The 53,319-nt window shown below is 72.8% G+C and carries 61 protein-coding genes, 3 tRNA genes and 2 pseudogenes (2 of these 66 cut by a window edge); 30 read left to right on the top strand and 36 right to left on the bottom strand.

Features of this window, described 5'->3' with window-relative positions; all coding sequences use genetic code 11:
* From ACTWO6_RS06930 to ACTWO6_RS06920, 3 genes are all read right to left on the bottom strand, one after another.
* Window positions 1-8, bottom strand: the 5' end (the start) of a protein-coding gene (locus tag ACTWO6_RS06930; RefSeq protein ID WP_250794102.1) for a DUF3418 domain-containing protein. The gene continues 88 nt to the left of window position 1, outside the view; 8 of the gene's 96 nt are visible here — the first part of the coding sequence; it begins with the start codon at window positions 6-8; its stop codon lies beyond the left edge, outside the window.
* 14 nt (window positions 9-22) lie between these two features.
* Complete coding sequence (locus ACTWO6_RS06925; RefSeq protein WP_326918608.1) at window positions 23-193, bottom strand: hypothetical protein; 171 nt, start codon at window positions 191-193, stop codon at window positions 23-25.
* Between the two features lie 645 nt (window positions 194-838).
* On the bottom strand, window positions 839-1,309 hold the full coding sequence (locus ACTWO6_RS06920; RefSeq protein WP_446218828.1) for a VOC family protein: 471 nt from the start codon (window positions 1,307-1,309) through the stop codon (window positions 839-841).
* A 356-nt stretch (window positions 1,310-1,665) separates the two neighbouring features.
* Between ACTWO6_RS06920 and ACTWO6_RS06915 the strand changes: the two genes are divergently transcribed.
* Together ACTWO6_RS06915 and ACTWO6_RS06910 are read left to right on the top strand one after the other, a co-directional pair.
* Entirely contained in the window at window positions 1,666-2,343 is a 678-nt protein-coding gene (locus tag ACTWO6_RS06915) for a hypothetical protein (RefSeq protein ID WP_446218827.1), read from the top strand.
* Between the two features lie 105 nt (window positions 2,344-2,448).
* Window positions 2,449-2,952 (top strand): annotated as a pseudogene (locus ACTWO6_RS06910) (site-specific integrase); the annotation flags it as partial.
* 178 nt (window positions 2,953-3,130) lie between these two features.
* On the opposite strand, the gene ACTWO6_RS06905 reads toward ACTWO6_RS06910, so the two are convergent.
* The 3 genes from ACTWO6_RS06905 to ACTWO6_RS06895 form a co-directional block, all read right to left on the bottom strand.
* Window positions 3,131-4,348, bottom strand: coding sequence for a low temperature requirement protein A (locus tag ACTWO6_RS06905; protein WP_446218826.1), 1,218 nt, complete (start codon window positions 4,346-4,348; stop codon window positions 3,131-3,133).
* A gap of 436 nt (window positions 4,349-4,784) precedes the next feature.
* Window positions 4,785-5,777, bottom strand: a complete 993-nt coding sequence (locus ACTWO6_RS06900; protein WP_446218825.1) for a hypothetical protein — start codon at window positions 5,775-5,777, stop codon at window positions 4,785-4,787.
* A complete protein-coding gene (locus ACTWO6_RS06895) occupies window positions 5,774-6,289 on the bottom strand; it encodes a SigE family RNA polymerase sigma factor (RefSeq protein WP_446218824.1) in 516 nt (171 codons plus the stop codon). The genes ACTWO6_RS06900 and ACTWO6_RS06895 overlap by 4 nt, the downstream gene beginning before the upstream one ends.
* Before the next feature lie 267 nt (window positions 6,290-6,556).
* On the opposite strand from ACTWO6_RS06895, the gene ACTWO6_RS06890 reads away from it, so the two are divergent.
* The 3 genes from ACTWO6_RS06890 to ACTWO6_RS06880 are packed head-to-tail and all read left to right on the top strand — an operon-like array spanning window position 6,557 to window position 8,117.
* Window positions 6,557-7,375 (top strand): replication initiator, encoded by an 819-nt coding sequence (locus ACTWO6_RS06890; RefSeq protein WP_446220578.1) that lies wholly within the window; start codon window positions 6,557-6,559, stop codon window positions 7,373-7,375.
* Window positions 7,372-7,554 carry a helix-turn-helix domain-containing protein gene (locus ACTWO6_RS06885; RefSeq protein ID WP_446218823.1) on the top strand — a complete coding sequence of 61 codons (183 nt, stop codon included), beginning with the start codon at window positions 7,372-7,374 and terminating at the stop codon, window positions 7,552-7,554. Before ACTWO6_RS06890 ends, ACTWO6_RS06885 begins: the two co-directional genes overlap by 4 nt.
* Window positions 7,551-8,117: a site-specific integrase gene (locus ACTWO6_RS06880; RefSeq protein WP_446218822.1), complete on the top strand. Its 567-nt coding sequence runs from the start codon at window positions 7,551-7,553 to the stop codon at window positions 8,115-8,117. Before ACTWO6_RS06885 ends, ACTWO6_RS06880 begins: the two co-directional genes overlap by 4 nt.
* 274 nt (window positions 8,118-8,391) lie before the next feature.
* Here the strand turns inward: ACTWO6_RS06880 and ACTWO6_RS06875 are convergent, their stop codons facing one another.
* Window positions 8,392-8,592: a hypothetical protein gene (locus tag ACTWO6_RS06875; RefSeq protein ID WP_446218821.1), complete on the bottom strand. Its 201-nt coding sequence runs from the start codon at window positions 8,590-8,592 to the stop codon at window positions 8,392-8,394.
* 159 nt (window positions 8,593-8,751) lie between these two features.
* On the opposite strand from ACTWO6_RS06875, the gene ACTWO6_RS06870 reads away from it, so the two are divergent.
* From ACTWO6_RS06870 to ACTWO6_RS06840, 7 genes are all read left to right on the top strand, one after another.
* Window positions 8,752-9,126, top strand: coding sequence for a DUF6907 domain-containing protein (locus ACTWO6_RS06870; RefSeq protein ID WP_446218820.1), 375 nt, complete (start codon window positions 8,752-8,754; stop codon window positions 9,124-9,126).
* Window positions 9,123-9,308 (top strand): hypothetical protein, encoded by a 186-nt coding sequence (locus ACTWO6_RS06865; protein ID WP_446218819.1) that lies wholly within the window; start codon window positions 9,123-9,125, stop codon window positions 9,306-9,308. The genes ACTWO6_RS06870 and ACTWO6_RS06865 overlap by 4 nt, the downstream gene beginning before the upstream one ends.
* The gene (locus ACTWO6_RS06860) at window positions 9,305-9,526 is read left to right on the top strand and encodes a hypothetical protein (protein WP_446218818.1); all 222 of its coding nucleotides are present in this window, start codon (window positions 9,305-9,307) and stop codon (window positions 9,524-9,526) included. Before ACTWO6_RS06865 ends, ACTWO6_RS06860 begins: the two co-directional genes overlap by 4 nt.
* Window positions 9,523-10,239, top strand: a complete 717-nt coding sequence (locus ACTWO6_RS06855) for a DUF2637 domain-containing protein (RefSeq protein ID WP_446218817.1) — start codon at window positions 9,523-9,525, stop codon at window positions 10,237-10,239. The genes ACTWO6_RS06860 and ACTWO6_RS06855 overlap by 4 nt, the downstream gene beginning before the upstream one ends.
* Window positions 10,232-10,426 (top strand): hypothetical protein, encoded by a 195-nt coding sequence (locus ACTWO6_RS06850; RefSeq protein ID WP_446218816.1) that lies wholly within the window; start codon window positions 10,232-10,234, stop codon window positions 10,424-10,426. Before ACTWO6_RS06855 ends, ACTWO6_RS06850 begins: the two co-directional genes overlap by 8 nt.
* A gap of 1 nt (window position 10,427) precedes the next feature.
* Window positions 10,428-12,452 carry an FtsK/SpoIIIE domain-containing protein gene (locus ACTWO6_RS06845; RefSeq protein WP_446218814.1) on the top strand — a complete coding sequence of 675 codons (2,025 nt, stop codon included), beginning with the start codon at window positions 10,428-10,430 and terminating at the stop codon, window positions 12,450-12,452.
* A 143-nt stretch (window positions 12,453-12,595) separates the two neighbouring features.
* A complete protein-coding gene (locus ACTWO6_RS06840) occupies window positions 12,596-12,841 on the top strand; it encodes a hypothetical protein (RefSeq protein WP_446218813.1) in 246 nt (81 codons plus the stop codon).
* Window positions 12,842-13,325: 484 nt separating this feature from the next.
* Here ACTWO6_RS06840 and ACTWO6_RS06835 read toward each other — a convergent pair whose 3' ends face one another.
* From ACTWO6_RS06835 to ACTWO6_RS06790, 10 genes are all read right to left on the bottom strand, one after another.
* Complete coding sequence (locus ACTWO6_RS06835; RefSeq protein WP_446218812.1) at window positions 13,326-13,796, bottom strand: hypothetical protein; 471 nt, start codon at window positions 13,794-13,796, stop codon at window positions 13,326-13,328.
* Window positions 13,789-14,004, bottom strand: coding sequence for a hypothetical protein (locus tag ACTWO6_RS06830; RefSeq protein WP_446218811.1), 216 nt, complete (start codon window positions 14,002-14,004; stop codon window positions 13,789-13,791). The genes ACTWO6_RS06835 and ACTWO6_RS06830 overlap by 8 nt, the downstream gene beginning before the upstream one ends.
* 1 nt (window position 14,005) lies before the next feature.
* Window positions 14,006-14,398, bottom strand: a complete 393-nt coding sequence (locus ACTWO6_RS06825; RefSeq protein ID WP_446218810.1) for a hypothetical protein — start codon at window positions 14,396-14,398, stop codon at window positions 14,006-14,008.
* Window positions 14,371-14,748 carry a hypothetical protein gene (locus tag ACTWO6_RS06820; protein WP_446218809.1) on the bottom strand — a complete coding sequence of 126 codons (378 nt, stop codon included), beginning with the start codon at window positions 14,746-14,748 and terminating at the stop codon, window positions 14,371-14,373. The genes ACTWO6_RS06825 and ACTWO6_RS06820 overlap by 28 nt, the downstream gene beginning before the upstream one ends.
* The gene (locus tag ACTWO6_RS06815; RefSeq protein ID WP_446218807.1) at window positions 14,745-14,996 is read right to left on the bottom strand and encodes a hypothetical protein; all 252 of its coding nucleotides are present in this window, start codon (window positions 14,994-14,996) and stop codon (window positions 14,745-14,747) included. Before ACTWO6_RS06815 ends, ACTWO6_RS06820 begins: the two co-directional genes overlap by 4 nt.
* Window positions 14,997-15,153: 157 nt before the next feature.
* Window positions 15,154-15,348: a hypothetical protein gene (locus ACTWO6_RS06810; protein WP_446218805.1), complete on the bottom strand. Its 195-nt coding sequence runs from the start codon at window positions 15,346-15,348 to the stop codon at window positions 15,154-15,156.
* Window positions 15,345-15,554, bottom strand: a complete 210-nt coding sequence (locus ACTWO6_RS06805; RefSeq protein ID WP_446218804.1) for a hypothetical protein — start codon at window positions 15,552-15,554, stop codon at window positions 15,345-15,347. Before ACTWO6_RS06805 ends, ACTWO6_RS06810 begins: the two co-directional genes overlap by 4 nt.
* Window positions 15,551-16,753, bottom strand: coding sequence for a hypothetical protein (locus ACTWO6_RS06800; RefSeq protein WP_446218803.1), 1,203 nt, complete (start codon window positions 16,751-16,753; stop codon window positions 15,551-15,553). Before ACTWO6_RS06800 ends, ACTWO6_RS06805 begins: the two co-directional genes overlap by 4 nt.
* A complete protein-coding gene (locus tag ACTWO6_RS06795) occupies window positions 16,750-17,103 on the bottom strand; it encodes a hypothetical protein (protein ID WP_446218802.1) in 354 nt (117 codons plus the stop codon). Before ACTWO6_RS06795 ends, ACTWO6_RS06800 begins: the two co-directional genes overlap by 4 nt.
* Window position 17,104: 1 nt before the next feature.
* A complete protein-coding gene (locus ACTWO6_RS06790) occupies window positions 17,105-17,332 on the bottom strand; it encodes a DNA-binding protein (RefSeq protein ID WP_446218801.1) in 228 nt (75 codons plus the stop codon).
* A gap of 50 nt (window positions 17,333-17,382) precedes the next feature.
* Between ACTWO6_RS06790 and ACTWO6_RS06785 the strand changes: the two genes are divergently transcribed.
* Complete coding sequence (locus ACTWO6_RS06785) at window positions 17,383-18,024, top strand: helix-turn-helix domain-containing protein (protein WP_446218800.1); 642 nt, start codon at window positions 17,383-17,385, stop codon at window positions 18,022-18,024.
* A pseudogene (locus ACTWO6_RS06780) lies at window positions 18,021-19,133 on the top strand (site-specific integrase); the annotation flags it as partial. The gene ACTWO6_RS06785 and the pseudogene ACTWO6_RS06780, both read left to right, overlap by 4 nt.
* A 197-nt stretch (window positions 19,134-19,330) precedes the next feature.
* Here the strand turns inward: ACTWO6_RS06780 and ACTWO6_RS06775 are convergent.
* Window positions 19,331-19,403, bottom strand: a tRNA-Lys gene (locus tag ACTWO6_RS06775).
* A gap of 186 nt (window positions 19,404-19,589) precedes the next feature.
* On the opposite strand from ACTWO6_RS06775, the gene ACTWO6_RS06770 reads away from it, so the two are divergent.
* Together ACTWO6_RS06770 and ACTWO6_RS06765 are read left to right on the top strand one after the other, a co-directional pair.
* Window positions 19,590-20,855 carry an Ig-like domain-containing protein gene (locus tag ACTWO6_RS06770; protein ID WP_446218799.1) on the top strand — a complete coding sequence of 422 codons (1,266 nt, stop codon included), beginning with the start codon at window positions 19,590-19,592 and terminating at the stop codon, window positions 20,853-20,855.
* A gap of 219 nt (window positions 20,856-21,074) precedes the next feature.
* Entirely contained in the window at window positions 21,075-22,388 is a 1,314-nt protein-coding gene (locus ACTWO6_RS06765; protein WP_446218798.1) for an Ig-like domain-containing protein, read from the top strand.
* A 168-nt stretch (window positions 22,389-22,556) separates the two neighbouring features.
* Here ACTWO6_RS06765 and ACTWO6_RS06760 read toward each other — a convergent pair.
* Window positions 22,557-22,629 (bottom strand) — tRNA-His (locus ACTWO6_RS06760).
* Between the two features lie 145 nt (window positions 22,630-22,774).
* The gene (gene orn / locus ACTWO6_RS06755) at window positions 22,775-23,332 is read right to left on the bottom strand and encodes an oligoribonuclease (protein ID WP_446220577.1); all 558 of its coding nucleotides are present in this window, start codon (window positions 23,330-23,332) and stop codon (window positions 22,775-22,777) included.
* Window positions 23,333-23,438: 106 nt separating this feature from the next.
* Here orn and ACTWO6_RS06750 point away from each other — a divergent pair, with 106 nt between their 5' ends.
* Window positions 23,439-24,701 (top strand): glycosyltransferase family 87 protein, encoded by a 1,263-nt coding sequence (locus ACTWO6_RS06750; RefSeq protein ID WP_446218797.1) that lies wholly within the window; start codon window positions 23,439-23,441, stop codon window positions 24,699-24,701.
* Between the two features lie 154 nt (window positions 24,702-24,855).
* Here the strand turns inward: ACTWO6_RS06750 and ACTWO6_RS06745 are convergent, their stop codons facing one another.
* The 4 genes from ACTWO6_RS06745 to ACTWO6_RS06730 all read right to left on the bottom strand — a co-directional run bounded on the left by ACTWO6_RS06745 (window position 24,856) and on the right by ACTWO6_RS06730 (window position 29,131).
* Window positions 24,856-25,857, bottom strand: coding sequence for a hypothetical protein (locus ACTWO6_RS06745; RefSeq protein ID WP_446218796.1), 1,002 nt, complete (start codon window positions 25,855-25,857; stop codon window positions 24,856-24,858).
* Window positions 25,858-26,006: 149 nt separating this feature from the next.
* Window positions 26,007-26,741 (bottom strand): YcnI family copper-binding membrane protein, encoded by a 735-nt coding sequence (locus ACTWO6_RS06740; RefSeq protein WP_446218795.1) that lies wholly within the window; start codon window positions 26,739-26,741, stop codon window positions 26,007-26,009.
* An 18-nt stretch (window positions 26,742-26,759) separates the two neighbouring features.
* Complete coding sequence (locus tag ACTWO6_RS06735) at window positions 26,760-28,442, bottom strand: copper resistance CopC/CopD family protein (protein ID WP_446218794.1); 1,683 nt, start codon at window positions 28,440-28,442, stop codon at window positions 26,760-26,762.
* 44 nt (window positions 28,443-28,486) lie between these two features.
* The gene (locus ACTWO6_RS06730; protein WP_446218793.1) at window positions 28,487-29,131 is read right to left on the bottom strand and encodes a zf-HC2 domain-containing protein; all 645 of its coding nucleotides are present in this window, start codon (window positions 29,129-29,131) and stop codon (window positions 28,487-28,489) included.
* Between the two features lie 108 nt (window positions 29,132-29,239).
* On the opposite strand from ACTWO6_RS06730, the gene ACTWO6_RS06725 reads away from it, so the two are divergent.
* The 4 genes from ACTWO6_RS06725 to ACTWO6_RS06710 are packed head-to-tail and all read left to right on the top strand — an operon-like array spanning window position 29,240 to window position 32,180.
* Window positions 29,240-29,827, top strand: a complete 588-nt coding sequence (locus ACTWO6_RS06725) for a sigma-70 family RNA polymerase sigma factor (protein WP_446218792.1) — start codon at window positions 29,240-29,242, stop codon at window positions 29,825-29,827.
* Window positions 29,828-29,858: 31 nt separating this feature from the next.
* On the top strand, window positions 29,859-30,383 hold the full coding sequence (locus ACTWO6_RS06720; RefSeq protein ID WP_446218791.1) for a DoxX family protein: 525 nt from the start codon (window positions 29,859-29,861) through the stop codon (window positions 30,381-30,383).
* Window positions 30,376-31,092, top strand: coding sequence for a DsbA family protein (locus ACTWO6_RS06715; RefSeq protein WP_446218790.1), 717 nt, complete (start codon window positions 30,376-30,378; stop codon window positions 31,090-31,092). The genes ACTWO6_RS06720 and ACTWO6_RS06715 overlap by 8 nt, the downstream gene beginning before the upstream one ends.
* Entirely contained in the window at window positions 31,089-32,180 is a 1,092-nt protein-coding gene (locus ACTWO6_RS06710; protein WP_446218789.1) for a hypothetical protein, read from the top strand. Before ACTWO6_RS06715 ends, ACTWO6_RS06710 begins: the two co-directional genes overlap by 4 nt.
* 13 nt (window positions 32,181-32,193) lie before the next feature.
* Here ACTWO6_RS06710 and ACTWO6_RS06705 read toward each other — a convergent pair whose 3' ends face one another.
* The 4 genes from ACTWO6_RS06705 to ACTWO6_RS06690 are packed head-to-tail and all read right to left on the bottom strand — an operon-like array spanning window position 32,194 to window position 34,897.
* On the bottom strand, window positions 32,194-32,955 hold the full coding sequence (locus tag ACTWO6_RS06705; protein WP_446218788.1) for an energy-coupling factor ABC transporter ATP-binding protein: 762 nt from the start codon (window positions 32,953-32,955) through the stop codon (window positions 32,194-32,196).
* Window positions 32,952-33,722, bottom strand: a complete 771-nt coding sequence (gene cbiQ, locus ACTWO6_RS06700) for a cobalt ECF transporter T component CbiQ (protein ID WP_446218787.1) — start codon at window positions 33,720-33,722, stop codon at window positions 32,952-32,954. Before cbiQ ends, ACTWO6_RS06705 begins: the two co-directional genes overlap by 4 nt.
* A gap of 15 nt (window positions 33,723-33,737) precedes the next feature.
* Window positions 33,738-34,181 (bottom strand): PDGLE domain-containing protein, encoded by a 444-nt coding sequence (locus tag ACTWO6_RS06695; protein ID WP_446218786.1) that lies wholly within the window; start codon window positions 34,179-34,181, stop codon window positions 33,738-33,740.
* Entirely contained in the window at window positions 34,178-34,897 is a 720-nt protein-coding gene (locus ACTWO6_RS06690; RefSeq protein WP_446218785.1) for an energy-coupling factor ABC transporter permease, read from the bottom strand. Before ACTWO6_RS06690 ends, ACTWO6_RS06695 begins: the two co-directional genes overlap by 4 nt.
* A gap of 160 nt (window positions 34,898-35,057) precedes the next feature.
* On the opposite strand from ACTWO6_RS06690, the gene bcp reads away from it, so the two are divergent.
* The 4 genes from bcp (at window position 35,058) to ACTWO6_RS06670 (ending at window position 37,154) form a co-directional block, all read left to right on the top strand.
* Window positions 35,058-35,528, top strand: coding sequence for a thioredoxin-dependent thiol peroxidase (gene bcp / locus ACTWO6_RS06685; RefSeq protein ID WP_446218784.1), 471 nt, complete (start codon window positions 35,058-35,060; stop codon window positions 35,526-35,528).
* A gap of 31 nt (window positions 35,529-35,559) precedes the next feature.
* Window positions 35,560-36,486 carry an HNH endonuclease gene (locus ACTWO6_RS06680; RefSeq protein ID WP_446218783.1) on the top strand — a complete coding sequence of 309 codons (927 nt, stop codon included), beginning with the start codon at window positions 35,560-35,562 and terminating at the stop codon, window positions 36,484-36,486.
* Window positions 36,472-36,558: transfer RNA gene (locus ACTWO6_RS06675), tRNA-Leu, on the top strand. Before ACTWO6_RS06680 ends, ACTWO6_RS06675 begins: the two co-directional genes overlap by 15 nt.
* Before the next feature lie 56 nt (window positions 36,559-36,614).
* Entirely contained in the window at window positions 36,615-37,154 is a 540-nt protein-coding gene (locus tag ACTWO6_RS06670; RefSeq protein WP_446218782.1) for an N-acetyltransferase family protein, read from the top strand.
* A 222-nt stretch (window positions 37,155-37,376) separates the two neighbouring features.
* Here the strand turns inward: ACTWO6_RS06670 and ACTWO6_RS06665 are convergent, their stop codons facing one another.
* Together ACTWO6_RS06665 and ACTWO6_RS06660 are read right to left on the bottom strand one after the other, a co-directional pair.
* Window positions 37,377-38,192, bottom strand: coding sequence for an MOSC domain-containing protein (locus ACTWO6_RS06665; protein ID WP_446218781.1), 816 nt, complete (start codon window positions 38,190-38,192; stop codon window positions 37,377-37,379).
* On the bottom strand, window positions 38,189-39,022 hold the full coding sequence (locus tag ACTWO6_RS06660) for an O-methyltransferase (RefSeq protein WP_446218780.1): 834 nt from the start codon (window positions 39,020-39,022) through the stop codon (window positions 38,189-38,191). Before ACTWO6_RS06660 ends, ACTWO6_RS06665 begins: the two co-directional genes overlap by 4 nt.
* A gap of 126 nt (window positions 39,023-39,148) precedes the next feature.
* Between ACTWO6_RS06660 and ACTWO6_RS06655 the strand changes: the two genes are divergently transcribed.
* From ACTWO6_RS06655 to ACTWO6_RS06645, 3 genes are all read left to right on the top strand, one after another.
* A complete protein-coding gene (locus ACTWO6_RS06655) occupies window positions 39,149-40,225 on the top strand; it encodes an LCP family protein (RefSeq protein WP_446218779.1) in 1,077 nt (358 codons plus the stop codon).
* A gap of 344 nt (window positions 40,226-40,569) precedes the next feature.
* Complete coding sequence (locus ACTWO6_RS06650; RefSeq protein WP_446220576.1) at window positions 40,570-41,874, top strand: sugar transferase; 1,305 nt, start codon at window positions 40,570-40,572, stop codon at window positions 41,872-41,874.
* Window positions 41,875-41,987: 113 nt separating this feature from the next.
* Window positions 41,988-43,364 carry a glycosyl hydrolase family 28-related protein gene (locus tag ACTWO6_RS06645; protein WP_446218778.1) on the top strand — a complete coding sequence of 459 codons (1,377 nt, stop codon included), beginning with the start codon at window positions 41,988-41,990 and terminating at the stop codon, window positions 43,362-43,364.
* 36 nt (window positions 43,365-43,400) lie between these two features.
* On the opposite strand, the gene ACTWO6_RS06640 is transcribed toward ACTWO6_RS06645, so the two are convergent.
* Genes ACTWO6_RS06640 through ACTWO6_RS06615 form a run of 6 tightly spaced genes read right to left on the bottom strand, consistent with a single transcriptional unit; the run spans window position 43,401 to window position 50,886 of the window.
* On the bottom strand, window positions 43,401-44,645 hold the full coding sequence (locus ACTWO6_RS06640; protein WP_446218777.1) for a hypothetical protein: 1,245 nt from the start codon (window positions 44,643-44,645) through the stop codon (window positions 43,401-43,403).
* A 1-nt stretch (window position 44,646) separates the two neighbouring features.
* Window positions 44,647-46,215: a hypothetical protein gene (locus ACTWO6_RS06635; protein ID WP_446218776.1), complete on the bottom strand. Its 1,569-nt coding sequence runs from the start codon at window positions 46,213-46,215 to the stop codon at window positions 44,647-44,649.
* The gene (locus tag ACTWO6_RS06630; protein WP_446218775.1) at window positions 46,212-47,390 is read right to left on the bottom strand and encodes a glycosyltransferase family 4 protein; all 1,179 of its coding nucleotides are present in this window, start codon (window positions 47,388-47,390) and stop codon (window positions 46,212-46,214) included. The genes ACTWO6_RS06635 and ACTWO6_RS06630 overlap by 4 nt, the downstream gene beginning before the upstream one ends.
* A gap of 9 nt (window positions 47,391-47,399) precedes the next feature.
* The gene (locus tag ACTWO6_RS06625; protein ID WP_446218774.1) at window positions 47,400-48,506 is read right to left on the bottom strand and encodes a glycosyltransferase; all 1,107 of its coding nucleotides are present in this window, start codon (window positions 48,504-48,506) and stop codon (window positions 47,400-47,402) included.
* Window positions 48,493-49,626: a glycosyltransferase gene (locus ACTWO6_RS06620; RefSeq protein WP_446218773.1), complete on the bottom strand. Its 1,134-nt coding sequence runs from the start codon at window positions 49,624-49,626 to the stop codon at window positions 48,493-48,495. Before ACTWO6_RS06620 ends, ACTWO6_RS06625 begins: the two co-directional genes overlap by 14 nt.
* Before the next feature lie 45 nt (window positions 49,627-49,671).
* Window positions 49,672-50,886: a hypothetical protein gene (locus ACTWO6_RS06615; RefSeq protein WP_446218772.1), complete on the bottom strand. Its 1,215-nt coding sequence runs from the start codon at window positions 50,884-50,886 to the stop codon at window positions 49,672-49,674.
* Window positions 50,887-51,276: 390 nt separating this feature from the next.
* Here ACTWO6_RS06615 and ACTWO6_RS06610 point away from each other — a divergent pair, with 390 nt between their 5' ends.
* A complete protein-coding gene (locus ACTWO6_RS06610) occupies window positions 51,277-52,131 on the top strand; it encodes a MurR/RpiR family transcriptional regulator (protein WP_446218771.1) in 855 nt (284 codons plus the stop codon).
* A gap of 12 nt (window positions 52,132-52,143) precedes the next feature.
* Window positions 52,144-53,319, top strand: partial view of a urocanate hydratase gene (gene hutU, locus ACTWO6_RS06605; protein ID WP_446218769.1) — the 5' portion only. The gene runs 480 nt beyond the window's last position; the window shows 1,176 of its 1,656 coding nt (coding positions 1-1,176); its start codon is at window positions 52,144-52,146; its stop codon lies beyond the right edge, outside the window.

Here is a 53,319-nt window from a genome sequence, read left to right as displayed (position 1 = left end):
TCGAGCATCCGGCGGGCCTGACCTAGGTGCTGGCCGGGCGGGCGGCCGTCGGGAGCGCGGCGAGCTGGTGGAGGTGCGCCGCCTGGAGGTCGGCGATGCGGTCCATCAGTGCGCGATCGGCGGCGATGGTCGTGTCCAGCTCGCGGCGCCGCTCGACGACGCCCTGAGGTAGACCGGGTAGCGCTCCTGTCAAGCCTCCAGGTGGGGCCAATCAAACCGACACAACATTCGGCACCCCGACCGATGGGGCCGAATCAAACCGTCAGGTGGGGCCAAATCAAGCCGCTAAAACCCAGCCATCCCCACAGACACAGGCAGAACCGCTTACATCAAGTCGATCTTGCTGAGATCACCTCAATGAGCGCTGACGACAGAGCATGCCTTAAGCAGATGGCAGAACTTGGCGGCTGATTCAGGATCTCCTCGTCGGGCAGTCGTAGACCGTCCAGCCTCCCGGACGGGGACAAGGGGGAGCGCCTCACCAGCCGAACGACCTTGGCCCCGTCCGGGGAGGCTGGTAGCCCTTGTGGTGCCCGGCGAGGGGATCCGCGGCTGATCTCTGAGGAGGGCCGGGGTTCGGGGCGGAGCCCCGAGGTCTTCGAGGGTCTGTGTCCCGTCAGCGTGGCCGGCCGGCCCGGCCGATGCCGGCCGGAGGTCGCCAGCAGGCCGGGGCCGGGCCGGCGCGGCCCGCTTGCGGGCCGCCTTGATTTAGAAGAGGGCAATTCGGCAGTGGGTTCGCCGTGCCCGTGTCCTCCGTCGACTGATGCGCGACACTCGTCCGCCAACTGATCTGCGACACCTCCGCGCGCTGATCGCGGCAGATGCGGGCGTTGCGAGTTCAGCCGATGCGCTCGGCCAGCGAGACGATGATCCCTTCGGGCCCCCGGACGTAGGCCATCCGCCAAGCACCCTCGTACTCGCCGATGCCACCGACCAGTCCGTAGCCCTCGCTCGCTGCCCAATCGACAGCGGCCTGCAAGTCGTTGACCTCGAAGGACACGTTTCGCAACCCCAGCTCGTTGGCCATGGCGGCCGGCGAGCCCGGCACGGAGTCGGGCCGCACGAAGCTCGCGAGCTCCAGGCGGGCACCATCGTCGGGCGACTTCAGCATGACGATCTCGGTGCGGGAGTCGGGAATGCCGCAGACCGTCTCCAAAAACTCGCCCTCGACGAACGCCCTGCCCTCGACCTCCAGGCCGAGCGCCACGAAGAAGGCGGTCACGACATCGAGATCTGCGACCGTGATGCCGACGTGGTCGAAGCGTCGTACATATGACATGGACCGTGCTCCCGTCGTCGTATCGAACATGTTTCTGCCACGGCAGGCGGCGTTCACAGTACCTAGACCAACCGAGGAGGCCGGTCGTCACCGTGTGAACGTCCACAACTCGGCAGATCCGCAAGTCCCGAGGCGCACTGATGTGCCCCTAGGTTCATCGCGCTGTCGCGCATCACGTGACGGAGATGTGTCGCGCATCAGTTGTCGGATCACATGGGCATCGATCCGCGGACGCAGGACGAAGTACATGGTTCCCATCGACCGGACGGAGCCGTCGTCTGCGGCGTCGGCCTTCTGGCCCGCGCACATGAGGAATACCGGCCCGTGGCCAAGGTGGACAGTGGCTGGGCCGCTTCGACAGTTGGCGCTGTGGTTGAATGCCGTGCGTGACCCACTCGCCGGTGGAGGCCAAGACGCCGGGTGCGTCGACGCCTGCGGGGCCGCCCGAAGGACCAGACCCTGCGGCAGGGCGGCGTCGTCGGCTGCCGCGCTGGGCGGTGCCCGGGCTCGTGTTCGCCGCGGTACTGCTCACTGCCGGCGCGGCCACTCTGGTCCTCCATGGGCACGGCACGATCGGGTCGTCCGGCGGCTCGTCCAAGCTCGTTGGCTGCCTCGTAGAAGTAGAGCCTGGGCAAGCCGACGAAGCGAAGGAATACTGCGACCGGTACGTGCGCGACCTATCCCGGCGGGGCGAACTGACCCAGGTTCAGCGCGACGCGGCGGCGGCAGACCAGGAACGGGCAGAGCAGGCGCTTCGCTGGCCCGGCTGGTGCGTAAGGCCAGCTCCGCCCCACGTCGCCGAGTGCGTCAGGCGGGGACTGACCAACGTCGTGGAGTCGGATCACCCCGGCCCGGCTGACGTGGAAGTGATCCGGAAGTCGCTCGGCGAGGCTGGCTTCACCACTGCGGTGATCAGGCTGGCCCGACCCAACGATCCGGCCGAGAACGGGAGCATCTTCTTGGCCATCCCGCTTGGCGAGGCCTGTTTCGTCGGGTACATGAAGTCCCTGAACGGCGGTGTCAGCTGGACCCTCGTCGGCAGGCTGCCCAACGGTCACTGCTAGTCCCAATCGGCGGAGTGACGTACGAAAGCCCACGCCCCGGCAACGGTCCGGTACGCGCATCGGGTGCTGTCTTTGGCCCTGGCCCACGCCGTGCGAGACGGCCGGATGTCCCGGAATCCGGCAGAGGGCGTGCGGCTGCCTCGCGTGGTGCGGGAGGAACCGGTGTTCCTCGACCACGACCAGGTGGCGAGGCTCGCGGAGGCGTCTGGGCGGTACGGGCTGCTGGTGCGGTTCCTGGCCTACAGGGGTCTGCGGTGGGGCGAGGTGTCGGCGTTGCGGGTGTCGCGGCTGGATCTGCTGCGGCGTCGGGTAACGGCGGTGGCCTTCGCAGAGGTCGGCGGAGAGCTGGTCGAGGGCACGCCGAAGAACCATCAGCGCCGTTCGGTGCCGATTCCGCGGTTCCTCGTCGACGAGCTGGCCGCGCATGTCGCCGCAAAGCGTCAGGACCACCTGGTGTTCACCGCTCCGAATGGCGGGCCGCTTCGCAACACCAACTTCCGGTCACGGGTCTTCGCGCCGGCGGCGGCATCGGTCGGGCTGGCCGGGCTCACGCCTCACGACCTGCGGCACACGGCGGCGAGTCTGGCCGTGGCGGCGGGTGCCAACGTCAAGGCGGTGCAGCGGATGCTCGGGCACGCCTCGGCGTCCATGACGCTGGACGTGTACGCGGGCCTGTTCGGTGACGACCTGGACGGGGTCGCCAACCGGCTGGACGAGGCGGTCGCCGCACGGGACAAGGACTATTCAAGGACTCGACCTCTTGCGGACTGGATGCGGACCGCCTCTGCTAGGCGGACGGGGACGGGGCCTCCGGTGGGCGGCCGGCGGCGCGTCGGGCGTCCGCGACGGCGACCCCGAGCAGCACGACCGCAGCGGCGATGGCGGCGAGCAGCGGCGGGCCGAAGAACAGCGGCGGCGCCAGCAGGACCAGAACGGCGATGCCGACGAGCCGGCGCACGGCGAGCCGGTTGAAGACGACCCGTTCCAGCCGGCTGCGGCCGAACAGGAAGAGCGCCGGCCCGCCGAGGATGACCGCGAGCCAGGCCGGCACGGAGGGCCCGGAGGGATGCGCCAACACGATTTCCGAGCCAGCCGCGGCCAAGGTGATGCCGAGCACCATGAGTAGATGGGCCACGCCGACGATCCCGCCGGCAGCTGCCCGGTTCGACGACATCTCGACGGCCTCGGCCAGCACCTGGCCAGCGCGATAGAAGTAGATCCGCCACATCAGCACGGACGACAGGAACGTGACCACCAGGGCCGCCTTTGCGGCGAGCGTGGCGGGGTGGTCGGCGTAGGTGAGGCCGATAGACAGCACCGTCTCGCCGAGCGCGATCAACAACAGTTGCTGGTAGCGCTCGGGGAGGTATCGGCTGCTGGACATCGCCCACGCGCTGGTCGGTGGTCGGCCCATGCCGGGTACCGGCCATCTGACCCGCGCCACGACCAGGTCCACGGTGATGGCGATCAACCACAGGGCCAGCCGGTAGTTTCCGCGCATCGCCGCCCCGGCTAGCCAGATGACGCCGGAGATGCTGGCCCAGATGGCCAGGCGGGTGTAGAGCGCCCGTACCTTCTCGTGCTCCCGTAACAAGGGCCGGAGCACCAAGGGGCGTCCGATGTGCAGCACCACGTACACAATGGCGAAGGTGGCGCCGCGTTGCTCGAACTCGTACAGGGACGTCGCCATGATCAGCAGGCCGAACGCGCTGACCAGGACCAGCAGCTGAATCCAGCGGTTGCGGTAGTCGAACCGGCTGGTGAGGTACGCGGTGGTCGTCCACAGCCACAGCAACGGCAGGGCAAGAACGACCGTGTACAGCAGCGACAGCCAGCGCACGCGCACGTTGTCGGAGAGAAGGTCCGGCACCATCCGGCCTACGACGCCGATCAGGGCGAAGACCAGCACCAGGTCGAAGAACAGCTCCAGGAAGCTGGCCTGCTGGGCGTCCTCCTCGCCGCGCATGATGCCCCCGGTCGGCGCCGGCTCCGATGGTCGCTCCATCCGCCCATGGTCGCGGGATGAACGTCTTCCGCGCACCGATTTCGCCCGTTTCATCGACCGGCGGTGACGGCGGTAAAGGCTGGCGCGCCTGCGTCGATCCGCCGACGTTTGTGGGCGCCCAGCTGAGCAAAGAGCGGATCTCCTCGTCGGGCAGTCGCAGACCGTCCAGCCTTCTCGGACGGGGACCAGGTGGAGCGCCCTACCGGACGAACGACCTGGTCCCCGTCCGAGGAGGCTTGGCCCGGACCGTGAACGCGGGGACGGAATTCTTGCTGCGGTTCCGCGGATCGCAGGCAGAGGTGCGGTCGATAGGTTCAGCCGTCAAGACATCATGGACGAGCTGCGCGGCGCGAATCGGCCCCTGACCAGCGGTATTAACCTACCGGTCAGGGGCCCATCTTCGAGGTCTGCCGCCCGCGGGCGGGAGTGGTTTCGGTCAATCCTCGGTGGCACGCTCGGCTGCGGCGCGGTCGCTCGCCACGATGAGGCCGAGGAGTTCCTTGCCCAGCCCGGCCGGCGCCCGGACGCGACCGCCGCCGGTCGAGATCGCCTGCGGGCAGGTCGCGTCACCCAGCACCACAGTGACTTCGCCGAGGCTGATTCCGACCGCACCGGGCTTTTGCAGGGTGCATTCCTCGTCGGCGGGCACGGGGTCGCGCAGCTCGGCGAGTTTTGTCCGTATCCGGGTCAGCGTCTCGGCGTCCGTCGCGGTGACCATGGGGCCCGCGTCCTCGGTGACGGCGCTCGTGATGTGGTCGGGCAACGCCAGGCCGCCGGAGGGCGGAGCCGGCGGGCCGGCGGGCCAGGTGACGCGCTTGAGCAACTGCTCGCGACCCTTCTCGTCGCCCGAAATGAAGACTCCCGTCGCGATGGTCTCCTCATTGAAGGCGCGGTAGATCGACCTGGACTCGATCTCCTCCACGACTTGGAGCAACTGCTCGTCCTTGACCACCAGCCGCTCCGGGTTGACGTACAGGGGGACGGCGTCCCGCACGAGAGCCATCCACGCTTGACCTTCTGACTTGCACCTAAAGGCCCCGGGCGGGTCAGACCTGGGCCGCGTGGCCCGGGGATCCCACCGCTCGGCGAGGTAGACGGTGCGCGGCTCGGCGATGCAGGGGTCGAAGGTCGTGACTTCGCTCGTGCGCCAGCCCTCCGGGACGGCGACCGACAGGCCACCCAGGCTCACCGTGGTCCCGGGCGCCCCGGCGGCCTCGGACCGGTCCGGGGCCGCCATTCGGAGGGGCAGGGCCACGACGGCTGCGACTGCGGCAGCGACGGCGACGGAGCCGGCTGTTCCCCAGGCACGGCGGCGGCGCTGCACGCTGCGCCGCCCGAGGCTGACCAGCCGGGAGGTGGGATCGGTCTCGGTCGGTGTCACGGAGGCGGCTGCGCGTTCGAGTAGTTCTCTGACGTGGGTGGGATTCACGGCGTCTCCTTGGAAGATTCGACGAACAGGCCGCTGGCGCGCAACGCCGCCAGGGCACGGGACGTGCGGCTCTTGACCGTTCCCACCGCAACGCCGAGGGTCTGCGCCACCTCGGCCTCGGAGGCGTCGGCCCAGAACCGCAACACCAGCACCACCCGCTGGTCGGCGGGCAGCCGGCGCAGACTGGCGAGCACCTGCACGCTGAGATCCGACTGATCCGCGAAGCCACGACGGGACGCGTCCGGCAGCTCCCCGGTCGGCACCTCGTCGCGCCAGCGCCGGCGCCTGGCCCGCATCGCGGTACGGACCATCACCTGCCGGACGTACGCCTCCGGTCGCCCGTCCGGCACGCCCAACCGATGCCACGACCGATAGGCCGCGATCAGACCCTCCTGGGCGAGATCCTCGCCCAGCCGACCGTCACCGGCCAGCAGCGCGCCGAAGCGAACGATCTCGCGGTACCGGCTCGCGACGAAGTCCTCATAGCCGGCGGGTTCCGCTCTGCGAAGCAAGCCCATACCTAATTAAGGGACCTGGACCTGCCCGATGGTTCCCCGGTCTGCCCGCCGGTCACCACGTGTCGGCCGCTAGTGCGCCCGGCCGAAGACGACCGCATCCGCGGCAACGGCGACGTTGTCCTCCAGGACATGCATGGCCAGCAACCCCGCGCTACGAGCTGGATGTTCAACTCCCATCGGAGTACCGCGACAAACACTCACTCATCGGCTACTTGAGTGCGCCCACGGCCGGTCAGGTGTCACCGAATGTAACCAGCAGGGCTGAGCAACCAAGACCGACGCCTTGACCGGTGGCCGCCCGTCGACGAGCTGGTCTACGAGCCGGGAAGGGCGCCGCAGTGGGACGCCAACGCGGGCGGCTACACCGACCCCGAGTCGGGCCGGCTGCTGCCGACGTGGGATGACGCCCTGGACCTGGTCGACGCCGACCCCGACGCGCAACCCGTGCACGTCGTCCGCTTCGGCAGCCAGGTCGATGCCAAGGGCGTGCTCGCCGGCAGCAAGGACGCGGACCGGTGCGTCGGCTACATCACCAAGTACCTGACCAAGCAGGCCGCCGACTGCCACCAGGTCACCACCGGCCGCCAGCGGACGCACCTGGAACGGCTCTGGCAAGAGCTGCGGCACACGCCCTGTTCGGAGCGGTGCGCCAACTGGCTGCTCTACGGCATCCAACCCAAGAAGGCCCGGCCGGGACTGCGGCCGGGCAACTGCCAGAACAAGGTCCACAAGCGGGAAACCCTCGGCATCGGCGGCCGACGCGTCCTCATCTCCCGCCAGTGGTCCGGCAAGACCCTCGCAGACCACCGCGCCGACCGGAAGGAATGGGTCAAGGCCCTCCTCGGGGTCACCACCGACCACGCCACCGCCCGGCCCGGCGGCGAGCAGCGGCACGCCTGGGAACTCGCCAAGCCCACCGACCCCGACGTGCCACCCCTCGGCCACCGGGTCCTGCGAGCGATCTCCGAACGCATCCAATGGCGAGCGCAACTCGACGCCGCCAAACGCGCCGTCGACCCGCCCGATGTTTCGGCAATCAGCTCGGCTCAGTCGGCAGTTCAGGAAGGAAAGGGAGCATGACCGAGAGGAAGAGCGTTCGTCCGGCTGAGGCAGCCGAGCTCTTGGGCGTGTGTCGGGACACCGTCTACGTGCTGATGCGATCAGGCCGGCTCCGGTCGATCAAGGCTGGCCGGGCTCGGCTCATTCCGTTGGCCGCGATTGATGACCTCCTTTCGGCAACCGAGGAGTTCGCGGCATGACCGGCCGGCGTCGCCGCTCTCATGGTGAGGGTTCGGTGTACGGTCTGCGGCGCGGCGAGCTGCTCGGGCTGCGCTGGAGTGATGTGGATCTCGCAGCTGGCACTCTCACCGTTCGGCAAACCGTGCTCCGCGCTGGCGGGCAGCTCCACTTCGCGGAACCGAAGACGGAACGGTCGCGGCGTACCGTTCCGGTTCCCGAACAGACCATGGGGCTCGTCCGCGCTCATCGGCGCCGGCAGGCTGCGGAACGGCTGCAGGCGGGCGAGCGCTGGCAGGACTTCGGCCTGATCTTCGCCTCCACGATCGGCACGCCTATGGAGCCGCGCAACGTCGACCGCGCCTGGCATGCGACACGAGCGCGTGCAGGCCTGCCCTGGCTGCGGCTGCACGATCTCAGACACGCTTGCGCCACGTTCCTTCTCGCGTCGGGCGCATCCCCCCGCACGGTGATGAAGACCCTCGGCCACAGCCAGATCACATTGACGATGAACACGTACGCACACGTCTTGGCCGAGGTCGAGCGGGCGGCCATGGACGCGACCGCCGACCGGCTCGTCGGTTGAGCTTGGCTGTACCGATGGCTGTACCGCTGAAAACCGCGAAGGCCCAGGCACAGCCGACATGGGCTGTGACCTGGGCCTTCAGTGGTGCGCCGCCAGGGACTCGAACCCCGAACCCGCGGATTAAGAGTCGGCGAGGGTTCGTGCCGGACGGTGACGCGTGATGATCGCCGGGGCCGTTTTGGCTGCTCAGCCGGTGTCGGCCATGTCGGCCGGTGTCGGCCCCGCCGTGACCACTCCGGCGCGTCCGTGCTCACCTCGTGACCACATCGGTGACCTACTCCCCCGGCTCGATGCCGGCGGCTCTGCAGATCTGGCGGACCCGCTCGCGGGTATAGCCGGTGGTCTTCACGATCTCGCTCTGCCGTACGCCGCTCTTCGCTGCGGCGACGATCGCAGCGGCCAGCCGGGGGCGTACGGCGTCCAGCGCGGCGACTGCCTGCCGGTATTCGCTGGCGATCTTCTCAAGCTCATCCATGCGGGCAGTGTGCCACAACCCGCATGGCCAAACAATGCGGCCAACACACTTGACGTATCCCAACGATCTATGCCAACGTACTTGGCATAACTGAAGCGGCCCCCGGCGGCGTAGCGAGCGCCAACCGGAGGCCTTGATCGACTGACTAGGAGTCGACCCGTGGAAATCATCGCACCTACCCACGTTCTCCCGCCCTGCCCCGTCTGGTGCCGCCGTGACCACTCCGGCGAGCAGGTCGAGGTCGACGGCTTCCTGCTCGGCACCGTGCACGACCAGGTGCTCGCCGAGCTGCCGGCCGGCGACCCGGCCACCTACCGCGACCCGGCCACCGCCACCGTGCTGGTCGAGCGCAGCGACGAGGACGGCGCGGTCATCAGCCCGGCCCGCGTGGTCCTGACGGTCGCCGAGGGCCCGGAGGGCGCCTACGTCGGCGGTGAGGGCGTCCAGGGCTGGACGGGCAGCGTCGAGCAGGCTCGCGCCCTGGCCGCCGCGCTGCTGGCCGCCGCCGAGCTGGTCGAGGGCGGTGCGCGATGAGTCCTCTCGCCAACCTGCTGCTGGCCGTGCTCGGCCTGCCCGTCGTCGTCGGCGGCGTCGGCCTGGTCGCCCGGCACCTGGTCTACCGGCACGCCGAGCAGTACGGCCCGGTGATCCGGTCCGCCGGTCGCGACCTGCCGACCCGCGCTGAGGCTGCCCGTCCGAAGGAGCTGACCCGATGACCGCGATCTCCGAGCACGGGCGGGCGCTCGACCTGGCCAATGCCGTGCAGCGCATGGCCGTCCGCTACGGCGAGGCCATCCAGGACTACGCCAACGCGTCGACCAGCCGCACCCACGCCGACGAGCGGGCGCGGCTCCTGCGGGCGTCGCACCGCCGTTTCCGCGCCATCCAGCGGCTCACCCGCGCTCTCGCCGACCTGACCGGAGGTACCCGGTGAACCTGACCACCATCACCAGCCGCGCCGCTGCCGCCCTCGTGGCGGCGGTGGCCGGCAGCGCGTCCTACGTCCACATCCGAGACGTCGCCACGAACGCCGGCGAGCACCCCGGCGTCGCCGCCGTCCTGCCCCTGGCCATCGACGGTCTGATCCTGGTCGCCACCCTGGCGATGCTCGACGACAAGCGGCACCAGCGGCGCCCGCGGCTGTCCGCACGGGTGGCGCTGGTGTTCGGCATCCTCGCCACCCTCGCCGCCAACGTGGCCTCGGCCGAGGCGACCGTCACGGCCCGACTGGTCGCCGCCGTGCCGGCGGTGTCCTTCCTCCTGGCCGTCGAGGTGCTCGCCCGGTCGGGGAAGCCGCTGCCGGTCGACGAGGTGGCCGGCGAACTTATCACCAGTGATAGGTCGCCGGAGCCGGAGCCGGTCGACCCGTGGCAGTACGCCGAGCCGGTGACGCCACCGACGACTTCGGCAGGTGCCGAAGTTGACGCCAAGCCGGCCGCCAAGCGGACACGTCCCCGGTCGCTCACCAGCGCGCAAAAGGTGGCCCGCGCTGCCGCCAAGCTGCCCGCCGGCACGGTGGCGCAGATCGCCGCCAAAGCCGGCGTGAGTGAGTCCACCGCCCGCCGCTATCTGCCGTCACCAACCGGCCCGGTAGCTGCGGAAACCCGCATCAACGGCACGTCACTGGCGGTGGCGACCAATGGCTGACTCCGACTGCACCCTGTGCCCGGAGCTGCTCGTGCGGCTCGCCGGTGTTGCCGGCGGGCTGCGCGCCCTGGCCGCCCTCATCGACAAGGAACTGACCGAGGAAACCACCATGTCCCGCCGCGAGCTGCTCGACGTGGCCGCCGTGCGGGTGTCCAACCTCGCCGACCAGGCGCAAGGGGGTTACTGACATGACCGTCATCCCGTTCGACGAGTACGACGACGAGCGGCACATCATCGAGGCCGACAAGGTGGGCGGCGCCGTCGACCCGGCCGACCGGAAGGCCACCTTCGCCGACGTCGTGTCGCACACCGACGCCCGCCGCCCGATCCTGCCGGCCGTGCTGCGCAACCCGGAGGGCCGGCGCGCCCTGGTGCGCTGGTCGGCCGGCTACGGCGGCCACACCGCCCTGTACCACCTCACCCGCACCCCGAAGTACGCCGCCAAGGTCGCCGCCTACGCACCTCGAGGTGCCTGGCGCGCCAGCGCCAGCGTGATCTGGTGGGCGGTCGGCGGCCGGGACAACTTCCATCTGCGGCAGGAAGCGGCCAGCAAGAACGACCCGCACACCTGGCAGCAGCTCGACCGCCGCCGCGAGAAGGCGTCTGCCGCCCGCTGGTGGGTGGTCGGGGCCGGCCTGGTGCTGCTGCTCGCGCTCGTCACCGCCGGCGTGGTGGCCGACATGCCGCCGGTCGGGTGGTACGCCGCCGTCGTCGGCCTGGTGCTGCTCGCCGCGCACTACGGGCGGCCCGCCGACCGGCCGATCGTTGACCGGGTGGTCACCCGGCAGGCGTTCACCAAGCTCACCGGGGAGATGGTCCGCGGCGCGGTCGTCGCCCTCGGCATCGGCGTGAAGGAGCCGGGGCAGATCACCTTCCCGCCGCCGGGCATCCACAAGCAGGGGCCCGGCTGGATGGCCCGTTTCGACCTGCCCGGCGCGATCGTCGCCACCGCCGTCCTCGAGAAGCGCGACAACCTCGCCGGCGCGCTGCGTCTGCCCGTCGACCAGGTGTGGCCGGAGGTCGGCCCGGACCACCCGGGGCAGGTCGACCTGTGGGTGGGCTTCCAGCCGTCGAGCAAGATGGGCCAGCCGCGCTGGATCCTCGCGGCGCCCACCGCCCGCACCAGCGTCTTCGAGCCGCAGCCGTTCGGCACCGACGCCCGGCAGCGGCCCGTGTCCATCACCCTGTTCGAGTCCAACGCGCTGATCGGCGGCCAGCCGGGCTCCGGCAAGTCCTACGCCGCCCGCACCCTGGCCACCATCGCCGCGCTCGACTCGACGTGTGAGCTGAAGATCGCCGAATTCAAGGGCACCGGTGACTTCCTGGACATGGCCGACCTGTGCAGCACGTACGCGTGCGGCGTCGACGACGAGGCCCTGCAGACGGGGCGGGACGTCATCGCGTGGGCGCTGGCCGAGTGCGAGCGGCGCGGCGCCCGGGTCAAGCGGGCCCGGGAGCGCGGCGACGCCCCGCTCGGGAAGGTGACGCCGGAGCTGGCCGCCAAGCGCGGCAGCGGACTGCACCCGGTGTTCATCCTGCTCGACGAGGTGCACGAGCTCTTCCTCGCCTACCCGGACGCCGCGGACATGGCGGAGCGGGTCGCCAAGCGGGGCCGGGCACTGGGGATCATCCTGGTGATGGCGACGCAGATCGCCGACCGGGACAGCGTGCCGCCGAACATCACCCGCTGCGTCACGATCCGGTGGTGCCTGTCCGTGGGGGGCCAGGTCGAGAACGACATGATCTTGGGTACCGGGGCGTACAAGCGGGGCCTGACGGCCACTGTGTACCGGCCGCGGGTGGATGCCGGCTGGGGCGTCCTGACGGGGTTGGAGAAGCCGGGCAGCGTCCGGTCGTTCTTCCCTGACCACAAGGCCACCGCGGCGATCCTCGCCCGTGCGGCCCAGCTGCGCGGCCAGGTCGTCGGCGACCAGGACGACGTCGAGCGGGTGCAGGCGCGGGACATGCTCGCCGACGCCCGAGCGGTGCTGCGGCCGGGTGAGGCTGGCGTGCCGTGGGCGGTGCTGGCCGAGCGGCTGGCCGAGCAGTGGCCGGAGATGTACGCCGGCGTGACCGCCGAGATGGTGCGGGAGTCGCTGTACCGGTACGGCGTCGAGAGCCAGGACGTGAAGGTCGGCCGGAAGAACATCAAGGGCGCCCGCCGCACGGCGCTCGACGAGGCGCAGCAACGCCGAGAGATCGCCGCCGAGTAGGTCGCGGGGCTGGTCGCGGCACGCCCCACGGTCGCGGAAGTGCGACCAGGGTGGTCGCGGCCAGCCACCAGCGGAAACGACAGATTCACCCCTGGTCGCGGCACCCCCGCCGCGGCCCCGAAAACCGCCCCTAGGGAGGCATCGTGAGAGGCACCCTCACCGCGACCGGCATGATCCTCGCCGTGCTGCTCTGGTACGCCGGATCGTGCATCCTCCGGCCGTTCCGCGACTGCTGGCTGTGCGACGGCCGCGGCCACCACCGCAGCACCCGCAAGGGCCGGCGGTCCCGGCTGTCCCGGCCGTGCCGCTGGTGCAACCACAGCGGCAAGCGGCTGCGCATCGGCCGGCGACTGTGGAACCGCGCCCGGCGCGTCCAGCGCGAGGCGTAACCCGATCAAAGCGTGACAACGGCCCCCGGCATCACGCTGGGGGCCGTTGTCACGCTCAGTATCGGTTACAGACGGTCAATCTTGGGCGAGTCACCACCAGATTTCACCCTGAGTGACCCACTCCACGGCGCTTCCCACTACGTAACGTGACGCCAAACGTGCGGGGAGAGAAAGCCTGACGGCTGGCGGGGGTCCGGGCCACCCCCCGGTCTGGATTTTTTCCGGCCCACCACGACCCTGAGTGACTGCCCGCCACGTACCCTGAGTGACCGCCCGCCGCTGGGGGCGCTACTGAGCGTCACCCTCGATGGGGTTACCCAGGGTGATGAGGGCTATCGGCCCGGTGCGTCTGCGCAGCGTGGATCAGGGCGGCAGAAAGGTTGGCCGCTCCCCGCGCTTCGTCCCCGGCTTGCTGCACGGCGGTGGATCCGTACACCGGGCCTCGGGTGACGTTGACGCTGCTCGCACCGGGCCGACGCCCTGGTCAGTTGCCGAACAGGGCGCGCTGCTCGTCGGCGGTGAGCTGCGACTCGGCGAGGCGGCGCTGGTGCTCCTCCTCCTGGCGCAGCAGCTCGGCCTCGGCGGTGACGTCCTGCTGGGCGTACCGCTCGGCCTGGCTGGGCCCGTACAGGGCACGGTCGAGTTCGTCCACCAGCGGTGTCGCCGACGCGGCGTAGGACGGCCGGAGGGTGCTGGCGAGCACTGTGCGGCCGGTGTCGTCCTTGGCCCACACCTGGCCCGGGGCGGGGTCCTGCTGGACGGAGAGCACCGGGTACAGCGACCGGATGGTGGCTTCTACCTGGCTCGGTGTGTCCGGGTTGGCGGACGCGGTGATCTGGCGTCGCTCGACCGCGAGGGCCTGACGCCAGTACGCGGCGCGGGCGGCCGGGTAGCGGCCGGTGCGGGCGCCCCACGCGGCCAGGTCCTCACCGGGCAGCAGCTGCTCGTCAGACATTGGCGGGTACCTCCTCGATGAGGCCTGACTGGAGAAGGTGCTCGACCTGGTCGGCGGGTGCGTCGATGGGCAGCAGGCTGTCTCGGTAGAGGGTGACGACGCAGTGGCCGCTGCGGACGTGGCTGGCGAGCATGCCGGCCAGGGCGTCGGTCTTCACCTGCACGCACGCTCCGGTGATGCGGTACCGCTTCGGGGTGGTGGTGGGCATGTCAGGTCCTCCCGACGAAGCGGACCTTGCTGCCGGAGGCCGCGGTGGTGGTGGCGATGCCGATGAGGGTGCCGGCGGCGGACGCGGCGGCGATCGACGTGGTGGCCGGGTCGACGGTGCCGGACGCGCCGGTTTGCACGCCGCCGGTGGCGGTGACGGTGCCGGTCCCGACGGTGAGCTCGTGCTCGATGTTGACCAGCGGCCAGACGCTGACGCGGGCGCCGCTGGCGGCGTCGTGGGCGGCGACACCGACCACGGTGCCGACGGCGGCGCCGGATGGGGCGACGGTGCCGACACCGGAGGCGGATACCACCTGCCCGCCGGTGATCGTCGCGGATGCGGTCTTGGTGAACGGGCTGATGCCGTTCACGTAGACCGGTGTGTAGTCGGCCATCCTTGCTCCTCCCAGGTGATGAGCCATGAGCGGCGGCCCACCCGGGTCGCCGGCAGGCGTCCAGTCGCACAACGCTTCTGGGTCGCCCGGATCGTGAGGCCGAGCCGCCGGGCGGCGGTGGCCGTGTCGATCAGCTCTGATCGTGGGGCAGGGAGGCGTCGCGGGTCGACTGTGGTTCGCGTAGCCGAATCGTCGGCGCGTTCGGCGTACGCGGCTGCATCCAGCTCGGCGAACGCCTGCCGCATCTCGGCGGGCAGATCGACGCCGTTACGCCGCAAACCTGCTCGCCGTAGCACCGCGCCCAACGCCAGCAGCGCCAGCTCGGCGGTACGCGGCGAGATGTCGCTCACGGCTGCACTCCCAGCCGGGCAGCGAGCACCCACCACTCTGGTGCGGTCAGCAGGATCTCACCGGGCCGGGCGGCGGTGACGGCCAGGACGGCGGCGACGTCGAGCAGCTGGTCGACGGTGAGCTGACCGAGCGCAGCCCGCGCGGCGGCGTACCCGGCTGGCGCGGTCGACTCGGCCACCGCCGCCAGGGCGACGTCGCGGGCGGCGGTCAGCGTCTCGGCCGTGACCGGCCCGGTCTGGGCGGTCAACTGGTGCCCCCGAAAAAACGGGCCGGCTTGGTACCACGGATCGAAGCGACGGGCACCCGGGGTCCGGACTTGTCCGGGGCTGGATTTTCGGCGGTGCCCGTACCCCTCGGGCGGTCCTGTTCGGCCGTCAGCGGCCGGCTCAGCGGGTTGTAGCTGGTCACGGCTGCGGGTTAACGGGCCGGAGCTTCGCCGCTATGGCTTCGATCAGCTCGTCGGCGTGGGCGTTGAGCCAGTTGGTGATGGCCCGTTCTGCGGCGTCCTCGATGGCCTGGGGCACGGTCACGTCGTGCTGGCTGAGCCAGAAGTCGAACGCGTCGGCCACGCCGGCTCGGGTCTGGTCGGGGCTGCTCATCGGGCGGTCACCTTCATCGCGTTGTAGGTGGGGCACCAGTCGTCATGGTGGACGCTGATGCAGTGCAGGTTGGGTCCGTGGTGGTCGGCCTGCAGGACTTGGTAGGCGTTGCAGGTGTCGCACCCGCCGGGGATGCGTGCGCCGTCCTGGGAGCGGAACAGCATCGAGACGGGGCTGGTGCGGCGCAGCTTCTTCCGGTTGCTCATGAGCAGGCTCCTTGGCACTTGCCGCTGCCGAGCCAGACTGGCCCGTTGCAGCGAGGGCAGCGGGTGGAGTCGGGGCGTTCCCCGTTCCCCACACCTAGGGGCGGGAACGCGGGAACGCTGTTCTCGGCGTCTGTTCCCCGTTCCCCGGGAACGTCCTGGGAACGGCGGGAACGCCATTCCTTGAGCGCAGCGGCGGCCCGGTCGCTGCGCCACCGCAGCCGCTCCTTGACGTCGCGGACGCTCGCCGGTGGCGGGTCGAGCTGGTCGAGCTCGGCCAGGTCGTCGAGGTTGATGCCGGCAGCGGCGGCGGCTTCGCCGAGCTGCGGCGTGGTGACCGTCCAGCGGATGCGCTCGGTGCTGCTGTCCAGCTTGAACAGGCCAGCGCTCGGCTCCTTGCCCTCGGCCGGGCAGTGACGGCGCAGCCCGCCGTGCCGGTCCTTGTTGATGCTCAGGAACGCGGACCCACCGCGGCCGGGGGTGAACTGCTCGTTGATGGTGACCCTGATGGACACGCCACCGACGGCCCGGCGCTTGGCCGCCGTGCCGGTCGGCCCGCTGGCTCGGCTCTCGGTGTTCTTCGGCAGGTGGTCGATGGCCAGCACAGCGGCCCCGGCCATCGCCAGCGGCTTGAGCACGGCGGCGTGCGCGAGGGTGAAGTCGTCCGGGCTGTTGCTGCTGAGTCCCATGAGCGGCAGCAGCTCGCCCACCGAGTCGACCACCGCGACGGCCGGGCGCCACTTCTTAGCGTCCTTGATGACCGCCATCAGGTGCGGCTTGTCCTCGGGCTCGACGTAGCGGAACAGGTCGGGGTCGCGCAGCGTCTCCTCGGGCACCTCCATGTCGAGGAACCGGGAGATGGTCGCCTGCGGCCCGTTGTGGTCGATGTCGACGAACAACACCTTCCGGCCGGCGATCAGTGCTTCGGCCGCGGCGGCCTGGGCGACGAGTGTCTTCCCGCTCTCCGGGTCACCGAAGATGAGGTTGACCTGCCCGGCGTAGAAGATCGCGTTCCCGTCGTCCCGGCGTAGCAGTACCGGCGCGGGCGGGTCCGGCAGACCGCCGTCGAGCAGCGCGGCGACGTCGAGGTAGAGGGCGTTCCCGTGTTCCCCACCCCCTGTGTCGGGAACGGGGAACGCTTCCCGCACCGGGTCGATGAACCCGGCCTCGATGGCGCGGTCGACGATCATCGCGTCACTCATGCGGCCCACCTTCCGATCACGTCTCGCTCGGCGACGCCGAGGGTGGTGCCGTTCTCCGGCGAGCTGTAGGGCTCGGGGCGGGCCTGCCCGATGGTGCGGATCAGCCAGCGGATCACGTCGCGGCGGTCGTACGGCTTGACGCCGATGGCGCGGGTGATCTCTTCGGCGATGGCCCGCTCAGCGGCGGCGTAGCCGTCCGCGTAGCCCTCGGCGTACTGGTGCCGGCCTTCCCACTCGGCCTGTTCGTGCCAGGCGGGAGGGAGACGCGTAGGATGACTACCGGTCTCGCCGACCTGCTTGACGCCCGTTCCGGATCCAGCCCCGGGGCGGGCGTTTTCCATGGTGGTCATCTCAGGCGGCCACCTGGTCCTGGTCCTCGCCCAGCTCGCGGAGCAGGTCGGCTCGCGCAACCCGGTAGCGGTTCCCGAGCCGAAGCACGCGGACCGGGAACTCCCCCCGCTTGGCCAACTCGTACGCGAGGGTCCGACCCATCCCGAAGGCTTCGCCTGCCGTCACGATGTCGACGCTGACCGGCAGGGCCAGCAGCTCCTCGCGCGTCATGCCGGATTGTGTCTTCACGTCACACTCCCTAACGGTTCTGCGTGGTGACGACACAAGAGTGATGCGCCGTGTTGCCAAATGTCAAGTCGACGCCCTACTGTGCCGTCATGACACAACCGAACTGGTCCGGTCACTTGGTCCGGTCGATCGCTGGCGAGATCAAGCGATGGCGGACGGCGCGCGACATGAGTGCGCAGCAGCTGGCCGACGCGTGCGCCAAGCTGGGGCACCCGATCCCCCGGTCAGTCCTGGCCAACATCGAGAGTGGGCGCCGCGAGGCGATCAGCGTTCCCGAGCTGCTGGTGCTCGCCCGGGCCCTGCGCGTGACCCCGCTTCGCCTGCTGGTGCCGCTCGGTCATGAGGAGATGGTCGACATCGCGCCGGGCGTCCGAACGCCCACGACCTGGGCGCTCTACTGGCTCCGTGGCGACTCGGCGTCACCAACGAACGACGAGCCGGGTGACGCGACGGTCCACGACTTTGTGGCGCACGACCAGGAGCTGTCGCGGTGGAGCTGGGCGGCCGACCTCGCCGCGAGCATCCGCGCAGGTGAGATGGAAGGCACCGACCAGGAGGTCGAGCGCTACGAGGCAGACGCCGAACGCGCCAGGATGAACCTGCAGACGATCCGCCGCGCGATGCGCAGTCGGGGTGAGTTGCCGCCGCCGACTCCACCGAACCTGCGCCTCGACGAGGGGCGGCCGTCATGAAGGGCAGCGTCTTCAAGCGGTGCCCCTGCGGCGTGACCGGCGGCGGCGGGAAGCGCCCGCCGGCCTGCAAGAAGGACCACGGCACCTGGTACTACGTCGCCGACCTCGACCCGGGCCGCGACGGGAAGCGGCGCCAGGAACGCCGCGGCGGGTACCGCGACCGCGGCGAGGCCGAGCAGGCACTGGCCGCCGTCATCAAGGGCGTGGCGGATGGCTCGTACGCCCACGACGAGCGGAAGACCGTCGGGGCGTTCCTCGACGAGTGGCTGGACGCCAAGCTGGCCGGGGGGCTGCGGGTCACGACGGCCCGGTCGTACCGGCAGCACATCGCGGACTACCTGAAGCCGCACCTAGGCAAGGTCCGGCTGCGGGACCTCCGGCCGGGGCATGTCTCGGCGATGCTGCGGAAGGTCGGCGAGGGTCGGCCGGGGCCGGCGACGGTGCGGCGGGTGCACGCAACGCTGCGCTCGGCGCTGACCAGCGCGGTACGCCAGCAGCTGCTCGCCTTCAACGTGGCCGCCAACGTCGAGCTGCCGGCGGCGCCGCGGCCGAAGGTGCGGCCGTGGGAGCCGGCCGAGCTGGGCAAGTTCCTCGACCACGCAGTCAGCGACGTACGCCTCGGCGGTCTGTACGAAGTGATCGCCGCGACCGGGCTGCGCCGGGGCGAGGCGGCGGGGCTGCGGTGGGATGACATCGACCTGTCCGTCGGCGTGCTGACCGTCCGCCAGCAGCTCGTACAGGTGAACCTCCCCGACGACCAACTCCCCGCGTGCCCGTACTGCCCGGAGCGCCACCGGGGCGTGATGTTCGGCCCAGTGAAGACGGCCAGCGGCGATGCGCGGCGGGTGGAGCTCGACACCACGACGGTCGGGGTGCTGCTCGCCCACCAGATGCACCAGCAGACCGAGCGTGACGAGTGGGGCGTCGCGTACGTCGACCACGGCCTGGTCTTCGCCAAGGAGGACGGCAACCCGCTCGCCCTGGACGCGGTGACCAAGCGGTTCGCCGAGCTGGTGAAGGCGGCCGGCGTCCGGCAGGTCCGGCTGCACGACCTGCGGCACGGGGCGGCGTCGCTACGCCTGGCGGCCGGGACCGACATCGCCATCGTGTCCAAGGTGCTCGGCCACTCGTCCGTCTCGATCACGTCCGACACCTACTCGCACCTCTTGGAAGGCGTCGGCCGGGCGGCTGCGGAGAAGGCGTCGGCGCTGGTGCCCAGAAACCGGCGTGACCAGTCGGTGACCAGTAACGCAAAAACCGCTGCTCCGGATCTCTCCGAAACAGCGGTTTCCGCTGGTCAACCAAGTGCGCCGCCAGGGACTCGAACCCCGAACCCGCGGATTAAGAGTCCGCTGCTCTGCCAGTTGAGCTAGCGGCGCTCGCCGGCAACGGAGAAGACATTAGCACGGCCTCCGACCGGGCTCCAATCCGATCCCCGGCTCCCCTCTTCGGTCGAGCTTAAGGCGCAAACCATGACAACCTGCCCGGGACGCCGATCGAGGGGGCCGAGGTGACGGCGTTCATGGGGCACGATGTCCGCCAGGCACGCGAGAACAGAGGTGGGGATGGGCAGGTTCGCGCGGAGCGGGGCGATGGTGGGCGTCCTGGTCCTCACGGCGTCGCTGGCACTGACCGGGTGCGGCGACGACCAGAAGAAGCCGGCGTTCGTCAGCGGCGGCCAGCCGGCCAGCGTCTCGGCGGCCGAGGGGACGGCGAGCGGCGAGCCCTCGCCGCAACCGGCTGCCGCGGCGCTCAAGGTCAGTCCGGCCGACGGGGCGGACGGCCGGCCGGTCAGCACCGAGATCAGCGCCAAGATCCCGGGCGGCGGGAAGGTGTCGAAGGTCGTGCTCACCGCCGCGAACGGCGCGACGGTCGAGGGTCGGCTGCGCCGCGACGGCTCGTCGTGGGTGCCGTCCACCCCGCTGAGGTACGCCACCCGGTACACCGCGACCGTCTCCGGCACCGGTACGGACGGCCAGACCCACGCGGGCACCAGCACCTTCACCACGATGGCCAAGCCGAAGTCGATGATCGGCTCCGGGCTGTACATGTTCGACGGCAAGACCTACGGGGTCGGCATGCCGGTGGTGGCCGAGTTCTCCCCGGGCATCCCGAAGAAGGACCGCGCGGCTGTGCAGAAGCGGATGTTCGTCCGCACCGACCCGCCGCAGCCGGGCGCGTGGCACTGGCTCTACAACGGCACCCAGGCGTACTACCGGGCGCCGGAGTACTGGAAGCCGGGTACCACGATCTCCGTACGGCTGGCCCTGGCCGGCATCCCGCTGAGCAACGGCCGCTACGGCAACGTCGACCGGACCGCGACGGCCAAGATCGGCCGCGCCTTCGAGATGAAGGTCGACAACGCCACCAAGAAGATGAGCGTGTACCAGAACGGCGCGCTGATCCGCACCGTGCCGGTGAGCCTCGGCAAGAAGAGCACCCCCTCCTCCAGCGGCACCATGGTGGTGATGGAGAAGAAGGAGTCGACGGTCTTCGACACCCGGGACGAGCCGGACCCGGACAACCAGTACGTCACGAAGATCGACTTCGCCCAGCGGATCACCTGGGGTGGCGAGTACATCCACGCCGCTCCCTGGTCCGAAGGGGTGCAGGGCCGGGCGAACGTCTCGCACGGCTGCGTGAACGTCTCCATGGCGGACGGCAAGTGGCTCTTCGACCGGACCCTGGTCGGTGACCCGATCACGGTCCGCGGCACGAGCCGGAAGCTGGTGCCGGGCAACGGCTGGACCGCGTGGAGCATGAGCTGGTCGGAGTTCGTCGCGGGGAGCGCGCTCCCGGTGCCGGAGGGCGGTGCGGGCCCGGCCTTCTGAGCAGCGGACCGTCGCCCGGCAGATCCGTCGGGCAACGGGCCGTGACGATGAAAGCGCGTGCCGCCGTCGATGGAGACGTGCCTCACTCGCGAAGCGCTGTAGCTTACCAAATCGGTACATCATGGTCGGGATGTTCCGGTTCACTTGCGGGAACGGGTACCCGTATTCCTGCGTCAGTAGGGGACGATGGCACCCGGGGACCACGACTGTGAGGGAATCATGCGAGCTAGCCAGGACGAGCTGATCGGGCGCGGGGCCGCCCGGCGCGGCGGGCGACGCCGCGGGTTCGCGGCGGTGGTGCTCGCCGCCGCCATGGCCCTGACCTCCGCCTGCACGGGCGACGGCGGCGGCGACGGCAAGCCGTCGAGCTGGCAGGGCGGCGGGGAGAGCCAGCCGAAGGCCGCGGCCACCATCACCGAGCCCCAGGCCGACACCGCCGACGTGCCGGCCTCCACCGCCATCACCTTCACCACGAAGGACGCCCAGGAGACCACCGTCGAGCTCACGGACTCGGCCGGCAAGGCCGTCGAGGGCGAGCTCTCCGCCGACGGGAAGAGCTGGCTCCCCGACGGCGCCCTGGAGTACGGCGAGAAGTACACCGCGACGGTGACCGCGACCGGTGACGACGGCAAGCCGGCGACCGCAACCAGCACCTTCACCACCATGGCCCGGCCGGCCAAGCAGATCCGGGTGAGCAGTTTCCTCGGTGACAACCAGGTGGTCGGCGTGGCGATGCCGATGATCATCCGGTTCAGCCGGGCCATCCCCGAGGACTACCGGGACGACGTCCAGCGCCGGATGACGGTGACCGCGAAGCCCGCCCAGGAGGGCGTCTGGCACTGGGCCAGCCCCACCGAGGTCCGCTACCGGCCGAAGACCTTCTGGAAGGCCAACACCACGGTGTCGTACCGGGTGCAGGCTGGTGGCCTGCCCCTGGGCGACGGCTGGTACGGCCGCTCGGATCTCACCGTGGACGTCAAGATCGGCCCGTCGTTCGTGATGACCGTCGACAATCGCACCAAGCGGATGACGGTCACGAAGGACGGCAAGGTGGTCAAGACGATCCTGGTCAGCCTGGGCAAGAAGACCACCCCGTCGTCCAGCGGCACCATGGTGGTGATCGAGAAGCTCCGCAAGACGGTCTTCGACACCATGGAGGAGCTGGGGCCCGAGGATGGCTACCGCACGAAGATCGACTTCGCCCAGCGGCTGACCTGGGGCGGCGAGTTCATCCACGCGGCACCCTGGTCCGAGGGGCAGCAGGGCTCGGTGAACGTCTCGCACGGCTGCGTGAACGTCTCGATGGCCGACGGCGCCTGGCTGTTCGCCAACACCCGGATCGGCGACCCGATCACGGTGAAGGGCACCGAGCGGCAACTCCAGAACGGCAACGGCTGGACCGACTGGAACCTGAGCTGGGACGAGTACATCAAGGGCAGCGCCCTCCCGTACGAGCCGCCGGCGCAGCCGGGCGACGAGGCCAGCGCCGAGCCCGGCACCGGGGACGACCCGAGCACCGAGCCGACGCCCTGACCGAGCGCCCCTGACCGAGCAGCCCTGGTCGAGCACGCCCGGACCGGGCACGGAGCAACCGGAGCCCCCTCCCCCGCCGGAGGGGGCTCCGCCGTCTCCGGGACCGGGGCACGACGGAGGGGCGGAACGACGGAAGCCCCCTCCCGAGGGAGGGGGCTTCCGGATCCGGGTGACTGATGGGAATTGAACCCACGACAACCGGGACCACAACCCGGTGCTCTGCCAACTGAGCTACAGCCACCATGCTCTCCGCGCCGGTCGACCCGGGCGGGGCGCGAACTAATAATAGCCACACCCCTGCCGGCCGCGTCCACCGGGTTCCGGCCCGTCCGCCGGAACCGCCCCGCCGCCCGCACCGGGCAACCGGACCGCCGGACGCGGACCGGTCAGAGCTGGGCCGCGATGGCCTTGGCGCTCTCCACGTCGGGCCCCGGCAGCGGTACGAAGATCGTCCGCCGGTAGTACTCCAGCTCGCGGATGCTCTCCCGGATGTCGGCGAGGGCCCGGTGGGCCAGCCCCTTCTGCGGCTGCCCGAAGTACACCCGCGGGTACCAGCGCCGGCAGAGCTCCTTGATCGAGGAGACGTCGATCATGCGGTAGTGCAGGTGGGCGTCGAGGCGTGGCATGTCCCGGGCGATGAAGCCCCGGTCGGTGGCGATCGAGTTGCCGCAGAGCGGAGCGTTGCGCGGGTCCTTCACGTGCGTGGTGACGTAGTCGAGCACCATGTCCTCGGCCTCGGCCAGGGTGACCGTCGAGCGCCGGACCTCCTCGGTCAGCCCGGACTTGTCGTGCATGGTGCGGACGATCTCGGGCATCCCCTCCAGCGCCGCCTCGTCGGCGTGGATGACCACGTCCACACCCTCACCCAGCACGTTGAGGTCGGGGTCGGTGACGAGCGCGGCGACCTCGATCAGCGCGTCGCGCCCGAGGTCCAACCCGGTCATCTCACAGTCGATCCAGACGAGAAGATCAGCCACCGGACCAGACTACGCGCAGCCCGCCTGCCCGCGCCTCGGCACCGTGGCCGGAACGGACCGCTAGGGTTTTCCCGTGCCAGCCGAACCCGTCGCACCGCCCGCCGTCACCGAGGACGACCCGGGCGGTCGCACGGTCCGCCGGCTCGTCACGGTGGTCGCGCTCGCCGCGATGCTGCCGGCGCTGTACCTGCCGGGGTTGGTGCACGACTTCTTCGACCTGAAGATCTACATGCGGGCGATGGACTGGTGGGCGGCCGGCCATCCGCTCTACGACTACGTCCAGCCGGACCGGGTGCAGGGCGCGCTCTACTTCACCTACCCGCCGTTGAGCGCGTTGCTGCTGCGGCCGTTCGCGCTGCTGCCGCTCGGCGCGACGGTGGCGATCTTCACGATCCTCACCGGGATCGGCGTGGTGGTGACGACGCGCTGGCTGGTGCTGCCGGTCGTGGAGCGGCACCACCTGCCGCGGCTGTTCAGCCTCACGGTCGCCGTCCTGCTGGTCTTCGCCGTGGAGAGCACCCGGGAGACGATCACCTTCGGTCAGATCAACATGCTGCTGGTGGTGCTGATCCTGGCCGACCTGCTGTTCGCCGTACCGCAGGGGCGGCGCTGGGCCGGTGTGGGCGTGGGGCTGGCGACGGCGCTGAAGCTCTTCCCGGGCATCTTCATCCTCTACCTGCTGGCCACCCGGCGCTGGCGGGCGGCGGTGGTGGCCGCCGCGACCGCGGCGCTGGCCACCCTGCTGGCGGCGGCGGTCGCGCCGGCCGACTCGTGGCGGTTCTGGACCCACGAGCTCTGGGCGACCGACCGGGTGGGGCGCACCGACTACACCGGCAACCAGTCGCTCTTCGGCCTACTCAGCCGGATCACCGCGCCGGAGAAGCCGAGCCAGCTGCCGTGGCTGCTGCTGGTCGTCGTGGTCACCGGGTACGGGCTGTGGCGGGCCGCCCGCGCCGCCCGGGCCGGTGACGCGCTCGCCGGCCTCACCCTGACCGGACTGGTCGGCGGACTGGTCAGCCCGATCACCTGGACCCACCACCTGTACTGGTTCATCCCGGCGGTGGTGGTGCTGGTCGGTGCCGCGCTGGACACCGACCGGGGCACGGCCGAGGGGGTCCGGCAGCGCCGCTGGCTGCTCACCCTGGCGGTCGGCACCGCGTTCGTGATCATCTACGGGGTGGTGTCCTTCCAGGACTGGGGCGTCGCCCCGGCCCGGACCGACAACGTCGGCGAACTCGTCGCGCGCAACGCGTATGTGCTGCTCAGCCTGCTGTTGTTGGTGGTGCTGCCGGCTCGGCCCACGCGTCGGTCCGCCGCATCGCCAGCTGCACCCTGAAACTTGCACCAAATGGACAGACACCCCGACCGGCCGTGTTCGGCGTTAATCTGGTCCCAACTACCTCAAGTTTCTCCCAGGTAGCACCGATCCCCCGGTGACGGTGGCCCTCCGCGTCGGCAGCGCGGAGGGCCACTCGTCGTTCCGGCGGCCCTCAGCCGTCGGCGCCAGGGGACTTGGCTGATGCCGGCCGGCCCGGGCGGTCCATTGGGACCGGGCGGGCCGTCTGCTCGGCCGTGGCGGGCGGCCAGGACCAGGTCGTCGTCATGCCCGGACTCGCCGGCGAGTCGGCGAGGGTCTCCGGCCGGTGGGCGGGGACCGGGCCGATCGCGGCCCGGGAGCGCCCGGCGTGGGCCGGGCCGACCGAGACCAGTTGCCGGTCGGCCAACGGCGGGCGCCCCTCGGCGGTCTTCTGCTCGCCGAGGCCGCTGAGCGAGGTCACGCCGAGCCGGCCGGCGAGCACCGGGACCTGGTCCGGCTCGACCACGAAGACCACCTCGCGCGGGCGGACCGGGCGCAGCAGCAGCACCACGGCCAGCACCACCAGCAGGATCCCGCCGGCGAGCAGCCCCCACGTCGCGCCCGGGAACCACCCCGCGCGCAGCTCGGCGCGCAGGTCCAGGGCGAGGTCGGCCCGGCCGTCGGGGCGCATCACCACCAGGCTCAGCGACCTCCCGGCCAGCTCGCCGGGGGCCCACTCCAGCGCGCCGGTCCCCTCGCGTACCCAGAACTCCTGGTCGAGCGGGGCGGCGGCGACGGTGCCGGCGACGGCCGGTCCGGCCGGGTCGAGCCGGACCGGCAGCGGACCGCGGGCCAGCGCGACCCGGCGGACGGTGGCGTGCGGGACGGGGTCGAGCCAGCGCCGCACCTGGTCACTGGGCGCCAAGCCGAGGAAGGCCGGGCCGTCGGCGGTCCGGGCGGTCAGCCGGAGCCGGGCCTGCCCGGTCCGGGCGAACGGCGCCTCGGCGCGCAGTAGGCCGTCCACGTCGGTGACCACGATCGCCTGGCCCGGGGTGCGGGCCGTCTCGAGGCGGGCGGCGAAGCCACCGTCGGGCTCGGCGTGCCGGGCGACGGTCCAGAGGCCGCCGCCGGCCAGGAGCGCCGGAATCCCCATGGTCAACAGCAGCATGCCGGCGATCGTTCGCACGAATCGCATTCGCGTCGTCTCCCTCGGTAGCCAATTACCCGGCCGACCTTACCGATGCGAACCGCACGATCACCGGATATCCACGGCAAGCATCCCAAGGACCGCAGAAAGGTCGGTGGCCCGCCGGAAGATCCGACGGGCCACCACAACGACGCGCCTCAGGCCTTGGGCGTGGGCTCCCGCCGGGTCCGCAGGAAGGCCAGGCCACCCAGGATCAGGCCGGCAAGCCCGGCGACCAGACCGGCGATGCCGAGCGCGGTGCCGGCGCCGTCGGAGTCGTCGTCGGAGTCGTCGTCACCGGCCGGGGCGGCCGCGCCCGCGCTCCCGCTCGGCGCGGCGGACGGCGAGGCGGCGGTCAGGGTGAGCACCGGGGCCGGATTCTCCGGCTCCTCCCCGCCCGGCGTCGGCTCCTCGATCCAGCGGGAGACGTTGCCGTCCGAGTAGGTCTGGAGCACCTTGAACACCATCCGGTCGACCTGCGGCAGCGGCCCCATCGAGACCGGGAACTCCTGGAACTCGCCCGGCTTGACCCCGGCGTTCGCCGCGGCCGTCCAGGTCAGCTTCGACACCGCCTCGGTGAGCTGGCTGCCGTGCACCTCGATCGGCGGGTCGACCTTGCGCTTCTCCACCGCCACCGTCCAGCCCGGCACCGGCATGGTGGAGACCGAGCCGACCGGGGCGTTCTCCGGCAGCACCACCTCGACCTTCGTGGTCGAGGCGGTGTCACTCTCGTTCGGCACCCGGAACGCGAACCGACCGTAGCCGCCCTGGGTCGCCTCCTTCGGGTTGACCGTGACGTGCGCCGAGGCGGGCCCGGCGAGGCCGAACACGGCGGTGGCGACGGCGGTGAGCGCGAGCGCGGCGGCGGTTACGGGACGCCGGAGACGGATCATGTGTCTGAGAGCCTTCCGTTACTTGATCGGCACGGTGGCGGTCACCGTGGCCTGGTCGATCTCGGTCGTGCGAACGGTGATGCGGAGCTGCCACTCCCCCGCGGCCGGGAGGTTGATCTCCCCGGTCGTGTGGTTGTCGGTCAGCGGCAGCAGCGGGATCTCGATCGGCTCGATCCCCGCTGACGGCAGGGCGGCGGTCGCCTTCCACTCCTGCACCGGCTGCGGCCGGTTGTCCTTCGTGTACGCGTAGAGGTGCATGGAGTTGTTGCCCCGCTCGGCCGGGTCCAGCTCCACCTGGACCGAGGCGACCGGGCTGGACAGGGTGGTGGAGAAGTAGCCGGTGGGCGTACCGGCCACGTCGGTTGCGGCGGTCCGGGCCGGGGTGGTCTGCACCAGGGTCGCCGAGACGCCGAGCACCACCGCCGTGATCGCCAGCTCCACCCAGATCACCCGGCGCATCCGCCCCGGACGCTGCGCCGCGGTCCGCCGCCGCACCAGCGACCGGGAGTACGCCGCCACCCCGACCACCAGCGCGAACAGCACGATCTTGGCGAGCAGCAGCCGCCCGTACGTGGTGTCGACCAGGGCCTTCGGGGTGGCCACCTCGATCAACCCCTGCACGGTGCCGGCGAGCAGCAGCGCCGCCACGGCGAGGGCCGCCCAGCGGGACCAGATCGGCAGGATCGCCCCCAGCTCGCGTTCGTCGGCCCGGGGCAGCAGGAAGACCGCGAGCATCACCAGGCCGCCCAGCCAGACCGCCATGCTGCCCAGGTGCACCGCGTCCACCACCACGGAGACGGCCGGCGCGGGCGAGGCGGCCGGGTGGCCGGCCAGCGGCCAGGTGAACAGCGCCGCCCCGCCGAGGACGGCCAGGATGATGCCGTCGGTCCGGCCGACCGGCCCGGCGAAGAGCGGCCGGAGCAGGAACGCCGCCGCGGCGAGCAGCCCCAGCCGGACCAGGTGGGCGGCGCCGAAGGCGCTGCCCAGCACGTCGCCCAGCCCCGAACCGGTCACGTCGAACAGGCCGCCACCGGCCGTGTACGGCACCTGCAACCACAGGTCGGCGACGGTGGCCAGGACCAGCAGGCCCAGCCCCGCCCAGGCCAGCCGGGCCGGTCCGCGCCGGGGCAGCCGACGCGGCCAGAGCGCGGCCAGCACCAGCGCCGGGCCGACCAGCAGCAGCAGTCCGGCGTAGCCGAGGTACTTCGCCACCTTCACGGCGGTCCCCACCACCGGGTCGGCGCGGTTGTCCGAGCCGGTGTCGACGGGCGGTGGCGACGGCGCGCCCACCGAGTAGGTGAACGCGCCGGAGACCGGGTGGCTGTCGGCGGAGATCACCCGGTAGCTCACCAGGTAGGTGCCCCGGGCGGCGGAGGGGTCGACCGGGATCGTCACCACCGCGCCGGAGAACGACGGCTCACCCCGGTCGGCCCGGGAGCCGTCCGGCGCGATGACCCGGATCTTGCCGGGCACCTTGCGGACCCCCTCGCTGAAGGTCAGCGCCACCTCGGCGGGCCCGCTCGGCACCACCGCCGAGGCCGCCGGGCTGGTGCTGACCAGCACGGCGTGGGCGCTCGCCGGGGTGGCCGGGGCGAGCAGCAGGGCGACGAGGGCGACCAGCAGGCCGGCGGCGGCACCCACCCGGGCGGCCCATCGACGGTCGGCGACGGCCACGGGCCGGCGGCGTACGGCAGCAGTCATGACCATCATGCTCGCCGACCGGGCCCGTGCGCGGCGACCCGGCCTCACCCGCGCCCCGGCGCGAGCGAGGTGGGCAGCCGGCGCGGCGGCTCCCCGCTGACCCGACCCAACGCCCAGAGCAGGCCCGCCTGCACCACGGCGGCCAGGTGGCCCAGCTCGTGCACCAGCGCCGTGCTCGACCGGGCGATGTCCACCGCGCTGGTGCCGGCCAGGCAGACCGCCAGCACCAGCGCCACCGGCAAGAACGCCCGGGCCCGCTCCGGCCGCCAGGCGGCCAGCGCGAACCCGACCGCGAGGGCCGCGTCGAAGGAGGCCATCTCCCGGCTGGTGTGCGGGTCGGCCTCGACCCCGAAGCCGGCGAGCAGCATCGGCAGCGCGATGGCGAGCTGCGCCACCGCCGCCACCGCCACGGCCACCCGCAGCACCTGGCGCCGGGCCCGCACGGTGGCGGCGACGTCGTCCCGCGCCGCGGCCCGGTCCGCGGCGACCGCGGCCAGCACGGGGGCGGTCAGATCGGGTACGTCGACCGCCTGGAGCCGGGTGAGCCGGGTCACCCGTTCGGCCCGGGCCAGCCAGGAGCGGCACCCGGGGCAGGCGTCGGTGTGCGCCTCCAGCGCCGCCGCCGGCGCCTGCGGGTCCTCGCCGTCCAGCCGCGCCGACAGCGCCACGCGTACGTCGTCGCAGTTCATGAGGAGGTAGTCGGGGGTGGGCCCGGAAAAGTTCCCGACGTGGGCCGGACCATAGAAAGGGCCGAAGGGCCCTGCCCCACCCAGGTACGCCGCGTAACCTCGTCTGTCGTGATCCCCGCCCCGCGCGACACCACCGCCGGCCGCCACGAGGCGGGCCGCGAGGCCGCGCGGGACGGTGCGACGCAGTGGGCGCTGGCCGCCCGGGACGGCGACCCGGTCGCGCAGGCCGCCTTCGTCCGGGCCACCCAGGTCGAGGTGTGGCGGTTCGCCGCCGCGCTGGTCGACGCGGACAGCGCCGACGACCTGACCCAGGAGACGTACCTGCGGGCCTTCCGCGCGCTGCCCGGGTTCGAGGGCCGCTCCAGCGTGCGTACCTGGCTGCTGGGCATCGCCCGCCGGGCCTGCGCCGACCACCTGCGCACCGTGGTGCGCCGGCGCCGGCTCGACGAACGGCTCGCCGCGCACGCCCACACCGACCGGCCGTACCCCGACCCCACCGGGCACCTCGGCGCCACCGACCTGGTCCGTCGGCTCCCCGCCGACAGGCGCGAGGCGTTCGTGCTCACCCAGCTGCTCGGCCTGTCGTACGCCGAGGCCGCCGCCGTGGAGGGGGTGCCGGTGGGCACCATCCGTTCCCGCGTCGCCCGGGCCCGCTGCGACCTGGTCGAAGCCGTCGGCGACGCGCTCGCCGGATGACGCGGAACTTTCCACGGATCCGGGACGACAAATGACCGTGACCGCACCGAGCACCCGGGCCGCCCGCTGGCCCACCGTCCGACCCTGGCTCGGCACCGCCGCCCGACTCGGGCTGGCCGCCGTCTGGCTGATCGCCGGCGGCGCGAAGGTCGGCGACCTGGCCGCCTCCGGCCGGGCCGTCAACGCCTACCAGGTCATGCCGTACGACGCGGCGACCGTGATCGGCGCCGCACTGCCCTTCGTGGAGCTGGCGCTCGGCGTACTGCTGCTGATCGGGCTGGCCACCCGACTGGCCGCCGGAATCTCCGCGGCACTGCTGGTGATCTTCATCACCGGCATCGCCTCGGCCTGGAGCCGGGGCCTGGCCATCGACTGCGGGTGCTTCGGCAGCGGCGGCCAGCTCGCCGTCGGGCGGGCCCCGAGCTACCTCCCGGAGATCCTCCGGGACCTGGGATTCCTGGCGCTGGCCGGATTCCTGCTGATCTGGCCCCGCACCCCGTTCTCCGTGGACGGCTGGCTGGCGGGCGATGCACCCGTGGAGGGCGAGGATGAGTAGTCGCAAGGGGCGGAAGAACGCCGCCCAGGTGGTCCGCGCGCAGCTCGCCAGGGAAAAGCGGCGCACGCGCACCATCTGGACCTCGGTCGGCGCCGTGGTGGTGCTGGTGATCGCCGGGCTGATCGGCTGGTCCGTCTACTCCAGCCAGAAGTCGAAGACCTTCACCGCCCCACCCGGCGCCAACGCCGGCGGCACCGGCATCGTCGCCGGCGCCGGTCCCGTCACCATCGACCTGTACGAGGACTACCTCTGCCCGGTCTGCAAGCAGTTCCAGCAGGTCAACGGTGCGACCATCGACCAGTTGATCAGGGAGGACAAGGTGCGGGTGGTCTTCCACCCGGTGGCCTTCCTGAACCGCTTCTCCACCACGGAGTACTCCACCCGGGCCTCGGCCGCCTCCGGCTGCGCCGCCAAGGGCGGGAAGTTCAAGGAGTTCACCGACGCGCTCTTCGCCAGGCAGCCGGCCGAGGGCAGCGCCGGGCTCAGCAACGACGAGCTGATCGACATCGGCGCGGGCGTCGGGCTGAACCGCGACGACTTCGGCTCCTGCGTGAAGGACGGCACGTACAAGCCGTGGACCGAGCACGTCACCGACGAGGCGAGCAAGGCCGGGGTCACCGGCACTCCGACCATCAAGGTCAACGGCAAGGACGTCGAGGACCGCTCCCCGGCGGGGATCACCGCGGCGGTGGCGGCGGCCGGCAAGTGATCCTCGTACCGCTGCGGCGGGCGGGGGTGGTCGTCACCGCCGCGCTCGCCGTGCTCCTCGCCCTGGCCGCGCCGGCCGCCGCGCACGGCGCGGACGCCCCCGACGGCACGGACTACCGGGCCGAGGTCACCGCGCTCGCCCCCGCCCGGCCCGGGCTCACCGTCCGGGTCGTCGAGGCGGGCGCCCGGCTGGAACTGATCAACCGCACCGGGCGGGACGTCGAGGTGCTCGGCTACTCCGGCGAGCCGTACCTGCGGGTGGGACCGGGCGGGGTGTACGAGAACAGCCGCTCCCCGGCCACCTACCTCAACCGGACCATCGCCGGCGACACCAACCTCTCACCCGAGGCCGACCCGGCCGCCACCCCGGTCTGGCACCGGGTCGACCGGGGGCAGTCGGTGCGCTGGCACGACCAGCGGACGCTCTGGCTCGAATCGTCGCCGCCCGCGCAGGTGAGCGCCGACCCGGAACGCCCGCAGCGGGTCCGGGACTGGGTGGTCCCGCTGCGCGACGGCGACCAGACGGTCGAGATCCGCGGCACCCTGGACTGGGTGCCGCCGCCGGACGCGTACCCCTGGTGGGTGGCCGCCACCCTCGCCTTCCTCGGCATCGCGGCGGCCGGGCTCGCGCCGGCCGGCACCGCCACCGGAGTACGGGCGCTGCGCGGGGTGGGCGCCCTGCTCGCCCTCGGCGGGCTGGCCACGGTGACGTTCACCGTCGGCCGGGAGCTGGACGCCGGGGCCGACGGGCTCGGCGGGGTGCTGCTCGGCCTGGTCAACGGTCAGGTCTGGACGCTGCTCACCGGGCTCGGCGCCGTCGCCGCCGGCGGGTACGCGCTGGCCCGCCGGGAGGCCGCCGACTTCGCGCTCGCCCTCGCCGGGGCGTGCCTGACGATCTTCGCCGGCTTCGCCAACGTCGCCGTCCTCTCCCGCTCGGTGGCGCCGGTGGTGTGGCCGGCCACCGCGGCCCGGGTGCTCGTGGTGCTCATCCTCGCCACCGGCGCCGGCGCGCTCGGCGCCGGCCTCCTCCGCCTGCACGCCGCCGCCCGCCCGGCCCGCCGCCCGGTCCCCGCTCCCGTCCCCCGCTGACCCTCCCCGCCCCTCAGGAGGGGCGGGGAGTGAAGCCGTAGGGGAGTTCCAGGCGGTGGCGGGCGAGGAGCGCCTCGTCGGAGAGGAGGCCGACGGTGGGGGCGTCGGCGACGATCCGGCCGGCGTCGAGGATCACCGAGCGGTCGCAGAGCTCCGCCGCGTACGGCAGGTCGTGGGTGACCATCAGCAGCGTCACCGGCAGGCCGCGCAGGATCTCCGCCAGCTCCCGCCGGGCGGCCGGGTCGAGGTTCGACGACGGCTCGTCGAGCACCAGGATCTCCGGGCGCATGGCGAGCACGGTGGCCACCGCCACCCGGCGGCGCTGACCGAAGGAGAGGTGGTGCGGCGCCCGGTCCCGGTGCTCGCTCATCCCCACCGCGGCGAGCGCCTCGTCGACCCGGGCGGCCAGCTCCACCCCGCGCAGCCCCAGGTTGGCCGGGCCGAACGCGACGTCCTCGGCGACCGTTGGCAGGAAGAGCTGGTCGTCCGGGTCCTGGAAGACGATGCCCACCCGGCGGCGGATCTCGGCCAGGGTGTCCCGGTCCCGGCTGACCGTCAGCCCGCCCACGGAGACCGTCCCCTCGGTCGCGGTGAGGATGCCGTTGAGGTGCAGCACCAGGGTGGTCTTGCCGGCGCCGTTCGGGCCGAGCAGCGCCACCCGCTCCCCGCGCGGCACGGTCAGGTCCACCCCGTGCAGGGCGACGTGACCGTCCGGGTACGCGTACCGGACGTCGCGCACGTCCAGGGAGGGAGCCGTCTGCACGTACCCGATCATGTCAGCACGACCGCGGCGGCGGCGATCGCGACGGCCGCCAGCGGCACCGTCGCGGCGGCCGCCCACTGACCGGCGGTGGCGGCGCCGGCGCCCTGCCAGACCGCCGGCATCCGGCCCGAGTAGCCGCGCGACACCATGGCCAGGTAGACCCGCTCGCCGCGCTCGAACGCGCGCAGGAACAGCGCGCCGATCCCGGCGGCGAAGCCGCGCAGCTGCCAGAGGAAACGCGGGTCGTCGCCCCGGGACACCCGGGCCACCCGCATCCGCCGGGCCTCGCCGACCAGCACGTCCAGGTAGCGCAGCATGAAGGTGGCGATCTGGGTGAGGACCTGCGGGCAGCGCAGCCGGTCCAGGCCGACGATCAGGTCGCGCGTCGTCGTGGTCGCCGCGAGCAGGAGCGACGCCAGTACGCCCAGCGTCCCCTTGGCCAGGATGTTCCAGCCGCCGAGCAGCCCGTCCACGGAGAGGCTCAGCCCGGCCACCTCGACCCGCTCCCCCGTCCCGAGGAAGGGCAGCGCGAACGCGAAGAGCACGAACGGCAGCTCGATCAGCGCCCGGCCGAGCAGCCAGCGCGGGCCCACCCGGGCCAGCGCCGCCACCCCGGCGACCAGCAGGGCGTACCCGCCGAAGGCCCAGTAGGCCTCGCGGGGCGTGGCGACCACGGCGACGGTGAAGAGCACCATCGCGGCGATCTTCACCTCGGGTGGGAGGCGGTGCACCGGGGAGGTGGACTCGCGGTAGAGCACGTGCACGTGTCCCGCGCCCATGTCGACGTACCCCCCTCAGCCGGCGCGGGCCGCGCGCTGCCCGGCGTCGGCCGGGTCGGCGTCGCCGGCCGGGTCGTCGCCCGACGCTCCGGTGCCGGTGGAATCTGACGCGCCGGAAGCGGCGGGGGCGTGCCGGCGGGCCAGCCGGAAGAGTCCACCGCCGAGGGCGAAGGTGAGCAGCACGCCGAGGACGCCGGAGAGGCCGGTGGAGAGGAACCGGTTGTCCACGCCCCGGATGCCGTAGTCGGCCAGCGGGCTGTCGGCGAGCTCGTGGCCCTTCGCCTGCTGGGCCGGGCAGCTGCCGCCGGTGATCTCGCCGTCGGCGTTCACCGTGCAGCCCTTGAGCAGGGACGAGTCGAGCCCGTCCGGGTGCGCCGAGGCGTAGTTGCTGGCCACCCCGGCGAGCAGCAGGGCGACCAGCAGGCCGCCGAGGACGAAGCCCCAGGTGCGCTTCCTCACCGGGCACCCCCGGCGACCGGGACGGCGGCGGCCGGCGCGGCCGGCTTCAGGGCGCGCAGCGCGTACACCAGGTCGGGGCGGACCTTGGCGACGGTGACCACCGTGGTGGCGGTGATCAGGCCCTCGCCGACGCCGATCAGGAGGTGGACGCCGGCCATCGTGCCGGCCAGTCCGGCGAGGTTGCCGCCCAGGTCGGTGGTGCCACCCAGCCAGTACTGCAGGACGAAGCCCTGGCTGGCGACCAGCACGCTGACCAGGCCCGACACGAACGCGGTGACACCGAGCCCGGCCGGGGTGCGCGGTAGCACCCGCAGCAGCAGCGCGATCAGCAGGTACGCCGCGGCGGTGCCGAGGATCGCCATGTTGGTGATGTTGAGGCCGAGCATGGCCACCCCGCCGTCGCCGAAGACCAGCGCCTGCACGACGAGGACCACGGCCACGCAGAGCGCGCCGACCCACGGGCCGACCAGCAGCGCGGCCAGCGCGCCACCGAGCAGGTGGCCGCTCACCCCGGCGGTGAAGATCGGGAAGTTGAGCATCTGCACGGCGAAGATGAACGCGGCCACCAGGCCCGCCATCGGGGCCAGCCGGTCGTCCAGGTCGCGGCGGCCGCGCAGCACGCAGAGGGTGAGCACGGCGAGCGCGAAGGCGGCGAAGACCGCGGCGACGGGACCGTCGATGATCCCGTTCGAGATGTGCATCGCCAGGGTTTCCACTCGACCTCCCGGGGCGCGGCGGGCGGGCCCACACCGTCGGGCTCAGCCTATTTGCGCCGACTCCTTGTTGCCAACACCTTGCAACAAGCCATGGTGTTGATCACCGTCGGCGCGCGTCGCCACCGTCGGCCGGTCGTACGGCGGCGGTATCGTCTGCGCCATGACCGACCGCCTCAACCCCGGCGACCCCGCGCCCGAGTTCACCCTCCCCACCGACACCGGCGGGACGCTCTCCCTGGCCGACCTCCGTGGCCGCAAGGTCATCCTGTACGCCTACCCGGCCGCCATGACCCCCGGCTGCACCAAGCAGGCCTGCGACTTCCGCGACTCGCTCGCCTCCCTCCAGGCCGCCGGCTACGAGGTGGTCGGCATCTCCCCCGACAAGCCGGAGAAGCTGGCCAAGTTCCGGGAGCGCGACGCCATCACCTTCCCGCTGGTCGCCGACACCGACAAGGCGGTGCTGACCGCGTACGGCGCGTACGGCGAGAAGCAGATGTACGGCAAGACCGTCACCGGAGTGATCCGCTCGACCTTCGTCGTCGACGAGGACGGGAAGATCGAGCGGGCGTTCTACAACGTCAAGGCCACCGGGCACGTCGCCAAGCTGCGCCGGGACCTCGGGCTGGACTGATCCTGTCGTACGCCGCCGCTACGGTGCGTGCGTGGTTCGGTACAAGTACACGCCTGAGGTGCTCGCCGAGGCCGCCGCGAGCGCGCACAGCATTGCCGGGGTGATGCGGGCGCTCGGTGTGCGGATCAGCGGCGGGTCGCACGCGCACATCAGCCGGCAGTTGAAGCGCTTCGGCGTCGACACGTCGCACTTCACTGGGCAGGCGCACAGCAGGGGCCGGCAAGGCTCCCGGCAGGCGCCGTCAGAGGTCCTGGTCAAGCTGGCACCTGACGCAGGAAGGACACCAGGCTTCCGGCTCAGGCGCGCCCTAGCCTTCATCGGCATTCCCGAGCAGTGCGAGATCTGCGGCCTGGGGCCGACATGGCAGGGCGCGCCCCTCGTCCTCCACGTCGACCACATCAACGGCGACCGTCTCGACAACCGGCCGCCCAACCTACGGCTGCTCTGCCCGAACTGCCACAGCCAGACCGCGACGTATGCCGGGCGAGCGCGATCGCCCGAAACCGCGACGGGACAGGGGGCGCAACTGGACGCACCAGGCTTCGCGGATGCCACTCGATCAGAGCCACACGGGACGCCGCCGGGAGACGAGGAGATCCTCTCGCTGGTCCAACAGGTCAGCACGGGTTGCCTGACGACCGTGGAGGCGGCGCGCCTACTCCGATGCACGAGGGACCACGTCAGCAGGATGCGCCGACGCCTGGAGTCCACGGGAAGCATCTCGCCACAGCCGCGCGTCCGTGACCGTCCGATCCAGCGGCAGTTCCGCGACTCCGTCATCCGTTTCGCGCTCGCTCACCCGGAGCTCGGCTCCCGGAGGATCGCACGTGGCCTGGCGGAGGCCTCCGGCATTCCTGCGATCAGTCACCGCACCGTCCAACTCATCCTGAGGGAGGCTGGGCTCACCACCCCAGAGGCCCGACGCTCTAGACTCAGCAGGTCCGCGGGAGTGGCGTAACAGGCAGGCGCGATAGGTTTAGGTCCTATTGTCCGAAAGGACGTGGGGGTTCGACTCCCCTCTCCCGCACCAGAGGCGATGTCGTGAAGATCACGAACGTGGGGTTCACGCCTCGCCACTCCCTCAGGATGGCAGGCGTGAGCCTGCGTTTTGTCCTGGACCCCGAACTCACCCCTGAGTTGCGCGAGCAGATCGTCTCCCTCTGGGTGGACGTCACCAACGCCGGCGGTGCGGTGGGCTTCGTCGCGCCGGTGACCGCAGCCGAGGTCCGGCCGATGGCCGAGGCCACCTTCGCCGACATCGCCGACGGGCCGGACCGGCTGCTGGTCGGCTACGAGGGCGACCGGCCGGTCGGCATCCTGGTGATCTGCGACAACCGGTTCCACCTGAAGACGCACTACCGGGTGCTCAAGCGGGTGATGGTCCACCCCGACACCCAGGGCCGCGGGTACGGCGCCGCGCTGATGCGCGAGGCCGAGCGGCTCGGCCGCGAGCTGGGCCTGGCGGCGCTGCACGTGACCGTCCGGGGCGGGCTCGGCCTCGAGCCGTTCTACGACCGGCTGGGCTACCGCGAGGTGGGCCGGCTGCCGGGCGCGCTGCGGCTCGCTCCCGGCGACGACCGGGACGAGGTCTTCATGTGGCTCGACCTGGACCGGCCGGCGGCCTGACGCCCGGGCCCGGGGTTTCCCGGGACGTGATCATCGAGTCCCGGCCGATCCGTCGGTCGCTGCCGTCGTGCGCCTCGGCAGCAGGCGGGCGACGGCCCGCCGGAGGACCTTCTGCCGTGGGGCAAGCCGCCCCACCGGACATCCGGGCCTCGGTCGCCGCAGCGGGCGCGCGCCAGGTCAACCACCGCAGACGGCCCGGGCCGGCGGTGTCACGCGACATGGTCAGTCGAGCAGGGTCACGGGATCGCCGACGTGCACCTCGCCCGGCCCGTCGGGGACCAGGTGCAGCCCGAAGAGGAGCTTCTGGCCGATGTTGCGGTGCCGGGCGAGGGTGCGCAGCGGCTCCTTGCCGCGTACCCCGGTCTCCTGGTCGGTGGTGGTGACCAGGCAGCGGTCACAGGGCCCGGCGGCGCGGAGGACGGCCGACCCGACGCGGAGCCGGCGGCCGGCCCACCCGTCCTCCGCCCAGGCCTCGGCCCCCTCGACCACCAGGTTGGGGCGGAACCGGGCCATCGGCACCGGCGGCTCGCCCGCCTCGGCCAGCCAGCCGTTGAGTGCGTCGAGCGAGGCCGCGCCGGCCAGCAGCAGCGGGTACTCGTCGGCGAAGCTGATCTGGTCGCCGGTGTCGGGGTCCCGCTCGCCGGGGTTCATGTGCCGGGTGGGTCCGCCCAACCAGACCAGCCGCACCGGCCGGCCGAGCAGCGCGCCGAGCCAGTCGTCCGCGGCCGGCCCGGCGGGCAGCGCGGGCACCGGCCGCCGGCTGCGGAACACCCGCACCAGGACCGGCTCGGCCGTGGCCGGCTCGGGCACGTCCAGGTCGGGGCGGTCCGGGGCGCGCAGCACCAGCCCGCCGTCGCGCGGGACGGCGCGCAGGGTGACCAGCTCGGGGGCCTCCCGTTGGGTGACGCCGACGCCGTGCTCGTCGAGCACCATCCAGCGCCGGTCGCCGGCCAGGCCCCACGGTTCGACCCGGGCGCCGTCCTGGTCGAGCCGGTGGCAGCCCTTGACGGGGTACGTGTGGACGGCGGCGAGCCTCACCAGGCGACCCCGATTCCGTCGCCCGGATACCAGTGCCGCGCCGGGGTCTCCCGGTAGGCGAGGAAGCGCCGCCCGGTCCGTTCGGCGTGCTCGGCGAGGACGTTGGTGACGGTGACGTTGTCGGTGAGCAGCATCGCGCCGGGGGCGAGCTTCGCCTCCACGGCCTCGAACTCGCTCTTCTCGTGCACCCGGCTGTGGTCGCTGTCGTGCAGGAAGAGGTCGACCGGGCGGTCCAGCGCGCCGATCGAGGCGACCGAGTCCCCGATCACCAGGTCGACCACGTCGGCCCAGGGCGTCGCCCGGGCCAGGTAGCCGGCCTCGGGGTTGATGTCCAGCGAGGTGAGCCGGCCGGGGTGCCCCTCGGCGGTGTTGCGCAGCAGCGCGGCGGCCAGCACGCAGCTGCCCAGCCCCTTGTCGACGCCGGTCTCCACGACGTGTGCGGGCTTGCGGGCGCGGATGATGGCGTACCAGCCGATCCGGCGGGCGTACCGGACGTGCTTGTCGGCCAGCCCGCGGCGGGACGCGGCGGCGGTGGCCCGCTCGATGTGCCCGCGCAGCTCATCGTCGGTCTCGATCTCGTTGAGGTAGGCCCGGACCTGCTTCACCGGCACGTCGCAGACCACGCTGACGAACCAGGCCAGGTGGTGCCGGCTCAGCTTGGTCAGCTCGTACGTGTAGTTGTGATGCTCACGCGAGGTGACCAGCCAGCGGGCGGAGGTGCGCAGCACCTTGGCGTCGTGCCGGGCGACCCGGGCCAGCCGCTTCGGGAAGGCGGCGACCGGAGCCAACGGGGTACGGGCGATGGCCCGCCGGAGCTTCGTTGCGTCCACGGGAGCGTTCTACCAGTTCCGCGGGGCCGCTGACGATGAAAGTTTCCATTCACCTCCTCGGTCGGCCGAGTCCACTGAACGGACGAGGGCACCCGGGCGGGAACGTGAATCAGTAGCATCGCGCGCATGCCAGATCGCCAGCAGCTCGCCGAGTCCGGGACGGGCGCGACGTCGACCGCCCCGTCCGACGTGGACGGCAACCCGCCGTCCCCGCAGCCGCGTCGCCGCCGGGGCCGCCGGATCGCGCTGATCGTGCTGCTGGTGATCGCGCTGCTCGGCGCCGGCGGCGTCGGCGCGGCCGCGTTCTACCTGCGTTCCGTGGAGTCCGACATCGAGCGGGTGGACGCGTTCACCGACGTCCCGGAGCAGGCCCGGCCGCAAATCGTGGCCAAGGACGCGCTGAACATCATGATCCTGGGCAGCGACTCCCGCGACCCGGAGAACGCCTCCGGCTCGCGCTCGGACACCATCATCCTCGCCCACCTGCCGAAGGACCGGTCGAGCGCGCAGCTCATCTCGATCCCCCGGGACACCTGGGTGCACGTGCCGCGCTCCAAGGACGGCCGGCACGGGGGCCGGGATGCGAAGATCAACGCGTCCTTCGCCTGGGGCGGCGTGCCGCTGATGGTGCAGACCGTGGAGAGCTTCACCGGGGTACGCGTCGACCACGTGGCGATGGTGGACTTCGCCGGCTTCAAGGAGATCGTCGACGCGCTCGGCGGCATCGAGATCGACGTGGAAAAGGGCTTCACCTCCACCCACTCGCTCAACCCGGACAGCAAGCGCACCTTCGTCCAGGGTCGACAGACGGTCGACGGGGCCGCCGCGCTGGACTACGCCCGCGAGCGGTACGCCTTCGCCGACGGCGACTTCGCCCGGATCCGACACCAGCAGCAGGTGATCAAGGCGATCCTGGACAAGGCGGCCTCGGGCGGCACGCTGTCGAACCCGGCGAAGCTGAACGCGTTCCTCAAGGCGACCACCAACGCGGTGTCGGTCGACAAGTCACTGTCCATCCTGGACTTCGCGACCGACCTGCGCCACCTGCGCAGCGGCAACCTGGGCTTCTTCACCTGCCCGACGAAGGGCACCGGCCGGATCGGCACCGAGAGCGTGGTCCTCGCCGACACCACCCGGGCGAAGAAGTTCTTCGACGCCGTCCGGCGGGACTCGGTCCCCGACATCCTGGCCGCCGCACAGTAGACATGGATCACCCGGTCGGCTCTGGCCAGCCGGATCGACCGGGCCTTATCCTGCGATCGCCCGGCGGCTCCGTGACACGCCACCGCGGCGACCACGGGGAGGTCACACACATCATGTCGACTCAGCCTGCGACGGGTGAGCACACGCTGCTCACCCCGCAGCGGAACGGCCCACCGGCACGGCCCGTCCACGACGGAGCGTCCACTGAGGCGGCGCCGGCCGATCCCGGCCCGACCACAGCCGGGGAGAGCGCCGCCCCGCCCCGTCCCGGGCTCGACACGACCGCCGTCCTGCCGTACGCCAGCTCCCGCGCCTCCCGGCGGACCCGCGGACTGCGGGCCTGGATGCTCGCCGCCCCGGCCGACCTGGTCGCGCTGCTCGCGCCGCTGCTGCTCTCCGACCGGTACTGGCGCGGCACGCTGGTGATGGCCGGCCTGACCGTCGCGCTCTTCGCCGGCGGCGGGCTCTACCGGGCCCGCCGGCACATGAGCCTCCTCGACGAGCTGCCCAGCCTGGGCGGACGGCTGCTGGCCGCCGCCGCGGCGGTGGCGATGATCGCGGCGCTGCGGCACGAGTCGGCGGAGTACGTGGCCGGCTTCATGCGCGGGGTGGCCCTCTCCGCCGGGCTGGTCATCGTCAGCCGGGCGGTGACCCGGACGCTGACCGTCGTCGCGCGGAAGCGGCGGTGGGTGGAGCACAACGCGATCGTCATCGGGGCCGGCCCGGTCGGCGGGGAGCTGGCCCGGCTGCTGCGCCGCTACCCGCGGTACGGCCTGCGCTTCGTCGGCTGCGTGGACGCGGTCGCGCCGCAGCTCCCCGGCGGCGTGCCAATGATCGGCACGCTGGAGGAGCTCGAGCAGCTGGTCCGACTGGTCGAGTGCGAGGTCCTGATCATCGCGGACCCGAGCTGCCCGGAGTCCGCCCTGATGGAGCTGCTGCGCCGCCCGGCGAGCGCGGCCTGCGACCTGTGGGCGGCCCCCCGGCTCTGGGGCACCCGGTCGATCGGCGGGAACGCCGACCACATCGGCGCGATCCCGATCGTGAAGATCGGCGACACCACGCTGTCCGGTCCACGGTGGGCGGTCAAGCGCGCGTCCGATGTGGTGTTCGCGCTGGTGGCGCTGGTCCTGCTGAGCCCGGTGCTGCTGCTCTGCGTGCTGGCGACGGCGCTGGAGGGTCCGCGCGGCATCTTCTTCCGGCAGGAACGGATCGGGCGGCACGGTCACCCCTTCAAGCTGGTGAAGCTCCGCTCGATGCGCCCGGTCGACGAGCAGGAGTCGCGCACGAACTGGTCGATCGCGTACGACCAGCGGGTCGGCCTGATCGGCCGGTTCCTCCGCCGCACCTCCCTGGACGAGCTGCCGCAGTTGTGGAACATCCTGCGCGGGGACATGAGCGTGGTCGGTCCGCGCCCCGAGCGTCCGTACTTCGTGGAGAAGTTCTCCGCCGAGTACCCGCACTACGCCATGCGGCACCGGGTGCCCGCCGGGCTCACCGGGCTCGCGCAGGTCAGCGGCCTGCGTGGGGACACCCCGATCTCGGACCGGGCGCGCTTCGACAACTACTACATCGAGAACTGGTCGCTCTGGCTGGACGTCAAGGTGATCCTGCGGACGGTCGCCGAGGTGTTCCGGGCCGGCGGTCGCTGACCGGTCGGGCCGGCGCCGCCCCGCGCACCGCCTGCCCCGCGCGGACCGCCCCGTGGGATCATCGTTCGCGCCCGGGACGGGGACGTCCGTCCACGATGTCACGGGAGGGACCCATGGGCCACGACGGTACCGCCGGAGCACCGGGATCCAGGGCGGTCAGCCGGCGCGCGCTGGTCCGCGGTGGGGCGCTCGCCGCCGGTCTCGGCACCGCCGCGCTGGGCGGCGCCGCCGCGGCCGGCGGGCTGGGCCCGGACGGCACGGGGATCGTCAACGTCCGGGACCACGGCGCGGCCGGCGACGGGTCCGCCGACGACACCGGGGCGATCCAGCGGGCCCTCGACGCCGTACGCGACGGCGGCGGGATCGTCTTCTTCCCGCCGGGGACGTACCTGACCGGCCGGCTGACGCTGCGCTCCCGGGTGCACCTGCGCGGCTCCGGCGGGGACGCGACGATCCTCAAGCTCCGCCCCGGCGCCAACGCGGCGATCCTGGAGTCGGACGGCTTCGCCCGGCTCACCGGCACCGGCTCCGGGGAGGGCGTCACCCTGTTCAGCATCCGCGACCTCGCCTTCGACGGGAACAAGGCGCAGAACCCCGACGGGGGCTACGGCCTGCGTGTCTACGGCTACGGCTACGAGCTGACCGAGGTGATCGTCTTCAACTGCCGCAACGACGGGATCGTCAGCGAATGGGGGGCGATCGGGGCGTTGCCCGCCCCGTCGCACCAGATGGAGGCACGGCTGTCCGCCGTACGCACGCACGGCAACGACGGGCACGGCATCAACTTCCACGGCCCGCACGACTCGATGTTCCTCAACTGCCTGACCTTCGAGAACGGGGCGGCCGGCTTCCGGCTGGCCGGCGACTCGATGGGCACGCTGATGGTCAACTGCCACGCCTGGGGCATCAAGCAGAACGTCTCGTTCGACCTGGCGGCGACCGGGATCAGCTGCATGAACTGCTACGCCGACCTCAGCGGCGGGGTGGGCGTACGGATCTCCCGGAACGACTGCCGCTGGGTCGGCGGGATGGTGCTGGGCTACAACAACACCGACCCGCACCCGGAGATCGGGGTGCAGTTCGTGCCGGGCGAGCAGCCGGACGAGCCGTCCGGCTGCCTGATCGACGGCAAGGTGGTCAACTGCGGCACCGCCGCGGTGGACTTCGGGGCGGACCGGGGGCTGTCCAGCGTACGGCTGAGCCTGTCCCAGCCGGGCGCCCGCGACGACCGGGGTCGGCCGATCCCCGGCTCGGGCCGGGGCTGGATCGGCACGCCGGCGCCGACCACCCAGGTGGAGATCACCCAGGGGCTCGCCGACCCGGACCGGAACCTGGTGATCCGTCCGGCGTTCGACCTGCGCGCCCAGCCGAACCCGGGGCGCCCGGGCGACGGCAGCGTCCGGCTCTTCGCCCGTGAGGTGGGCGGGCGGACGCAGCTGTGCGCGATGTTCCCGAACGGCTCCGTCCAGGTGATGGCGACCGAGCCCTGACCGGCCGGGTTCGGCCCGTGGGGCCGCCGAGCCGGCTTACAGCGGCACCGGCCGGGCGACCGGTTCGGCGGTGTCGTTCCGCCCGGCCGCGGTCGGCGGCCCGGCGTCGGGGGTCCGGGTGAGCCGGATCCGGGTGACGAACCAGCAGACCACCACGGCCTCGCTGATCAGCAGCTGGAGGACCAGGCCGCCGACCTGGCCGGCGAGCAGCGCGGAGACGGCCAGTCCGGCGAAGGCGATGACCCGGGAGCCGATCGCCGAGACCAGGAACCGCCGCGGCGGCGCCCAGATCATGTGCCGGGTGGCCAGCCAGGTCGCGACGGCCAGGCACGCCTTGTAGCCGCAGTAGAGGGCGACGACGGCGGTGCCGACGGTGGCGAGGTCGGCGGCGAGCAGCTCCCGGACCCGGGCGCTGCCCAGCACCACCGCCGAGACGCCGAGCAGGGTCACCACGGTCAGCGCCCGGGTGCCGGTCCGCCAGCGGCTGGCCCGACCCGCCATGATGTCCTCCCGGTTGCTCGCGGAGAGCGCCACGTGGAACGGGCCGAAGGCGAGGTCCAACGCGCGGAGCACCACGACGGCGGCCTGGCCGGCGACCGCGCCGGCGATCGAGGGCAGGGCCACCGAGTAGGCCAGGTCGACGGCGGCCGCCACGCAGTACACCGAGCCGACGCGGACGCTGGCCAGGACGCCGGGGCGGACCCGGTCCGGTCCCGGCGGGACGGCGACGCGGAGCAGCACCCAGCCCAGGACGGCGAGCTGGGCGGGCACGGCGGCCACGTCGACCCGGACCCCGGTGGCGACGAAGGCGACGCCGGTGAGCACGGTGCCGACGGCGACGAGCTGCGGTATCAGGTTGGCCCGTCGGGGCGACCGGGTCCGGGCGGTGGACCAGAAGAACGCCTCCAGCGGCAGCTGCAGCACCACCGGGGCGACCATGAACAGCCGGTCGGCGATGCCGGTCTCCGGCAGCGCGACGGAGGCGGAGAGGAAGCCGATCACGCCGACCGGCAGCATCGCCGCGGCCGCGACCCGGCGGGCCCACGCGTCCACCGACCACCCGGCGGGCACCAGGCCGGCGGAGAGCGGCCGGCCGACCAGCGACTCCATCAGCGTGTACGGCAGGGCGAGGAGCGTGCCCTGCAGGGCGACCAGGGCCAGCCGTTCGGTGTCCGCCCAGGAGGCGAGGAGGAAGACGGCGACGCTGCACAGCCGGGCCAGCGCCTGCACGGAGAGCTGGGAGCCCTGCAACCGGCGTCCGGCGCCGAGGAGCCGGCCCATGTCAGGCGGTGGGCCAGTCGACCGGGGCGGCGTCCGCGGTCGACCCGGGCTCGACCTCTCGGGGCCCGTCCGGCGCCGCAGCCGCGGGCGGTTGCCCGGTGGGCCGCGGGGCCGCCACCCAGACCATGGGCGCCCCGTCCGACGGCGCCGCCGGCACCCACACGCCGGCCGGCGGCTCGGGGGCCGGCACGTCCGCCACGCCGGCGGCGTCGAGGCAGCGGCCGTACGCGAGGAAGACGCCCAGGCACATCATCGCGCCCGGGTACTCCCACGCCTCGATGACCAGGAAGGAACAGGCCAGGCCGGCGAGCAGGGCGATGAAGAGCACTGACGCGGGACGCTCGGCGGAGCGGCGGCACAGCCGCCACAGGGCGTACCCGAACGCGGCGACCAGGGCCACCCCGAGCACCGGGCCGAACTGCAGGGCGACGCTGACGAAGTAGTTGTCCACGAAGACCTGCGGCCCGCTGGTCACCCGGGAGGTGGTGGCGGCGCCGACCCCGCCGAGGCCCAGGCCCCAGATCGGCAGGTCCGCGCCGAGCAGCCGGGCCCAGACGTCGAAGCGCTCGAAGAGGCTCCGCGCCCCGGTCGCGCCGACCGCCGCGAAGCCGACCGCGAGGCAGCCGATCACGGCGAGGCCGAGGATCCGGGCGCGCCGCTGGGCGGCCGCCCCACCGGACCGGTTGAGCACCACGGCGGCGACCAGCCCGCCGGCCACCAGGAGCGCCCCGGAGCGGCTGGTGCTCAGGGCGAGGCAGAGGAGGCTGGCGAGCCCGCCGGCGTGCCACGACCAGCGGGTCGGCCGGGCACCCCGGGTCAGCCAGAGCGCCACGTACCCGAGCAGGTACGCCCCGGCGAGGATGCCCAGCTCGGCGTTGAACGAGGTCAGCCCGGGCACCCGGAAGGTGTCCCCGATGTACCGCACGGCGGTGTTCTCCTCGAAGCCCCACCGCACCAGCCGGGCCGGGCCGACGATCAGCTCACCGACCGAGGCCACCGCGTTCGCCACCAGCACCCAGGCCAGCACGGTCATCAGCGGGACGACCTGCCGGAGGGTGAGCGAGCAGAGCACCACGAGCAGCAGCACCGGCAGCACGGTGAGCCGGACCCCGACCAGGGTCTGCGCGACGCCGTGGTGGGCGAACCCGATCAGGCTCCAGACCGCGACGACCAGGAGCGCGGCGCCCGCCCCGGCGAGCTGCCGGCGGCTCCACCGGCGGCGGAACGCGGTCAGCGCGAAGAGCACGCCGACCACCACCGCGGCGGAGAGCCCGAGCGCGTAGTCGCGCCCGCCGAAGGCGTCGCCGACCACGCCCTCCACGCCGACGAACCACAGCCCCAGCGGCGCGTTGAGCACCACCAGCACGTAGCCGAGGCCGGCCACCGGACCGACCGCGACGGCGGCGAGCAGCGTGAGCAGGATCGGCAGCAGCGGCGGGAGCCCGGCCAGCAGGCAGGCCAGCACCGCCACGAGCAGCAGCACCCCGCCGACCACCTGCCGCCGCGACGGCCGGGTGGCCAGGGTGGTCAGGGTCGACAGGGTTCGGCGGGCGGGGCTCTCTGCGGTCATCGCCGGGTCACCTCTGGGGAGCGACGGTCGGCGGGGCGTCCCGCCACGACCGACTCGTAGGTCTGGATGATGGTGTCGACGTGGCGGTCCCAGTCGAGCCGGCGGCCGTCCGCCGCGGCCGAGGCGCACATCGCGTCGTACCCGGCGTCGGGCATGCCGGCGGCGCGGCGCAGCAGGTCGGCCAGCTCCCCCGGCTCGTGGAAGATCAGGGCGGACCCGTCCGAGGCCATCGGCGGGGCGGCGATCGCGCTGGCCAGCACCGGCCGCCCGGCGGTCAGCGCCTCGGCGCAGACCAGCCCGAACGTCTCGGCGCACCGGCTCGGGAAGACCAGCCAGCCGGCCGCCGCGAAGGCGGCCTCCTTGCCCGCGGCGTCGAGGTAGCCGAGGTAGCGGACCGAGGGGGTGGCGGCGGCCAGCCGCTCCACGTCGGCGTGCAGCGGGCCGTCGCCGCCGATCAGCAGCGTCCCGCCGGTCGCCGGCCCGGCCGTGCGCCACGCGTCGAGCAGCAGGTCGAGGCCCTTGTGCCGGTCGAGGACGCCGAGGTAGAGGAAGACGTCGCGGCGGCCGGGCGGCCACGCCGCCCGGCGGGGCGGCGCCGGCACGGCCAGCGGCACGACCCGGTCGGTCACGCCGGCGACGCCGGACGCGCTGCCCAGGACCCGCCGCCGGGTCCGTTCGGAGGGGAAGAGCAGCACCGCGCGGCGCAGCCGCCGCATGACCCAGCGGGCGCGGACCCGCAGCAGCTGGTCGACGGTACGCGAGCGGCCCACGTTGCCGAGCGCGTTGTTCGGGTCGCAGACGGCGTGGTCGTGCACCGAGTGCACGCCCGGGTACGCCCGCAGCAGCCGCCCGACGGGCAGCGCCCCGATGCCCTGCCAGTTGTGCAGGTGCACCACGTCCGGGTCGGCGCTGTGCAGGTCGGCGACGCGGAGGCCGGTGGGGTCGACCAGGTCGCCGAGGTGGGTGCCGACCTTGCCCAGCCGGGGCAGCCGGCGGGTGAGGCGGGCGGAGACCCGAACCCGCACCGGGTGGTCGCCCGGCTCCGCCCCGTCGGACGGTCGGCTGTGGACGGTGACCTGGTGGCCGCGGGCGGTCAACGCCCGCGTCAGGTCGCGGACGTACCGTTCCGCCCCGCCCCGGACCGCGAAGGAGGAGTGCACCATGGCGATTCGCACGTCGCGTCCCTACCCCGTGACCCGGGCGGCGGCGGGCCGCCCCGACGGCGCCGCCGCGAGCAGGTCGACCAGGTGCGCGGTGGCCGTACGCCAGGAGCGGCCGTGGCCGCCGGCGGCCGGGCGGGGCCCGCCGACCGCCTCCGTGACCGCGCTGACCAGCGCCTCCGCCGACCAGGCCGTCATCCGGACGGCGCGGCCGGCGGTCGCCTCGTGCAGCGCCGGGTCGGGTGAGACGACCGTCGGGGTGCCGAGCCGCAGTGCCTCGGCGGCCGGCAGGCCGTACCCCTCGAAGTGGCTGGGCATGAGGAAGGCGGCGGCCCCGGCGATGGTCGCGGCGTACTCCGGCTCGGGCAGGTGCCCGAGGAAGAGCACCCGGTCGGCCACCCCGACGCGGCGCACCGCGGCCTCGAAGCGGTCGATCCGGTGACCGCCGGTCAGCACCGCCAGGGTGTGGCCGGGCAACCCCGCCAGCGCCTCGACGGCCAGCTCCACGCCCTTGTGCGGCGCGTGCCCGGCGACCACCAGCCAGCTGCCCGCGGGTCGGCGCAGCGCGGCCAGCGACGCCGGCAGGTCACCGGGGTCGGCGAGGTCGCTGCCGGGGTGCCAGACGGCGGTCCGCTCGTCGGCCACCCCGTAGAGGCCGAGCAGGTCGTGTCGGGTGCGGGCGCTCACGCAGAGCAGCCGCGCGGACCGCCGTACGGCGGTGCCGTAGCTGACCCGCCGGTACTGCCGTACGGCGGTGGGGAGGTCGTGCGGCCAGAGCCGGAACGCGAGGTCGTGCAGCACGGTGGTGACCGGCAGCCGGCTGCCGAGGATGGCGGCGGACGGGCTCAGCGACAGCACCCGGGTGCCGTCCCCGGCGGCGCCCGCGGTGAGCCGGCCCAGGGTGGCGGTGGCCGCCCCGATCGCCGCGGCCCGGCCGGCCGCCTGGCGGCTGACCAGCTCGACGTCGGCCGCCCCGCCGCCCGGGACCTGCCAGGACGGCGGCGCGGCGACGACCCGGAGGCGGTGCCCGGCGGGCCAGTGCCGGACCACCTCGGTGAGCACCCGGGTGATCCCGCCGGGGCCGACGCCGCTGCCGTCGAGGATGGTGGTGGTCGGTTCAGCGGCACTCATCGGCGATCCATCCGCTCATCCGGGCGGCGAACCGCTCCCGCGCGAACGACCTGGCGTGCTCCCGGATCCGCGCGGCGGAGAGCTCACCGACGCGCCGGACCGCGGCCGCGTGGTCGGCGGCGCGGGTCGAGGGGACCAGGAAGCCGGTCTCGCCGTCGACCACCGTCTCCAGCAGGCCGCCGCTGCGCAGGCCGATCACCGGGGTGCCCGCGGCCTGGGCCTCCACCGGGATGATGCCGAAGTCCTCGTGCGCCGGGAAGAGCAACGCCCGCGCCCCCTGGTACAGCTCCCGGAGCCGTTCCCGGCTGGGCCGCAGCTCGAAGGTGACCGGCACGTCGACCCGGGCGGCGGCCCGCCGCAGCCGGGCCTCCTCCGGCCCGGAGCCGGCGATGACCAGCGGCAGCCCGGCCGCCGCCGCGATCTCGATCATCAGGTCGAAGTTCTTGTACGGGATCCACCGCCCGACGCCCAGCAGGTGGTCCCGCGGCTGCTCCGGCCCGGCCGGCGTGGCGAAGTAGTCCACCTCGACCGGCGGGTGGATGATCACGGCGTCGCGCTTCCAGTACCGCCGGATCCGGTCCCGCACCTCCACCGAGTTCGCCGCGTAGGCGTGGACGTGCCGGCTCAACCGCAGGTCCGCCGACTGCAGGACGCGCCGGGGCACGCCGAGCAGCGGGTTCGAGCCGCGGCCGTCGACGGTGGGGCTCCAGACGTAACGGGCCGGCGAGTGGACGTAGCTGAGGTGCCGGGTCCGCTCCGGCGGGCCGAGCCGCACGGTGTGGGCGAACGCGTGGCTGGAGGAGACCACCACGTCGACCGGCTCGCGGGACAGGGTGCGCCAGGCCAGCGGCATGACCGGCAGGGCGAGCGCCTTGCTGCGCCGCAGCGCCGTCCGGGCCAGCCACGACTCCCGCAGGCCGAGCTCTCCCGCCGGGACGTCGCGCTCCGCCCAGAGCACGTACCGCCGGGCGTGCGGCAGCAGGTCGGCGATGGCCAGGAAGACGTTCTCCGAGCCGCCGGCGGCGCTGAACCACTCGTGCACGACGGCCACCGACCGGCCGGCGAGCAGCGGTACGCCGGTGGCGTCGGGGACGGGACGGGCGTCCTCCACCGACGTCATGACCGGTCGTCCATGACGGTGCTCCCCACAGTCCTCACCGGATGGTCAGCTCGTGCGTCGCCACAGGTCGCGCAGCGCGTCCCAGTTGCCACCGAGCCCGGCTTCGCAGAGGGTCTCCAGGTAGAGCGCGCCGGTGCCGTCGTCCCGGTCCCACCACACCCCGCAGATCGTCCGGCCGTCGTCGCCCTTGAAGGCGTACTCGATGTAGCTGCCGGAGGCGCCGCTGACCCCGCCGGTGGTCCGGGTCGCCTCGCGCAGCCCGGGGGCCAGCGCGCCGCCGGCCAGGTTGAGCTGCTGCCGGTACGCCCGGGCGGCGTCCTTCTCCGTCCGGGAGGCGTACTGGCCGAAGTGGAGGGAGACAGCGCCGTACCGGCAGAAGACGTGCTTCTTCTCGTCCGGCGGCAGCTTGGGGCCGCCCACCTCGCCGTTGACGGCGCAGCCACCCATCCGGCCGAGCCACGGCTCGGCGAGCGGCGCCAGGTCGCCGTCGACCTTCGCCTTGTTGAGTGAGGACTGGGTCGCCTCGTACAGCGGCGGGGAGGCGCTGGCCGACGGGTTCGGCGTCGGCGACTTCCCGTCGGAGCCCATCGCGCTGCCCGCGAAGAGGCCGATGCCGCCGGCGAGCACCGCGGTCAGCGCGACGATGCCGGCCCAGAGGCCGGTGCGGTTGCGCGGGGGCCGCTCCACCGGGGCGATCCGTCGCCCGCCGGACGAGTCGAGCGGGTCGGGGGCGACGGGCGTCGCGGGGGCGGCGACCGGCGAGACCGGTGCGCCTGAGACCGGCTGCGGCGCCATCGCCCAGGGCTGCGGCGTCCACGGCAGCTGCGGCGGCCCGGAGATGGGCTGCGGCGCGCCGGAGACCGGCAGCGGCGGCGCGGAGGTGGGCCGGGCCCCGTCCGCCGGCGGTGGCACGACCACGACCGGCGGCTGCGGGAGCACCTCGGCGGTGGCCGTGGGCTGGTAGTCCATGCCGAGGGTCTGGAAGAGCCGCGCGGCGGCGCCCCCCTCCTCCGAGGAGTACGCGACCCAGGGCTGGGCGGCGGTGAAGTCGGCGTTGACGTACCGGTGGCCGCCGACGGTCTGGGCCAGCACGTTCGCGGCATTGGCGAAGGCCTCTCGCCACCGCTGGTCGCCGGCCGCCGCGCCCTCGAGCACGGCCACGGTCACCGGCCGGTCCTGCCCGTCGAGAGCCGCCCAGGCTCTGCCGACCTGGCATTCACCCACCGTCTCGGTGAACCTGTACGGACCCTCCGGCTGCATGCCTCACTCCTCTGTTCACCCGCCGTGCGGATAGTACAGAGACCAGGCCCTTCGGATGGTCCGCCGGTCGGTGGCCCCCGACACACGTCAGGCCGATGTGGAGGCCCGTTCGGGGTGGGCGCCGCCGGCGGCGGGCACCTGCGGACCGGGGCCCTACCGCAGCGGCGTCCGGACCTCGGGTCGCCGGCGGTCGAGGCCCTCCTCGTCCCGGTCCGCATCGCGCGCTCGGCGAGGTCGCCGCCCTCGGCCACGATGGCGCGGAACATCGCGCGCCACCGCGCCCGCTTCGCGTCCCACCCGATCTGCCCGGTCACCCTGACCTCGCCCGGAGAGCCGTCCGGGTAGGCCCCGGGGCTTGTCTTTGAAATTCTTCATGCATAGAGTCACGGCATGAATGAAAGCGGTGTCGTCGCGGCGCCGACCGACCGGGTGCTCGACCTCTTCCACGGGGTCCGGCTCACCCCCACCCAGCGCCGGATCGCGCACTGCCTGGTGCAGCACGCCGGCGCGGTGGCGTACCTGTCGGCGGCGGAGGTCGCCGAGCTGGCCGGGGTCAGCCAGCCGTCGGTGACCCGGTTCGCGATGGCGCTCGGCCACGACGGCTACCCGGCGCTGCGCCGCCGCCTGCGCGAGCTGACCGCCACCGCGGCCGTCGAACCGGCCGACGCCGGCAACGAGCTCCAGCGGGCCGTGCGCGCCGAGATCGGCAACCTCGACCGGCTGGCCGGGCAGCTCGCCGACCGGGAGCGGATCGCCGAGGTCGGCCAGCAGCTCGCCGCCAGCCGCCCGCTGCCGGTGCTCGGGCTGCGCGCCGCCGCCCCGCTGGCCGCGTACTTCGCCTACTTCGCCGCGAAGGTGCACCCGGACGTCCGGGTGCTCGACGACGGCGGCAGCCTGCTCACCGACCGCCTCGAACAGGCCGCGGCGGCCGGCGCGACCGCGCTGCTCGCCTTCGTGCTGCCCCGCTACCCGCGGGAGACCCTCGACGCGCTGCGCGAGGCCCGGGACGCCGGGCTGACCGTGGTGGCGATCACCGACTCCCCGGTCAGCCCTGCCACCGAGCACGCCGAGGTGGTGCTCCCCGCCGCCGTCGGCACCGATCTGGTCTTCGACCTGCACACCGCCCCGATGACCCTGGCCATGGTGGTGCTCCAGGCGATCTGCGACGCCGCCCCGGCCGACACCCAGGCCCGGCTAGAGGCGTTCGAGTCGTCCGCCGCCCGTCGTCAGTTGTTCCTCGGCTGAGAGGAGTACGAGATGCACCAGCCCGTCCGCGCCGCCCGCGGCACCGCACGCACCGCGAAGGGGTGGCCGCAGGAGGCCGCCCTGCGGATGCTGATGAACAACCTCGACCCGGAGGTGGCCGAGCGCCCCGACGACCTGGTCGTCTACGGCGGCACCGGGAAGGCCGCGCGGGACTGGCCGTCGTACCACGCCCTGGTGCGGACGCTGACCGACCTGCGCGACGACGAGACGATGCTGGTGCAGTCCGGCCGCCCGGTCGGGGTGATGCGGACCCACGAGTGGGCGCCCCGCGTGCTGCTGGCCAACTCGAACCTGGTCGGCGACTGGGCCACCTGGCCGGAGTTCCGCCGCCTGGAGCAGCTCGGCCTGACCATGTACGGGCAGATGACCGCCGGCTCGTGGATCTACATCGGCACCCAGGGCATCCTTCAGGGCACCTACGAGACGTTCGCCGCCGTCGCCGCGAAGCGGTTCGCCGGCACCCTGGCCGGGACGCTGACCCTGACCGCCGGCTGCGGCGGGATGGGCGGGGCGCAGCCCCTCGCGGTCACCATGAACGGCGGCGCCTGCCTGATCGTGGACGTGGACCGGACCCGGCTGGACCGCCGGGTGCACGACCGTTACCTGGACGAGGTCGCCGACTCCCTCGACGACGCCGTGGAGCGGGTGCTGGCCGCGAAGCGGGAGCGCCGGGCGCTCAGCGTCGGCGTGGTCGGCAACGCCGCGACGGTCTTCCCGGAGCTGCTGAGCCGGGGCGTGGAGATCGACATCGTCACCGACCAGACCAGCGCGCACGACCCGCTGTCGTACGTGCCGGAGGGGGTGGAGCTGGCCGACGCCCGGGACTACGCGGCGGCGAAGCCGGCCGACTTCACCGACCGGGCCCGGGCCTCCATGGCCAAGCACGTCGAGGCGATGGTCGGCTTCCTCGACGCGGGCGCGGAGGTCTTCGACTACGGCAACTCGATCCGCGGCGAGGCGAAGCTCGGCGGGTACGAGCGGGCCTTCGACTTCCCCGGCTTCGTGCCGGCGTACATCCGGCCGCTGTTCTGCGAGGGCAAGGGCCCGTTCCGGTGGGCGGCGCTCTCCGGCGACCCGAAGGACATCGCCGCCACCGACCGGGCCATCCTCGACCTGTTCCCGGAGAACGAGTCCCTCGCCCGGTGGATGCGGATGGCCGGCGAGCGG

Source organism: Micromonospora sp. IBHARD004 (genome assembly GCF_052814115.1).
This window is presented reverse-complemented; position numbering and strand designations above follow the sequence as displayed.

Coding starts and splice junctions, on each gene's coding strand:
- ACTWO6_RS06920 (WP_446218828.1), bottom strand. CDS start 1,309: ATGTTCGATACGACGACGGGAGCACGGTCCATGTCATATGTACGACGC.
- ACTWO6_RS06905 (WP_446218826.1), bottom strand. CDS start 4,348: ATGGAGCGACCATCGGAGCCGGCGCCGACCGGGGGCATCATGCGCGGC.
- ACTWO6_RS06885 (WP_446218823.1), top strand. CDS start 7,372: ATGACCGAGAGGAAGAGCGTTCGTCCGGCTGAGGCAGCCGAGCTCTTG.
- ACTWO6_RS06880 (WP_446218822.1), top strand. CDS start 7,551: ATGACCGGCCGGCGTCGCCGCTCTCATGGTGAGGGTTCGGTGTACGGT.
- ACTWO6_RS06875 (WP_446218821.1), bottom strand. CDS start 8,592: ATGGATGAGCTTGAGAAGATCGCCAGCGAATACCGGCAGGCAGTCGCC.
- ACTWO6_RS06865 (WP_446218819.1), top strand. CDS start 9,123: ATGAGTCCTCTCGCCAACCTGCTGCTGGCCGTGCTCGGCCTGCCCGTC.
- ACTWO6_RS06860 (WP_446218818.1), top strand. CDS start 9,305: ATGACCGCGATCTCCGAGCACGGGCGGGCGCTCGACCTGGCCAATGCC.
- ACTWO6_RS06850 (WP_446218816.1), top strand. CDS start 10,232: ATGGCTGACTCCGACTGCACCCTGTGCCCGGAGCTGCTCGTGCGGCTC.
- ACTWO6_RS06845 (WP_446218814.1), top strand. CDS start 10,428: ATGACCGTCATCCCGTTCGACGAGTACGACGACGAGCGGCACATCATC.
- ACTWO6_RS06835 (WP_446218812.1), bottom strand. CDS start 13,796: ATGTCTGACGAGCAGCTGCTGCCCGGTGAGGACCTGGCCGCGTGGGGC.
- ACTWO6_RS06830 (WP_446218811.1), bottom strand. CDS start 14,004: ATGCCCACCACCACCCCGAAGCGGTACCGCATCACCGGAGCGTGCGTG.
- ACTWO6_RS06825 (WP_446218810.1), bottom strand. CDS start 14,398: ATGGCCGACTACACACCGGTCTACGTGAACGGCATCAGCCCGTTCACC.
- ACTWO6_RS06810 (WP_446218805.1), bottom strand. CDS start 15,348: ATGAGCAGCCCCGACCAGACCCGAGCCGGCGTGGCCGACGCGTTCGAC.
- ACTWO6_RS06805 (WP_446218804.1), bottom strand. CDS start 15,554: ATGAGCAACCGGAAGAAGCTGCGCCGCACCAGCCCCGTCTCGATGCTG.
- ACTWO6_RS06800 (WP_446218803.1), bottom strand. CDS start 16,753: ATGAGTGACGCGATGATCGTCGACCGCGCCATCGAGGCCGGGTTCATC.
- ACTWO6_RS06795 (WP_446218802.1), bottom strand. CDS start 17,103: ATGACCACCATGGAAAACGCCCGCCCCGGGGCTGGATCCGGAACGGGC.
- ACTWO6_RS06770 (WP_446218799.1), top strand. CDS start 19,590: ATGGGCAGGTTCGCGCGGAGCGGGGCGATGGTGGGCGTCCTGGTCCTC.
- ACTWO6_RS06765 (WP_446218798.1), top strand. CDS start 21,075: ATGCGAGCTAGCCAGGACGAGCTGATCGGGCGCGGGGCCGCCCGGCGC.
- orn (WP_446220577.1), bottom strand. CDS start 23,332: ATGACCGGGTTGGACCTCGGGCGCGACGCGCTGATCGAGGTCGCCGCG.
- ACTWO6_RS06745 (WP_446218796.1), bottom strand. CDS start 25,857: ATGCGATTCGTGCGAACGATCGCCGGCATGCTGCTGTTGACCATGGGG.
- ACTWO6_RS06740 (WP_446218795.1), bottom strand. CDS start 26,741: ATGATCCGTCTCCGGCGTCCCGTAACCGCCGCCGCGCTCGCGCTCACC.
- ACTWO6_RS06735 (WP_446218794.1), bottom strand. CDS start 28,442: ATGACTGCTGCCGTACGCCGCCGGCCCGTGGCCGTCGCCGACCGTCGA.
- ACTWO6_RS06730 (WP_446218793.1), bottom strand. CDS start 29,131: ATGAACTGCGACGACGTACGCGTGGCGCTGTCGGCGCGGCTGGACGGC.
- ACTWO6_RS06720 (WP_446218791.1), top strand. CDS start 29,859: ATGACCGTGACCGCACCGAGCACCCGGGCCGCCCGCTGGCCCACCGTC.
- ACTWO6_RS06715 (WP_446218790.1), top strand. CDS start 30,376: ATGAGTAGTCGCAAGGGGCGGAAGAACGCCGCCCAGGTGGTCCGCGCG.
- ACTWO6_RS06705 (WP_446218788.1), bottom strand. CDS start 32,955: ATGATCGGGTACGTGCAGACGGCTCCCTCCCTGGACGTGCGCGACGTC.
- cbiQ (WP_446218787.1), bottom strand. CDS start 33,722: ATGGGCGCGGGACACGTGCACGTGCTCTACCGCGAGTCCACCTCCCCG.
- bcp (WP_446218784.1), top strand. CDS start 35,058: ATGACCGACCGCCTCAACCCCGGCGACCCCGCGCCCGAGTTCACCCTC.
- ACTWO6_RS06670 (WP_446218782.1), top strand. CDS start 36,615: ATGGCAGGCGTGAGCCTGCGTTTTGTCCTGGACCCCGAACTCACCCCT.
- ACTWO6_RS06655 (WP_446218779.1), top strand. CDS start 39,149: ATGCCAGATCGCCAGCAGCTCGCCGAGTCCGGGACGGGCGCGACGTCG.
- ACTWO6_RS06650 (WP_446220576.1), top strand. CDS start 40,570: ATGCTCGCCGCCCCGGCCGACCTGGTCGCGCTGCTCGCGCCGCTGCTG.
- ACTWO6_RS06645 (WP_446218778.1), top strand. CDS start 41,988: ATGGGCCACGACGGTACCGCCGGAGCACCGGGATCCAGGGCGGTCAGC.
- ACTWO6_RS06640 (WP_446218777.1), bottom strand. CDS start 44,645: ATGGGCCGGCTCCTCGGCGCCGGACGCCGGTTGCAGGGCTCCCAGCTC.
- ACTWO6_RS06635 (WP_446218776.1), bottom strand. CDS start 46,215: ATGACCGCAGAGAGCCCCGCCCGCCGAACCCTGTCGACCCTGACCACC.
- ACTWO6_RS06625 (WP_446218774.1), bottom strand. CDS start 48,506: ATGAGTGCCGCTGAACCGACCACCACCATCCTCGACGGCAGCGGCGTC.
- ACTWO6_RS06620 (WP_446218773.1), bottom strand. CDS start 49,626: ATGACGTCGGTGGAGGACGCCCGTCCCGTCCCCGACGCCACCGGCGTA.
- ACTWO6_RS06615 (WP_446218772.1), bottom strand. CDS start 50,886: ATGCAGCCGGAGGGTCCGTACAGGTTCACCGAGACGGTGGGTGAATGC.
- ACTWO6_RS06610 (WP_446218771.1), top strand. CDS start 51,277: ATGAATGAAAGCGGTGTCGTCGCGGCGCCGACCGACCGGGTGCTCGAC.